Origin of the sequence: Massilia sp. S19_KUP03_FR1 (assembly GCF_036688685.1) — a bacterium.
Taxonomy (GTDB): Bacteria; Pseudomonadota; Gammaproteobacteria; order Burkholderiales; family Burkholderiaceae_D; genus JALYUM01.
Genome location: NZ_JAQQPS010000020.1, coordinates 56,684 through 111,413 on the forward strand (window position 1 = coordinate 56,684; position 54,730 = coordinate 111,413).

The 54,730-nt window shown below is 62.2% G+C and carries 56 protein-coding genes; 21 read left to right on the plus strand and 35 right to left on the minus strand.

What is annotated here, in order from left to right; all coding sequences use genetic code 11:
• Nucleotides 1–140: 140 nt before the first annotated feature.
• Complete coding sequence (locus V6M87_RS20685) at nucleotides 141–455, minus strand: EthD family reductase (protein ID WP_332878555.1); 315 nt, start codon at nucleotides 453–455, stop codon at nucleotides 141–143.
• A gap of 178 nt (nucleotides 456–633) precedes the next feature.
• Here V6M87_RS20685 and V6M87_RS20690 point away from each other — a divergent pair, with 178 nt between their 5' ends.
• Complete coding sequence (locus V6M87_RS20690; RefSeq protein WP_332878556.1) at nucleotides 634–1,641, plus strand: transporter; 1,008 nt, start codon at nucleotides 634–636, stop codon at nucleotides 1,639–1,641.
• A 3-nt stretch (nucleotides 1,642–1,644) separates the two neighbouring features.
• On the opposite strand, the gene V6M87_RS20695 is transcribed toward V6M87_RS20690, so the two are convergent.
• The 4 genes from V6M87_RS20695 to V6M87_RS20710 form a co-directional block, all read right to left on the minus strand.
• Nucleotides 1,645–2,766 carry a HupE/UreJ family protein gene (locus V6M87_RS20695; protein WP_332878557.1) on the minus strand — a complete coding sequence of 374 codons (1,122 nt, stop codon included), beginning with the start codon at nucleotides 2,764–2,766 and terminating at the stop codon, nucleotides 1,645–1,647.
• The gene (locus tag V6M87_RS20700; RefSeq protein ID WP_332878558.1) at nucleotides 2,763–3,941 is read right to left on the minus strand and encodes a tetratricopeptide repeat protein; all 1,179 of its coding nucleotides are present in this window, start codon (nucleotides 3,939–3,941) and stop codon (nucleotides 2,763–2,765) included. The genes V6M87_RS20695 and V6M87_RS20700 overlap by 4 nt, the downstream gene beginning before the upstream one ends.
• Nucleotides 3,942–4,027: 86 nt before the next feature.
• Nucleotides 4,028–4,309, minus strand: a complete 282-nt coding sequence (locus tag V6M87_RS20705; RefSeq protein ID WP_332878559.1) for a hypothetical protein — start codon at nucleotides 4,307–4,309, stop codon at nucleotides 4,028–4,030.
• Between the two features lie 21 nt (nucleotides 4,310–4,330).
• Nucleotides 4,331–5,818, minus strand: a complete 1,488-nt coding sequence (locus V6M87_RS20710) for a DUF4331 domain-containing protein (protein WP_332878560.1) — start codon at nucleotides 5,816–5,818, stop codon at nucleotides 4,331–4,333.
• 300 nt (nucleotides 5,819–6,118) lie between these two features.
• On the opposite strand from V6M87_RS20710, the gene V6M87_RS20715 reads away from it, so the two are divergent.
• The 3 genes from V6M87_RS20715 to V6M87_RS20725 all read left to right on the plus strand — a co-directional run bounded on the left by V6M87_RS20715 (nucleotide 6,119) and on the right by V6M87_RS20725 (nucleotide 8,491).
• Nucleotides 6,119–6,709 (plus strand): sigma-70 family RNA polymerase sigma factor, encoded by a 591-nt coding sequence (locus V6M87_RS20715; protein ID WP_332878561.1) that lies wholly within the window; start codon nucleotides 6,119–6,121, stop codon nucleotides 6,707–6,709.
• Nucleotides 6,706–7,407, plus strand: coding sequence for an anti-sigma factor (locus V6M87_RS20720; protein ID WP_332878562.1), 702 nt, complete (start codon nucleotides 6,706–6,708; stop codon nucleotides 7,405–7,407). Before V6M87_RS20715 ends, V6M87_RS20720 begins: the two co-directional genes overlap by 4 nt.
• 70 nt (nucleotides 7,408–7,477) lie before the next feature.
• Entirely contained in the window at nucleotides 7,478–8,491 is a 1,014-nt protein-coding gene (locus V6M87_RS20725; RefSeq protein ID WP_332878563.1) for a zinc-binding alcohol dehydrogenase family protein, read from the plus strand.
• 306 nt (nucleotides 8,492–8,797) lie between these two features.
• Here the strand turns inward: V6M87_RS20725 and V6M87_RS20730 are convergent, their stop codons facing one another.
• Nucleotides 8,798–9,955, minus strand: a complete 1,158-nt coding sequence (locus V6M87_RS20730; protein WP_332878564.1) for a DUF418 domain-containing protein — start codon at nucleotides 9,953–9,955, stop codon at nucleotides 8,798–8,800.
• Entirely contained in the window at nucleotides 9,955–10,617 is a 663-nt protein-coding gene (locus V6M87_RS20735) for a recombinase family protein (RefSeq protein WP_332878565.1), read from the minus strand. The genes V6M87_RS20730 and V6M87_RS20735 overlap by 1 nt, the downstream gene beginning before the upstream one ends.
• A 980-nt stretch (nucleotides 10,618–11,597) precedes the next feature.
• On the opposite strand from V6M87_RS20735, the gene V6M87_RS20740 reads away from it, so the two are divergent.
• A complete protein-coding gene (locus tag V6M87_RS20740) occupies nucleotides 11,598–11,822 on the plus strand; it encodes a hypothetical protein (protein WP_332878566.1) in 225 nt (74 codons plus the stop codon).
• A gap of 15 nt (nucleotides 11,823–11,837) precedes the next feature.
• Here the strand turns inward: V6M87_RS20740 and V6M87_RS20745 are convergent, their stop codons facing one another.
• A complete protein-coding gene (locus V6M87_RS20745) occupies nucleotides 11,838–13,373 on the minus strand; it encodes a glycosyl hydrolase family 28-related protein (RefSeq protein ID WP_332878567.1) in 1,536 nt (511 codons plus the stop codon).
• A 236-nt stretch (nucleotides 13,374–13,609) separates the two neighbouring features.
• Nucleotides 13,610–14,134, minus strand: coding sequence for a hypothetical protein (locus tag V6M87_RS20750; RefSeq protein ID WP_332878568.1), 525 nt, complete (start codon nucleotides 14,132–14,134; stop codon nucleotides 13,610–13,612).
• 115 nt (nucleotides 14,135–14,249) lie between these two features.
• Here V6M87_RS20750 and V6M87_RS20755 point away from each other — a divergent pair, with 115 nt between their 5' ends.
• A complete protein-coding gene (locus V6M87_RS20755; RefSeq protein ID WP_332878569.1) occupies nucleotides 14,250–17,006 on the plus strand; it encodes a TonB-dependent receptor in 2,757 nt (918 codons plus the stop codon).
• A gap of 12 nt (nucleotides 17,007–17,018) precedes the next feature.
• On the opposite strand, the gene V6M87_RS20760 is transcribed toward V6M87_RS20755, so the two are convergent.
• Nucleotides 17,019–18,035 carry a DNA-binding protein gene (locus V6M87_RS20760; RefSeq protein WP_332878570.1) on the minus strand — a complete coding sequence of 339 codons (1,017 nt, stop codon included), beginning with the start codon at nucleotides 18,033–18,035 and terminating at the stop codon, nucleotides 17,019–17,021.
• Nucleotides 18,036–18,215: 180 nt separating this feature from the next.
• Between V6M87_RS20760 and V6M87_RS20765 the strand changes: the two genes are divergently transcribed.
• Nucleotides 18,216–19,151, plus strand: coding sequence for a site-specific integrase (locus tag V6M87_RS20765; RefSeq protein WP_332878571.1), 936 nt, complete (start codon nucleotides 18,216–18,218; stop codon nucleotides 19,149–19,151).
• Nucleotides 19,152–19,209: 58 nt separating this feature from the next.
• Here the strand turns inward: V6M87_RS20765 and V6M87_RS20770 are convergent, their stop codons facing one another.
• The 5 genes from V6M87_RS20770 to V6M87_RS20790 form a co-directional block, all read right to left on the minus strand.
• Nucleotides 19,210–20,130, minus strand: a complete 921-nt coding sequence (locus tag V6M87_RS20770; protein ID WP_332878572.1) for a hypothetical protein — start codon at nucleotides 20,128–20,130, stop codon at nucleotides 19,210–19,212.
• 116 nt (nucleotides 20,131–20,246) lie between these two features.
• Complete coding sequence (locus V6M87_RS20775) at nucleotides 20,247–20,894, minus strand: TorF family putative porin (RefSeq protein ID WP_332878573.1); 648 nt, start codon at nucleotides 20,892–20,894, stop codon at nucleotides 20,247–20,249.
• Between the two features lie 8 nt (nucleotides 20,895–20,902).
• The gene (locus V6M87_RS20780) at nucleotides 20,903–22,204 is read right to left on the minus strand and encodes a S8 family peptidase (protein ID WP_332878574.1); all 1,302 of its coding nucleotides are present in this window, start codon (nucleotides 22,202–22,204) and stop codon (nucleotides 20,903–20,905) included.
• Nucleotides 22,201–22,863 (minus strand): zf-HC2 domain-containing protein, encoded by a 663-nt coding sequence (locus tag V6M87_RS20785; RefSeq protein WP_332878575.1) that lies wholly within the window; start codon nucleotides 22,861–22,863, stop codon nucleotides 22,201–22,203. The genes V6M87_RS20780 and V6M87_RS20785 overlap by 4 nt, the downstream gene beginning before the upstream one ends.
• The gene (locus tag V6M87_RS20790) at nucleotides 22,860–23,447 is read right to left on the minus strand and encodes an RNA polymerase sigma factor (protein ID WP_332878576.1); all 588 of its coding nucleotides are present in this window, start codon (nucleotides 23,445–23,447) and stop codon (nucleotides 22,860–22,862) included. The genes V6M87_RS20785 and V6M87_RS20790 overlap by 4 nt, the downstream gene beginning before the upstream one ends.
• 150 nt (nucleotides 23,448–23,597) lie before the next feature.
• Here V6M87_RS20790 and V6M87_RS20795 point away from each other — a divergent pair, with 150 nt between their 5' ends.
• Nucleotides 23,598–24,476: a sulfurtransferase gene (locus tag V6M87_RS20795; RefSeq protein WP_332878577.1), complete on the plus strand. Its 879-nt coding sequence runs from the start codon at nucleotides 23,598–23,600 to the stop codon at nucleotides 24,474–24,476.
• Here V6M87_RS20795 and lpxO read toward each other — a convergent pair.
• Nucleotides 24,473–25,372 (minus strand): lipid A hydroxylase LpxO, encoded by a 900-nt coding sequence (gene lpxO, locus V6M87_RS20800; protein ID WP_332878578.1) that lies wholly within the window; start codon nucleotides 25,370–25,372, stop codon nucleotides 24,473–24,475. The genes V6M87_RS20795 and lpxO overlap by 4 nt on opposite strands.
• A 234-nt stretch (nucleotides 25,373–25,606) precedes the next feature.
• Between lpxO and V6M87_RS20805 the strand changes: the two genes are divergently transcribed.
• Nucleotides 25,607–26,287, plus strand: a complete 681-nt coding sequence (locus V6M87_RS20805; RefSeq protein ID WP_332878579.1) for a cupin domain-containing protein — start codon at nucleotides 25,607–25,609, stop codon at nucleotides 26,285–26,287.
• A complete protein-coding gene (locus tag V6M87_RS20810; RefSeq protein ID WP_332878580.1) occupies nucleotides 26,284–26,868 on the plus strand; it encodes a TetR/AcrR family transcriptional regulator in 585 nt (194 codons plus the stop codon). The genes V6M87_RS20805 and V6M87_RS20810 overlap by 4 nt, the downstream gene beginning before the upstream one ends.
• Before the next feature lie 448 nt (nucleotides 26,869–27,316).
• Here V6M87_RS20810 and V6M87_RS20820 read toward each other — a convergent pair whose 3' ends face one another.
• The 11 genes from V6M87_RS20820 to mltG all read right to left on the minus strand — a co-directional run bounded on the left by V6M87_RS20820 (nucleotide 27,317) and on the right by mltG (nucleotide 34,504).
• Complete coding sequence (locus tag V6M87_RS20820; RefSeq protein WP_332878581.1) at nucleotides 27,317–27,547, minus strand: DUF6139 family protein; 231 nt, start codon at nucleotides 27,545–27,547, stop codon at nucleotides 27,317–27,319.
• A gap of 99 nt (nucleotides 27,548–27,646) precedes the next feature.
• On the minus strand, nucleotides 27,647–27,847 hold the full coding sequence (locus V6M87_RS20825) for a hypothetical protein (protein WP_332878582.1): 201 nt from the start codon (nucleotides 27,845–27,847) through the stop codon (nucleotides 27,647–27,649).
• A 124-nt stretch (nucleotides 27,848–27,971) separates the two neighbouring features.
• Nucleotides 27,972–28,217 (minus strand): hypothetical protein, encoded by a 246-nt coding sequence (locus V6M87_RS20830; RefSeq protein WP_332878583.1) that lies wholly within the window; start codon nucleotides 28,215–28,217, stop codon nucleotides 27,972–27,974.
• Between the two features lie 79 nt (nucleotides 28,218–28,296).
• On the minus strand, nucleotides 28,297–29,220 hold the full coding sequence (locus V6M87_RS20835) for a methyltransferase domain-containing protein (protein ID WP_332878584.1): 924 nt from the start codon (nucleotides 29,218–29,220) through the stop codon (nucleotides 28,297–28,299).
• 145 nt (nucleotides 29,221–29,365) lie between these two features.
• Nucleotides 29,366–30,049: an ankyrin repeat domain-containing protein gene (locus V6M87_RS20840; protein WP_332878585.1), complete on the minus strand. Its 684-nt coding sequence runs from the start codon at nucleotides 30,047–30,049 to the stop codon at nucleotides 29,366–29,368.
• 3 nt (nucleotides 30,050–30,052) lie between these two features.
• Nucleotides 30,053–30,835 (minus strand): TatD family hydrolase, encoded by a 783-nt coding sequence (locus V6M87_RS20845; RefSeq protein WP_332878618.1) that lies wholly within the window; start codon nucleotides 30,833–30,835, stop codon nucleotides 30,053–30,055.
• A gap of 33 nt (nucleotides 30,836–30,868) precedes the next feature.
• Nucleotides 30,869–31,387: a GNAT family N-acetyltransferase gene (locus V6M87_RS20850; protein ID WP_332878586.1), complete on the minus strand. Its 519-nt coding sequence runs from the start codon at nucleotides 31,385–31,387 to the stop codon at nucleotides 30,869–30,871.
• Between the two features lie 41 nt (nucleotides 31,388–31,428).
• Nucleotides 31,429–31,806 carry a PilZ domain-containing protein gene (locus V6M87_RS20855; RefSeq protein WP_332878587.1) on the minus strand — a complete coding sequence of 126 codons (378 nt, stop codon included), beginning with the start codon at nucleotides 31,804–31,806 and terminating at the stop codon, nucleotides 31,429–31,431.
• 18 nt (nucleotides 31,807–31,824) lie between these two features.
• Complete coding sequence (locus V6M87_RS20860; protein ID WP_332878588.1) at nucleotides 31,825–32,877, minus strand: DNA polymerase III subunit delta'; 1,053 nt, start codon at nucleotides 32,875–32,877, stop codon at nucleotides 31,825–31,827.
• Entirely contained in the window at nucleotides 32,874–33,491 is a 618-nt protein-coding gene (gene tmk, locus V6M87_RS20865; RefSeq protein ID WP_332878589.1) for a dTMP kinase, read from the minus strand. Before tmk ends, V6M87_RS20860 begins: the two co-directional genes overlap by 4 nt.
• A complete protein-coding gene (gene mltG, locus V6M87_RS20870) occupies nucleotides 33,488–34,504 on the minus strand; it encodes an endolytic transglycosylase MltG (RefSeq protein WP_332878590.1) in 1,017 nt (338 codons plus the stop codon). The genes tmk and mltG overlap by 4 nt, the downstream gene beginning before the upstream one ends.
• A gap of 101 nt (nucleotides 34,505–34,605) precedes the next feature.
• Between mltG and ygfZ the strand changes: the two genes are divergently transcribed.
• The 3 genes from ygfZ to V6M87_RS20885 are packed head-to-tail and all read left to right on the plus strand — an operon-like array spanning nucleotide 34,606 to nucleotide 36,715.
• A complete protein-coding gene (gene ygfZ / locus V6M87_RS20875; protein WP_442920624.1) occupies nucleotides 34,606–35,688 on the plus strand; it encodes a CAF17-like 4Fe-4S cluster assembly/insertion protein YgfZ in 1,083 nt (360 codons plus the stop codon).
• Nucleotides 35,689–35,690: 2 nt separating this feature from the next.
• Complete coding sequence (locus V6M87_RS20880) at nucleotides 35,691–35,981, plus strand: DUF4936 family protein (RefSeq protein ID WP_332878592.1); 291 nt, start codon at nucleotides 35,691–35,693, stop codon at nucleotides 35,979–35,981.
• Nucleotides 35,972–36,715, plus strand: coding sequence for an NRDE family protein (locus V6M87_RS20885; RefSeq protein ID WP_332878593.1), 744 nt, complete (start codon nucleotides 35,972–35,974; stop codon nucleotides 36,713–36,715). The genes V6M87_RS20880 and V6M87_RS20885 overlap by 10 nt, the downstream gene beginning before the upstream one ends.
• Nucleotides 36,716–36,757: 42 nt before the next feature.
• On the opposite strand, the gene V6M87_RS20890 is transcribed toward V6M87_RS20885, so the two are convergent.
• Nucleotides 36,758–37,381: a TetR/AcrR family transcriptional regulator gene (locus tag V6M87_RS20890; RefSeq protein ID WP_332878594.1), complete on the minus strand. Its 624-nt coding sequence runs from the start codon at nucleotides 37,379–37,381 to the stop codon at nucleotides 36,758–36,760.
• A 111-nt stretch (nucleotides 37,382–37,492) separates the two neighbouring features.
• On the opposite strand from V6M87_RS20890, the gene V6M87_RS20895 reads away from it, so the two are divergent.
• Nucleotides 37,493–38,737, plus strand: coding sequence for an FAD-dependent monooxygenase (locus tag V6M87_RS20895; RefSeq protein ID WP_332878595.1), 1,245 nt, complete (start codon nucleotides 37,493–37,495; stop codon nucleotides 38,735–38,737).
• A 17-nt stretch (nucleotides 38,738–38,754) separates the two neighbouring features.
• On the opposite strand, the gene V6M87_RS20900 is transcribed toward V6M87_RS20895, so the two are convergent.
• Genes V6M87_RS20900 through V6M87_RS20915 form a run of 4 tightly spaced genes read right to left on the minus strand, consistent with a single transcriptional unit; the run spans nucleotide 38,755 to nucleotide 42,642 of the window.
• Entirely contained in the window at nucleotides 38,755–39,672 is a 918-nt protein-coding gene (locus V6M87_RS20900; RefSeq protein WP_332878596.1) for an SDR family oxidoreductase, read from the minus strand.
• Between the two features lie 12 nt (nucleotides 39,673–39,684).
• Nucleotides 39,685–40,467: an SDR family oxidoreductase gene (locus tag V6M87_RS20905; protein WP_332878597.1), complete on the minus strand. Its 783-nt coding sequence runs from the start codon at nucleotides 40,465–40,467 to the stop codon at nucleotides 39,685–39,687.
• Between the two features lie 22 nt (nucleotides 40,468–40,489).
• Nucleotides 40,490–40,792: a Dabb family protein gene (locus V6M87_RS20910; protein WP_332878598.1), complete on the minus strand. Its 303-nt coding sequence runs from the start codon at nucleotides 40,790–40,792 to the stop codon at nucleotides 40,490–40,492.
• Nucleotides 40,793–40,806: 14 nt separating this feature from the next.
• Nucleotides 40,807–42,642, minus strand: coding sequence for an acyl-CoA dehydrogenase (locus V6M87_RS20915; protein ID WP_332878599.1), 1,836 nt, complete (start codon nucleotides 42,640–42,642; stop codon nucleotides 40,807–40,809).
• Between the two features lie 499 nt (nucleotides 42,643–43,141).
• Here V6M87_RS20915 and V6M87_RS20920 point away from each other — a divergent pair, with 499 nt between their 5' ends.
• A complete protein-coding gene (locus V6M87_RS20920; protein ID WP_332878600.1) occupies nucleotides 43,142–44,845 on the plus strand; it encodes an MFS transporter in 1,704 nt (567 codons plus the stop codon).
• Nucleotides 44,846–44,931: 86 nt separating this feature from the next.
• On the opposite strand, the gene V6M87_RS20925 is transcribed toward V6M87_RS20920, so the two are convergent.
• The 3 genes from V6M87_RS20925 to V6M87_RS20935 form a co-directional block, all read right to left on the minus strand.
• Nucleotides 44,932–46,014, minus strand: coding sequence for a serine hydrolase domain-containing protein (locus tag V6M87_RS20925; protein ID WP_332878619.1), 1,083 nt, complete (start codon nucleotides 46,012–46,014; stop codon nucleotides 44,932–44,934).
• A 65-nt stretch (nucleotides 46,015–46,079) separates the two neighbouring features.
• Nucleotides 46,080–48,167, minus strand: a complete 2,088-nt coding sequence (locus tag V6M87_RS20930; protein WP_332878601.1) for a 3-hydroxyacyl-CoA dehydrogenase NAD-binding domain-containing protein — start codon at nucleotides 48,165–48,167, stop codon at nucleotides 46,080–46,082.
• A gap of 73 nt (nucleotides 48,168–48,240) precedes the next feature.
• Nucleotides 48,241–49,905 (minus strand): 3-(methylthio)propionyl-CoA ligase, encoded by a 1,665-nt coding sequence (locus tag V6M87_RS20935; protein WP_332878602.1) that lies wholly within the window; start codon nucleotides 49,903–49,905, stop codon nucleotides 48,241–48,243.
• Between the two features lie 133 nt (nucleotides 49,906–50,038).
• Between V6M87_RS20935 and V6M87_RS20940 the strand changes: the two genes are divergently transcribed.
• The 6 genes from V6M87_RS20940 to V6M87_RS20965 all read left to right on the plus strand — a co-directional run bounded on the left by V6M87_RS20940 (nucleotide 50,039) and on the right by V6M87_RS20965 (nucleotide 54,721).
• Nucleotides 50,039–51,592, plus strand: coding sequence for a protein adenylyltransferase SelO (locus V6M87_RS20940; protein WP_332878603.1), 1,554 nt, complete (start codon nucleotides 50,039–50,041; stop codon nucleotides 51,590–51,592).
• Nucleotides 51,593–51,612: 20 nt separating this feature from the next.
• Complete coding sequence (gene msrB, locus V6M87_RS20945; protein ID WP_332878604.1) at nucleotides 51,613–52,011, plus strand: peptide-methionine (R)-S-oxide reductase MsrB; 399 nt, start codon at nucleotides 51,613–51,615, stop codon at nucleotides 52,009–52,011.
• Nucleotides 52,012–52,029: 18 nt separating this feature from the next.
• Nucleotides 52,030–52,665: a septation protein A gene (locus tag V6M87_RS20950; protein ID WP_332878605.1), complete on the plus strand. Its 636-nt coding sequence runs from the start codon at nucleotides 52,030–52,032 to the stop codon at nucleotides 52,663–52,665.
• Nucleotides 52,662–52,964: a BolA family protein gene (locus tag V6M87_RS20955; RefSeq protein ID WP_332878606.1), complete on the plus strand. Its 303-nt coding sequence runs from the start codon at nucleotides 52,662–52,664 to the stop codon at nucleotides 52,962–52,964. The genes V6M87_RS20950 and V6M87_RS20955 overlap by 4 nt, the downstream gene beginning before the upstream one ends.
• Nucleotides 52,965–53,076: 112 nt before the next feature.
• On the plus strand, nucleotides 53,077–53,856 hold the full coding sequence (locus V6M87_RS20960; RefSeq protein ID WP_332878607.1) for a peptidylprolyl isomerase: 780 nt from the start codon (nucleotides 53,077–53,079) through the stop codon (nucleotides 53,854–53,856).
• A gap of 88 nt (nucleotides 53,857–53,944) precedes the next feature.
• The gene (locus V6M87_RS20965; protein WP_332878620.1) at nucleotides 53,945–54,721 is read left to right on the plus strand and encodes a peptidylprolyl isomerase; all 777 of its coding nucleotides are present in this window, start codon (nucleotides 53,945–53,947) and stop codon (nucleotides 54,719–54,721) included.
• The last annotated feature ends 9 nt before the right edge of the window (nucleotides 54,722–54,730 follow it).

Here is a 54,730-nt window from a genome sequence, read left to right on the forward strand (position 1 = left end):
GGCTGATCCTGGTTGATGAATGTGCATCGATTATCCCGCAGGCGCGCGGTACGCGTAGCGCGCCTGCGTGCCCGATGCAGCAGTGAGCGTCCTTGCACAAACATCCGCAGGCGGCGCGTGCCGCCGGCGGGTTCGTTTGACTATCCGACCAGTACTTCGCTCATTTGAATGACTGGCGTCTGGTTGGTGTAATTGGGAATATCGCCCATGATTTCCTTCGTGTGCGGACCAAAGCCGGCCTGAAAGGCGTCCACCGAATCGCAGAACAGGTGGCCTATGGCGATGTAGGGCGCATTCGCGGCCGGTACGCCGCCAGGAATGGCGCCATCTACCGCATACGATTTGCAATAATCGCCCATCAGCTGTTTTACCATCGGCATGTGCCGATCGCGATAATAGGCTTCGTCGAAACGGGCGTCCGGGCCATTCGGGTACATCACACTCACTTTGATCATGCTTGGTCTCCTGGTTGTGACTCGATTGTAATTCGGGCATTAATAAAAACACATCGTGCGCCGATGTGGCGGTCTTTGCAAGCGCCGCCTGTGCCGGGCGGTTGAACATCGTTTCATTCCATGCCGACACGCAATAGTTACATTACAATCCACCATTGCTTGCTTGCCCGGGTTGGTCATGTCCTTACTTGCGTTTAACTATGGTTCCGACGATTCGGGACTGGTCTGGGGTTTTCAGATTGGCGAAGGGGTCGGCACGGTGCCGATCAATGCGCCCGATGCGCTCAAACTGATGCAGACACCCGTGCCCGGCCAGTTCGTCTGGCTGCATTTCAATTTGTCGAATGCGGCCAGCGAACGGTGGCTGCGCGCCCATGCCAACCTGGGCGACAATTTCTATGAAATCCTGCACCAGGGCTCGCGCTCGACCCGGATCGAAATCGACGACAACGCGCTCATCGCGGTCGTCAACGATGTGCTGCATAATTTTTCCTTCGACAGCGCCGACATCTCCACGCTCTGGGTCCACGTCACGCCGCACGGCGTCATCAGCGCGCGCCGCAAGCCGCTCGAGTCGATCGAGCGCCTGCGCCAGGCGGTCGTCCACGGAGAATTGCTGCGCTCGCCCGTCGAATTGCTGGTGCATCTGCTGCGCGACCAGGCCGACGTGCTGGTCAATATCGTGCGCGATGCCGTGGCGCGGGTCGACACCACCGAAGATCAACTGCTGGCCAACCGCCTCACACGCAAGCGTGAAGACCTGGGCGCGCTGCGGCGCGTGCTGGTGCGCCTGCAACGCCTGCTGGCGCCGGAGCCGGCGGCACTGTTCCGGCTGCTGCAGCGCCCGCCCTCGTGGATCGTCCCGGACGACCGCCAGGACCTGCGCCAGGCTACCGAAGAATTCACGGTGGTGCTGACCGACCTGGCGTCGCTGCAGGAACGCATCAAGCTGCTGCAGGAAGAGATTGCCGCCCAGGTGAATGAAGAAAACAACCGCAGCCTGTTCATCTTGACCATCGTGACGGTGCTGGCACTGCCGATCAATATGGTGGCCGGCCTGCTCGGCATGAACGTCGGCGGCGTGCCGCTGGCGCAGCATGAGCAGGGCTTCTGGATCGTGGTGGCCATGACCGGGGCGTTGACCGGGACGCTCGCGTGGCTGCTGCTGCGACTGCGGCCACGCTGAACATCACGACATCACCTTGAAATCGAACAGGCGCTCGAACAGCCACACCAGTGCGATGAGCGCGATCAGCGTCGACCCGCCCACCAGCACGACCCGGCGATAGGCAAAGGTGCGCCTTGCCGCAAACGCCAGCGGCAGGAACACCGCCACGATCGCGAGCTGGCCCACTTCGACGCCGACATTGAAACCGACCAGGGACAGCAGCAGCGCCGTCTTCGGCAAGCCCAGATCGAGCAGCACGCTGGCAAAGCCGAAGCCGTGGATCAAGCCGAACACGAATGCCACCAGCGCGCGGCTGCGCTCGAACACCGGGCGGATATTGTTCAGCGCGGCCAGCAGCACCGATGCGGCAATGGCCGACTCCACCACGCGCGACGGCAGCGACACCACGCCCAGGGTCGCCAGCGTCAGCGTGATCGAGTGGGCCAGCGTGAAGGCGGTGACGACTTTCAGTACTTCGATGAATGAGGCGCGGAAGGTGTCGCGCCCTTGCCACCCGGCGGCGCGCCAGACCAGCACGGCCGGCAGCAACAGGGCGAGCAGAAATAAAATGTGGTCGAAGCCAATCCAGATATGCCACACCCCGTGCTTCACGTAGTCAAAGAACTGGCGCCAGCGCGAGGCGTCCTGCACTTGCAGCTTTTGCAGCGGGCTGTCCGGTGTGAAAATGGCGGTCGAGGTTTGGGTCCGATTCGTCAATCTCAGCAAGCCCTTGTGCTGCGGGTCGATATCGAACAGGAGCCGGTAGTCGGCATCGAGCGCGACGATGTCGTCCGCGCAGCTCGCCTGCAGGCGCAGCACCGCGTAGGCGCCGTCGCTGTGCTCGTCCAGCAGGTGTTCGGTGACCCGCAGCGGGCAGGCTACGCCAGCGCTGGCCAGCTTCAGGCGCGCCAGCGCGTACGCGGCAATCGCGCCGTGGCGTGCGCGCACCTCGTCCCAGGTCAGTTCGCCATTGCCGTCCTGGTCCAGGCCAATGGCGACGTCGAGATCGCGCAGCGCGATGTCCCATTGACCGCTGACGTTCTTGCCGGCCACGTTCAACACCAGGTAACTGTCGCTGGGCTTGTGCGCGCTGGCGCCGCCGGCGAGGCACATCGCCACCAGGAACAGCAGGGCGCGCATCATGCGATCACCTTCAGGCGGCGCAGCGCCGGCGCCACCGTCTGATCCTGCAGGCGGCTGGTCCTGAGCCAGTCAACCACCAGCGTCAGCGCAGCCAGGTCGCCGCTGGCTGCGGCCGTCTCGGCCAGGATGCGGAAATCGGCCGGCTCCTTTTGCACCGCCCAGTTCAGCTTGGCCAGCTTGACGGCCAGCGAGGGATTGTTGCGCAGGGCAAGTTCAAAACGTGCCTGTTCGCGCTGGTGCACGGTGTCGCCACGCAGCGTGGCGGCTTCGAAGCGGGCACGCAGCGCATCGGCCTGTTCTGCCGCGGCGGGCGCATTCATCGCTTTCAAGGCCAGCGCGTAGCGCAAGAGCAGGGCATCGGCGCGGGTTTTGTCTTGCAGCAGGCGCGCCACTTCGGGCGCACGGCCGTGGTCCAGCAGGTAGTCGCTCCAGGCAGCGAGCAGGTAGCTGTCGGCGTGGTCCACCGCCAGCGCTTCCCTGAAATATTTTTCGGCGCCGGCACTGTCACCGGCACGCGCGGCCATTTCGGCCAGCAGCGTCGTGACCCAGATGCGGATCGCCGGCGTGACCTCACGCTGGGCCGCCAGGGTCGTCGCCAGTTGCTGGTAACTGGCCGGGCCGTCGCCACTGACGTTGGCGATATTCGACAAACAGGTTTGTATCACCAGTTGCGGCGCGCGCGAATACAGGCGCATGCAGCTGGCCTTGGCGGCCGCGAAGTCGCCGCTGATCATCTGCACGGTTGCGCGCGTGATCCAGGCTTGCACATTGCTGCTGTCGCGCTTGACGGCCTGGTCGAGGTCGAGCAGGGCGGCCTCGAACTGGTGGGTACTCTGGCGCAGCGTGGCGCGCAGGACCAGCACCGGTTCAGGTGGCGCGGCCAGTTTCCACCATGGCGCCAGCGCGCTTTGCGCATACCCGAGATAGCGCGGGTCGCCGTCGACACGGGCCTGTTCGATATAGCGCTGGGCCAGGGTGGTGGCCAGTGCGACGTTGTTGGGGGTGGTATGCAATTCTGTGCGCAGGCGGCGTAATTCGCGCTGCACCGGGTCGGCGCGGCTGGGCAGGTGCTCGACGACTTGCTTGCCGTCCTTGGGAATATACGGGGCGGCATGCAGGCCAGCGCCACAGCAGGCGAGGGCGGCCGATAGACATACACGGTAAAAAAGCGGCATCGAAGGTGCGATCTGTAAAAAAAGCGCTACAAAAAAAAGGAGGAGCAGCGCTCCCCCTCCCGTCAGGCCTTGCGGCCCGGGACACCTTAGGTGGTCGGTTCCGGCGCGGTGGTTTCCGGCGCCGATGCCGTCACGCCGTCGATCGACACTGGTTCAGCCGTTTCGTTGGTGGCGCTGAACAGCCCTTTCACGATGTTGATGAAGGAGTCGGCAACCACCGGCGGCGTCGAATTGTCGCCACCCTGCGGCACAGTCGCGCCGGTGTCGTTGTTGCTGCTGCCGCATGCTGCCAGCGTCAGCGCTGCAGTTGCCACGGCAACGCCGAGCGAGAGCCGCCCGCGCCGCTTGAAGAATTGAATGTTTAGCATGATCGTATCCTTGGCGTGAGATTACTGGTTGCCCGGCAGCGGCGTGTTCAGGTACGGGAAGCCGCCCTTGAAGTCAGCCGCAGTCTTGCGCACGCCATCGGTCAGCGCAGCGCCGCCGGCAGGGGCGTCGGCAGGCTTGCAACCGACGGCGAACTTGTCGGTCGTGGTGGTCAGCACGCACAGGGCGCCCATGGCCACGCGCACCGACAGGTCGACCACGTCGTCGCCCGGACGGCGGCCGTTCGGGAAGCCGGCATTGTCGCCGCCGGCCACGCCCAGCGCCGACTGGGTTGCCAGTGGCGTGGCGGCGATGCTGGTGTTCAGGCGCAGCATTTCGGACGGCACCGCATTGGCAGGCTTGTTCAGGCCCGTAATACCGGTGAGGAAGGCGGCCACCAGGTCGGTACGGGGGAAGTTGGTCGGTGCCTTGGCGCTCGGGAACAGCGACTCGACCACGGCCGGGAAGGCCGGATTGGTGACGTAGGTCAGGAATTGGGCATCAGCGGTCGGCTTGGACGCATTAAAACGGTCCTTGTCGTCCAGGCCAATGATGACTTCGTTCACGAGCGGCATGCCGAGGCGCGATACCTGGCTCCAGGCGCCGCCTTCCTTGGTGGCGTTGTTCAGGCCAGTCGCGGGCGTGGGGTTGATCAAGCGGCCCTGACGCACGCTGGCGGTGGTGTAGGCGCCGATCACGGGTTCGGCACTGGTCGCCAGGCAGGCGATCGGCACTTCGAGGGCGATCGAGCTGATATTTTTCTGTTCCAGGTCGTTCTTCTGACCGGTTTCGGCGCCGAGCGGATTCAGGTTAAACAAGTCGAAGATTTTACCGACGGCGATATAAAACGGCTCCTTGCGCTGGCCCACGAACACGCGGCCCGTGCCGCAGCCCGGAATGACGACGTCGTAGATGTGCTGGTTGGCGTAGGTTTCGTAGCCGGTGGCGGAACCGAAGGTCTTGTCGCCGACATTGTCGATCGGCTTGTCGAATACCGACACGCCAGCGTTATTGGCCAGGCGGGTGCGGGTGCCAGTGCGGCGGTCGCCCTTGACCAGGTCGACGGTGTATGTTTCACGCACGTTCAGCGCAGCCGGGTTGACGCCGGAAATCGGGCCCGAATACATCAGGGGAATTTGCACCGATTTGCCGCCGATGGTCAGCGCGGTTTTTTTCGAGGTGCTGTTAAAGCGCAGCTGGAACGTCAGGTCCTCTTTGCCGTCGCCGTTGTTGTCGACGCTGATTTCGTACAAGGCATTGGCATCGAACTGGAAGAAGTTGGGGCCACCCTGCGGGTCCTGGAAGGGCTGGTAATTGGCGATCATCGTGACGAAACCGGCACGATTCGCTTCGTAACTGCGGAACATGTAGAAGTCGGTGCCGTCCACTTTCGGCGCCGAGGTGATGAACGGCGCTTCGCGGTGGCTCGATGCCTGGGCGGGGCCGAACGCTGAACTGAGCACAAGTCCGGTGACCAGGGTAGACAGCAGACGTTTTTGATACTTTTGCATGGTTTCTCTCCAAGGATGGATGGTTGTATTTGTTGCAGCGATTTTTGGTTTCAAAAATATCTGCAAATTCTGCTTATAAATCAGTGACTTATATGAGCATTGCACTGCTGTATTGACGTTATACACAGGACTTCACATTGATGGCGCACGGCTGTTGTAATTTCACAAACCCTGTCGTTAAATCATGTACGGTGACACTTTTGAAATGGATTCAACTTATTTTATTTCTCAATCAAACGGCGGTTCCGCGCATCCATATGCTATTTTTCTGCCAACAATTTGAACCAAAAGGAACCTGGCGTGCCCTCCGACCCCTCCCGACTTGACCCCGCCGCCCTGCGCGTGCTATTGGCCAGCGTCGCGCTCAGCGATGCCGGCGCGTTCCGCCTGCTGTATGAGCGCACGGCACCGAAACTGTTCGGCTTCGCTTTACGTATATTGCATCGGAGAGAGTTGGCCGAAGACGTGCTGCAAGAGGGTTTCGCCGCCATCTGGCACAGCGCGCGCGACTACCGCAGCGACCTGTCGGCGCCGATGACGTGGATGACCACCATCGTGCGCAACAAGGCCTTCGACGCCTTGCGCGCCAGCGATCACGCGGTCGAGATCGATGCCAGCGACTTCGATGCGGCCGTGCTGCGCGCCCTGGAAGACCCAGGTGCAACGCCGATCGAAGCATTGCAGATGAGCCGTGACGCGAAGGCGCTGGCCAGCTGCATGTCCGAGCTCGATAGCGTGCACCGCCAGGTGGTGGGCATGGCTTTTTTTCACGATTTATCGCACAGTGACCTGGCGCACCAACTGGCGCTGCCGATTGGAACCGTCAAGACCTGGATCAGGCGCAGTCTTGAACGACTGCGGACCTGCCTCGGCAAACAGGAGAGCGCATGAATTACCGCGAGAATGCAACACTGCGCGACAAGCTGGCAGGGGAGTACGTATTGGGCACATTGCGGGGTGGCGCGCGGCGCCGCTTCGAAGGCTGGCTGCATGACGACGCCGCCCTGCGCGCACTCACCGAGGACTGGCGCGCGCGCCTTAATCCGCTGGGCGAATTTGCGCCGGCCGTCACGCCGCCAGGGCGCGTGTGGCGCGCCATCGAGCGGCGCCTGCGCCTCAACACTGCCCCGGCCTGGCAATTCTGGCGCCACGATGCACGCGGCTTTTGGCGTCCGCTCGGCCTGGCGGCGCTGGCCGCGACGTTGGTGCTGGCGTTCGCGCTGGTGCAATGGCGCAGCAATACGCCGACGCTCGATTACGTCGCCACCCTGTCCGACGACAAGGCGCAGGCGGCATTGCTGGTGACGGCCGACCGCCGCCACGGCGCCTTGAACGTGCGCCTCGCCGATGGCGTCGCGCCGGCTGCCGACCGCGTGCTGCAATTGTGGGTGGTGCCGAAAGCGGGCGCGCCACGTTCGCTGGGCGTGCTCCCGCGCAGCGGCGCCGTGCGCCTGGCGTTGCCGGCCGGTGCGCTGGGCGCCGACGTGGCGCTGCTGGCCGTGAGCGTGGAGCCGCTTGGTGGTTCGCCCAACCCGAACGCGCCAAGCGGGCCAATTATTTACAAGGGCAGCTGGGTGCAAGCCATGTGATTTCGGTGCGCGCTGCAGGGTTTTGCGGGGAGAGGTAAAGTAACGCACCTCTTCCCGCACTGGACCCAATATGAAAGCTGTCGGCTACTTCGCCTCCCTCCCGATCACGGACCACGCCTCCTTGCAGGACCTGATCGTTCCCGACCCGACCCCGCGCGCGCGCGACCTGCTGGTGCGCGTGGCCGCCATCGCCGTCAATCCGGTCGATACCAAGATCCGCGCGCGCCGCCCGGCCGTGGGCGACCTGCCGGAAATCATCGGCTGGGATGCCGTCGGCATCGTCGAAGCGGTGGGCCACGAGGTCACGCTGTTCAAGGTCGGCGACCGGGTCTACTATGCGGGCGAGCTGAACCGGCCTGGCGCAAACAGCGAGCTGCACGCCATCGACGAGCGCCTGGCGGCACTGGCGCCGACCACCTTGTCCGACCAGGACGCAGCGGCACTGCCGCTGACGTCCATCACCGCCTGGGAAATGCTGTTCGACCGTCTCGGCGTGGCCAAGGGCGGCGGTGAAGGGCAGGCGCTGCTGATCGTCGGCGGCGCCGGTGGGGTCGGCTCGATCCTGATCCAGCTGGCGCGCCAGTTGACCCGCCTGCGCGTGATCGCCACCGCGTCGCGTCCGGAGTCGATCCGCTGGTGCCTGGACCTGGGCGCCCACGCCGTGATCGACCACCGCCAGCCGTTCGTCGCCCAACTGGGCGAGCACGGCCTCGAAGGCGTGGACTTCGTTGCGGCGCTGACCCACACCGGCGAGCATTTCGAGGAGATCGTCGCCAGCCTGCACCCGCAGGGCCATATCTGCGTCATCGACGACCCGGCCGCGCTGGACGTGGTGCCCCTTAAAACCAAGTCGATCGCACTGCACTGGGAGCTGATGTACACGCGTTCGCTGTTCCAGACCGCCGACATGGGCGAACAGGGCCGCCTGCTGGGCGAAGTGGCCGCCATGATCGACGCTGGCCAGCTGCGCACCACGGCGGGCGAACACATGGGCGCCATCAATGCAGAGAATCTGCGCCGCGCGCACGCGCTGCTCGAAAGCGGCAAGGCGGTCGGCAAGGTGACACTCGAGAATTTCGCCTGAGGGTGACGCGTTTGCGCCACCCGGGCATCAGCCGGCGGCCTTGATCAGGCGCGACACGGTCGACTGGTGCCAGGTACCGCCCTGTTTTCACGCCGCGCCGGTTCGGTTCATCGGGGTTCTGGGCCATCGTCATCGCTTGTCCTTGCAGCCGGTGAATTCCCGCAGAATGCCGCGGCCTTTTCAGCGTTGCGTGCATGGTCCAACCCCTGCGCCTGATGCAGATTGGTGCGGTTACGCAGTTGGACGCCTTGCGCTTTCAGGTCGGCCAGCGCCGATCTGTGGAGAAGGACCTTTCAAGGGGTGGTTTTACGGGACGCGCCGTCTGCGCAGCGCGACCTGGTGGCCCATGGTCAGGCAGCGCCACGCCCACTCGAGCGGGCCGTAGTGGAAGCGCGCCAGCCACTGTGTCGACCACACCAGCTGCAAGACCCAGATCGCGATCACGATGGCCCACAGTGCGGGCCGGTCAACCTGACCCATCAGGGCGCCGCGGCCGCCGTAAAACACCGTTGTCATGATCAGCGATTGCGCCAGGTAATTGGTGAACGCCATGCGTCCGGCTGCGGAAAGGGGGGCGAGCCACGGCCCGGCGCGGCTTTGCACCAGCAAGATCAGGCCACATGCATAGCCCAGCGCAATGAGCGGCGCCAGCACGGTGGCGATGAAAGCGCTGCGCCAGAGCGGTCGCAGCAGGATCACTTCGTGCCAGGACCAGATCGCCTGAACCAGCAAGGCCGCGGCGCCGCCTGCCAGCAGCATGCGACAGCGGCGCGGTGCCGCGCGGCCCGCGAGCAAGCCTGATTTGAACAGGGCCAGCCCGACCATCATCAGGCCCAGGGTGGCGGGAATGGCGAACGGATACCAACGCAGCATCTCTGTATAACTGGCCGTATTGACCCGGTACGCACCGGACCACGACGCACGCGCCTGGCTGATGGCGGCGGCGGCCTCGGCGGCCTGCGCGGCGTCGGGTGTGGCTGGCACCAGCAGCACGGCCATTCCCCCGTACAAGGCCAGGCCGACCGCCAGCAAGTTGCGCGGCTGCCATGAGCGGCAGCCATACAGGATGGCGCCGCTCATGGCATACAAGGACAAAATATCGCCCCACCAGAGGCCGAAGCCGTGCAGCATGGCGAAGCCGAGCAGCACCGCCAGCCGGCGCCGCAACAGGCGCCCGCGTGCCTGGTCGGCACGTTCGCCGCCGACCAGGAACACCGACACCCCGAACAGCATCGAAAACAAGCTCACGCATTTTTCGCGGAAAAAGACGTCGACCAACCAGTATGACCAGGCCGTTGCGCCCTGGTGCGGAAAGGGCCAGGCGAGCATATCGTGCAGCGCCGCCATCGGCCCGGCAAAGGCCTCGGCGTTGACGGCAAGGATGCCCAGTACGGCGACGCCGCGGATCACGTCGAGCGCGACGATGCGACCAGCGCCCGCGTCGGTGGTGGCCGGTGACGCCATCAGCCGGCGGCTTTGATCAGACGTGACACGGTCGACTGGTGCCAGGTGCGGCCCAGCGCGGTTTTCACGCCGCGCCGGTTCAGTTCCTCGGCAATCTGCGCCATCGTCATCGCCTGCGCCTGCAGCCGGCGGATTTCCGGGAGAATGGCGGCCGCGAAGGCGGCGGCCTTTTCAGCGTTGCGGGCCTGGCCCAGCGCCTGCGCTTCGTGCAGATTGGTGCGGTTGCCCAGCTGGATGCCTTGCGCTTTCAGGTCGGCCAGCGCCGATTTGGTGCGCGCGGCGATCAGTTTGCGTTCTTTCTCCGACAAGGCTGCAAACAGGTGCAGGATGAAGGGGTCGGTGTCGACCCCGAGTTCGGCCACGATAAAAGGCGTGCCGGCGGCCATCAAGCCGGAGATGAAGGCCACGTCGCGGCTGAGGCGGTCGAGCTTGGCCACGATGACCGGGCAGCGCAGCTTTTTGGCCTTGTCCAGCGCCGCGCGCAGGCCGTCGCGTTCTGCCAGACCCAATTTGCCGCTGGCGACTTCGGTAATGATATCGACGAGTTCGAACCGTTCCACGGCGGCGAACTCATCGATGACTTTGCGCTGCGCGGCCAGGCCCAGGCCAGAGCGGCCTTGTTCGCTGGTGGAGACGCGCAGGTAGGCGATCGCGGTTTTCATGTAGGCATTTCGATGCGTTAAATATGCACTGATTATACGAGCATTTAGAGCTTGCATATTCAGTTAATTGCAGCGGTGCGCAAAATCCCGACGCGGTCGAAGCAGGGCGCCGGAGTAGGGGAGAAAGCGGGTAGGGCATGTAAGTGGCTGATTTAAAAGATTTTTATACGCGCTGCGCAGCGCGGTACGCAGGTCCATCCGGAGCGCGCGCACACGGTGCAAACACCTTTATCCTGAGCGTAAAAAACATGCAGGTGTTGCTTGCCATGCTGGTCGTAACCGGCGCGCTGAGGCGCTCCGGAATGTACCGCGCCGACAATCGTTGACGGCGCCGGTTCACTGTCGGTACGTGATTGCAGACATCGCTGCCGCGTGCATTGTCAGTCAAACCCGTGTACCGCGCGCTGTGATGGAGCGGTGTGATCTTGGGTTTCGGTGGCCAGCCGCCATAGCGGCCGGCAAGCACGCTGCCGCGAGCGGCGCAGCCGGCGCACCCGGCGCCGGCAAGGCGTGCCGGGGAATAGCGCAGCGAGGCCTTGCCCGGCACATGCGACTGAACGGGCACAAGCGCGGGTTGAGGAGGCATGGTCTGCGAGGCGCAGCCGCAGTGGGAGCCGCTGGCGGGATCGGACCCGACAGCGGCCGCTTGGTTGTCAGGAGGCAGTCAGACGCATGGCTGACAGGATGCGTTCAGACGCATGGCTGACAGGATGCGTTCAGACGCATGGCTGACAGGATGCATTCAGTCGCATGGCTGGCCGGAGGCAGTCAGGCGCTTGGCCGGGGGAGCAGAACGTGGATGCTGCAGCATCGATGCGCAAGCACGTAAGGGAAGAAGCCTCGTTGAATCCAGGGACATGTAAGAATATCTGATTTAACATAATATAGATTATGCGCATCGGACTGTAATGCCGGCACCTCAAATTTTCCAACCTGCAATGATGTACATTTTCACAAGAGATATGGGATTTGCATGAACCATGAAGCACGACGCGCTTTGGTACGGCTCGGTCGCCGAATTCAAAATGCCTGAAGCGGACAGGTTCAGCATTCGCCGTCTTGCCTTTCTCACGCATGAAGATCGCCATGAGGCAGGCCACGACGCCGATCGCTTGCGCCACACTGCCGCCCGCGTTGACCACTTCTCGGCGCCCTGGCTGTCGAGCAGCACAAGCAGCAACGCCCCGTGGCCGCGCACGCGATGATTGCGCTTCGTATCGTCACAGGATGCGCACCACGCCGTTATAGGTCGTCGCTGCTTTCAACCCCGTTACAGTGAATGTAAAAAAGCCGTTGTTGTTCGATACCGCCACTGTGACGCCGGCCGGTTTTGCCAGTGAGAGTGCTACGCCCCCGCAGTAAATTGCCGCTACCTGCTGCGTTCCGCTTGCCTGTATCGTCAATTGCAGCCCAACAAATGCCGACTCCCGATAATTGATTTTCGTGTTTACTGTCAAGGTCGTAGCGGTCAGTATCGAAGTTGAAAAAGGAATCTGATTGCTGATTACCGCGCCGCTGTCACCGGCGTAGTCAAATGGGATGACGCCGCTACTGACCCGGGCCTTGCTTGCAATCAGCCCAGTTCCACTGTTATAAATCGACTTGACGTAATCGATCGTCATACCATCGCCCAGGTTATACCCGGTCGGAATTGTCGCTATGGCGTTATCTGCTGTCGTGTCTGATGGAATCGCAACTTTCATCCGATTGACGAAATTCCCCGGCAAGTTAATCGCGGCCCCGCTCAATACATTGTTTGCGCCCCATTCCCCACTTATTACATTTCCGCCGGAAATTGCATTCGTGACGCTGTAAAACCATGTCCCATCTACCTTGATATTCTGGTGTTTTCCATCGGCATTGAACGCAAACGCCGTAGTGAGGTCTTCCATGTACCAGCCCAAGAACTGCGCCGCCGCCGTGCTGTCGTGTACGTCAACGCCTACCAGTCCTCGCTCTACTCCGCAGTTTGTCGCAAGAATGTTGTCTTTTACACCGCTAAATCGGAAGCCGGTGTTGTAGGCGACTGAAAATAAAGAATCTATTCTCTGCGCATTTACTTGGTCATCAAAGTGGAATGCCGGGTACTTGCTACCCACGATAGGTGAGCGTGCGTGTAGATCGCTGTATGCGCTATAAAAACTGCGCCGTGCATGCAATACCTGATTGACACCGATGAACCGCAGTTTTCGTAGCGCGGACCCCTCGCCAAAATTGAGCAGGTCGAATGCACGATCAGCGTTTGAGATACTCCCGTTTTCAACGCTTGCAGCCACTACGAATTGCGTATCGACAGGCAGAGCCGTGTTGTCGATCACGATGCCGCCGGACCAATATCCGGTTTTGATAATCGTGTTCGTTCCCGATCCACGCAGCATTGCACCGCGCAGGTCGATTTTTACATACGATGGCAGGTAAATAGTTCCCAAAATAAGGGCCGTTTTCCCAGGTACAAAATCGACTACGCCACCTACCGACGAACCGGAAAAAGCATCGCTTACCCCAAACGAATTGATTGCTTTCTGAACTGCTGCGGTGTCGTCCGTGATGCCGTCGAGCTTTGCGCCAAAGTTTTTGACGTTGACATGATCGCCCAGTGTGTCAGCAAATGTTCTTGCGACAGAGCCGGCGCCTTTTTGGAGAAACAGTTTTTCGACAATGCCAGCGGGCCCCGCCGCATGGGCGCCCGTTGCACAGCCCGCGAAGATGACGACAGACAACAGTGCCGCAGAAATTTTCAGGAGATATTTTTTCATGATTACGTGATCGTTTGCAGGTTGACAGAGGATGATAGTGTAGCTTCGCAGATGCAGTACCAAGCGGCGCCTGGCGCCTCGTTCTCGTTACAGGTTCACCTCAGTCATATTTTTCCTGCAGCTTTTCCACATGCGTCATGCCGCGCGCGCTGGACCGGCGCTGGTATGCCGCCGTGCGGTCGGCATCGTCCTGGCGGCGCCACCCGTCGCCGCCCTGCCCGTCGCCGTACAGTTATTTACACCAGTCCGAGGAGGTCAAAAGCCGCCCCGGCTGACTCCCCGGCCCCGGTGATCGTCCACCGATACCGCACCGATTCGTAGACCTCGTTCGGGAACGCCGTTGCAAAAACGCCGACCGGCTTTTTCACCTCACTGGTCACGTACCGGCCCTTGATCGTCACCGCCTGGCCTTCGATGCGAACGGCCAGGTGCTTGCGCGCCACGGCCGGCCCGCCCTGCGCCGTCAGGTACTTGGCCCAATCGGCCTGTTTTGCTACAGCCGGATCGTCCGACTTGATCGCCTGTACTGCCAGGTGGGCAGCACGGATGCAGTCGGGAGCGTTCGCAACAGCTTCAACGGTTACACGGCGAAGCTCTCGCCACACTCCCACCGGCGCCCCACCGATTTGCTGAAACTGGTGAATACCCCAAACCTGCGCCCAGGAAGTAACGCGCGCGGCGCGACCAGAATGTTGCTTGACCGTCCATGGCGGACCGTGCGCCGGCGTCGCCACGCAAGCGGTTCGTAACGGATCGATCAATCCGATTTCGTACCTATTTCACAACAATTCGGCCAAACAGCAACTGATAGTTCGGTGCATTTGCTTGCCAGGAATTAATATTGAAATTATTTCCGAATCATGACAAGGACACAGAATGATCAACCTCAACCTGACAGCAGGCGCACGCGCCGTACGTAGTGCCATGCTAGCGGGAGCCTGGATGGCAAGCAGCCTGATGGGTGCCAATGCACTGGCGCAGGTCGTGCTGCCGGGCGCCGTGGAGACGCTGCCGGAGAACCTGCCGCGCGTCGAAATCACCGGCTCTGCCATCCGCCGCGTCCAGTCCGAAACTGCTTTGCCGGTGCAGATCATCACGCGCGCCGAGATCGAGAAAGCCGGCGTGACCACCGCCTCCGAACTGATGGCGCGGGTGTCGTCCAACGTGAACGGCCTGACCGATGGCGCCAGTATCAATGTCGGCGGCGACCAGCGCGGCTTCAACAGCGCCAACCTGCGCGGCATCGGCACCTCGTCCACCCTGGTCCTCCTCAACGGCCGGCGCATGGCCAATTTCGCCTCGCCCGGCGACGACAGCGGCGTCGACCTGAACAATATTCCAGCGGCGGCACTCGAGCGTGTCGAAGTGCTGCTTGACGGCGCCTCGGCACTGTACGGCACCGATGCTATCGGCGGCGTTATCAATTTTATTACCCGCAAGGATTTTCAGGGACTCGAGTTGAACGTCTACGGCGGCAAGACCGATGAAGGCGGCGCCGGCAAGCGCACCGCCAGCATCGCCGCCGGCACCGGCGACCTGGAACGCGACGGCTTCAATATTTTCGCCGTTGCCGACTACCAGCGCACCGGCGCGCTGAGCACAGCGCAGCGCAGTTTCATTCCGAGCCTGCAGGTCGAGCAGCGCCTTGGGCATTTGCTGTCGGGTTATACCAGTCCGGGCAATATCCGCCTCACCTCGGCCCAGCGCGACCACCTGCAGGAGATCGGCTTCACCATCAACGGCAAGCCGATCACGAATCGTCTGATCAATTTATCGGTGCCGGGCTGTTCCGCGCCGGCCAACGTCTACCTGCCGGCGGGCACCGGTGGCGTCGACGGCTGCACCTATAACTATATGGGCGACACCGAGCTGTATCCGAAATCGGAAAAAGCCAGCGTGCTCAGTCGCGCGGTACTGAAACTGGGCGGCGACCACCAGGCCTATGCGGAACTCGCGCTCAGCCGCGCCAAGACGAATTACACCGGCTCCTCGGCGCGCGTGGCCGGTTACCTCGATTACAGCCTGGTGCCGCAGTTGGCGAATACCGGCCTCGACCAGCTCGACGACGATATCCCCGGCGAGCTCGAAGTGCGCATGCGCCTGAACGAAGCCGGGCGCCGCACCAGCACACTGACCAGCGACGCCGTGCGCGTGGTGGTCGGCATGAGCGGCACACTGGGTGGCTGGGATTACGACACCGCGTTTAATCACAGCGTGAACACCGTCAAGGACCGCGACACCCACGGCTACGTGCTGTACAACGAGCTGCTCGAAGGCATTGCCGACGGCCGCATCAATCCATTTGGCCCGTCCAGCGCGGCCGGCAAAGCGCTCATCGACAGCATCCAGGTCGACGACGAGGTACGCCACGCGCGTGGCACCCTCGATGCCTTCGACTTCAAATTCTCGCGCGCCCTGACCAAGATCGCCGGCGGCGACCTGGCGCTGGCCGTGGGTGGCGAAGCACGGCGCGAACGCAATCAGTTCACGCCATCTGCCCTGCTCCTGTCCGACAACATCAACAACGATGCCGCACCGGAAGGCGGCCAGGCAACCTCCGACAGCCGCAAGGTGTACGCCCTGTACAGCGAAGTGCTGGTGCCGTTTGCCAAACAATGGGAAGCGCAAGTCTCGGCCCGCTACGACCATTACCAGGAAGTCGGCGGCGCGGCCAGCCCGAAGATTGGTCTGAGTTACCGGCCGACCGACGGGATCCTGCTGCGCGCTTCGGCCGGACGCGGGTTCCGCGCCCCGTCCCTGAACGAACTGCACCGTCCGACTGTGTACAGCAGCACCGCCACCCTGCCCGACCCGGTCTATTGCGCCACCGTCGAGAACAATTATTCGGACTGCGCCGACAACTGGGACACCCGCCGCTACAGCAACGCCAAGCTGAAACCCGAGCGCAGCCGCCAGTTTTCGCTCGGCGCCGTGCTCGCCGCAGGTCGCCATGTCAGCGCCTCGCTGGATTACTGGAATATCAAACGCACTGACCTGATCAGCGAAATCGGCGACGACATCATCCTCGGCAACCTGGCCAAGTATGGCGATCTGGTGCACCGCGACGAAGACGGCTTGATCGATTACATCGAACTGCGCAAGGAAAACCGCGGCGCCCAGCTGGCCAAGGGGCTGGACCTGGCGGTCACGGTGCGCGGCATCGATACGCCTCTGGGCCGGTTTGGCGGCCGCCTGAACGGCACCTATGTGCTGGCGTCGCGCATCCAGAACGCGCCGGGCGACGACTTCGTCAGCAACCTGAACCGCTTTGTGACCGACGGCGTGGTCCAGCGCTGGCGCCACACCATCAGCGTCGACTGGGATCATGGTCCGCTGTCGGCCAGTTTGCAAAATACCTGGTCGAGCGGCTATGAGGACCAGAACACGGCGATCAACATCGATGACGGCAGCGTGGTGGCCGCCAACAAGGTCAAGTCGTATTCACTCTGGGATCTGTCGGGCGCGTATGCCGTGAATCCAAAACTGAAGCTGCGCGTCGGGATGCAGAACCTGTTCAATCAGGCCCCGCCGTATTCGAACCAGGCATACTTTTTCCTGTCCGGCTACGACCCGAGCTACACCGATCCGCGCGGCCGGCGTTTTTATGCCAGCGCGAACTACGCCTTCCGTTAAAGCCTGAAGCCGTCAGGTGTCCGGCGCGTCGTTTGCGCCGAACACCGCCCTGTCCAGCTTTGCCAGCCTTGCCTCCAGCTCGCTGGTATCCCTGGCTGCGCCAAGCGCCGTCTCCAGTGCCGCCTTGTCCTCGCGCAGCGCGTGACATAGCGCGTCGCCCTCTGCCGCAGCCTGCTCGGCCCGGGCGACGCGCAAGCGGGTGTCATTCAGTTGCGCCTCCAGCACCGCCGCGCGCGCCTCAAAGGCTTGCAGGTAGTCGACCTTGCGCGCCAGCTTGCGCCCGCTTTCCTTCTCCAGGTACAGCACCTGCTTGTTGGCGCCCAGTTCATTGGCCAGCGCGGCCGCTTCCCGGTTCACCCGCGTCAACTCCTCCTGCCTGACTGCCAGCGTCATTTGGACCTGGCGCAACTCGGCCTGCACGCCCTGCACTTGCTGCTCGTGGCGCCGGGTTTCCTGTTCACGCTGTTCCTTCGTCGCGCTGCGGTAATGCTCCAGTGCGTCGCGCGCATGGCGGTGCTTTTCTTCCAGTGAGGCCTGGTGCCGTTCGGCGTCGGCCAGGCGGACGTCGACGTCACGCGCGTGCTGCTCGGCCGTGTGGCGCGCGATTTCCTCGGCGTGCAAGCGCGCCGTCAGCGTGGCAATCTCGTCCTGTGCTGCCAAAAATTGCACGGCCACGTCGTCGAACGCCACGCCGGCCTCGGCCAGCCGGTGTTCGAACGCAGCCGTTTGCGCCGCCTGCGCCAGGCGCAACGCCGCCATCTCTGCCGTGATCGCGGCGACGGCGCCGTTTGCTTCCAGTTTCAACTGGTCCGCCAGCTGTCCGGCCAGCGCCAGGATGGCCTCGCTGGCCGACTGGGACTGGGCGCCCTCCTCCGCATCGATTTCGCGCAGGTATTTGTGGATGGTCGTTTTCGATCCGGTGTCGCCCAGCGCGGCACGCACCGCATCGATGGATGGATGCCGTCCCTGCTCCACCAGCTGGTCGCGGGCTTTCTTGACATCGGAAAAATACACACCTGTGCGGGCCATTTGCGCCACTCCTGTAAATAACGTACCAGATTACATACTACCGTATTACGTACTACGTAGGCTCTAATTATCGTTCAAATAATCGTTTTTATAGCCTTTGATAATATGAAATTATCCCGTGTGAGCTGCCCGCTTGCCTTAAAATGGCTGCTTGCCTGGCTATTTTGCGTATTCCGCCCCATGAATTCAGTCGATACTTACCTGCGTGCCGCCGCGCGTGAAAATACCGAGCGCAGTTACCGGTCGGCGCTGCAGCATTTCGAGTCCGAGTGGGGTGGCTTGCTGCCCGCCAGTACCGACGCCGTCGCCCGCTATCTTGCCGAACACGCCGGCACGATGGCCGTCAGCACGCTCCAGCAACGCCTGGCCGCGCTGGCGCACTGGCACAAGGAGCACGGTTTTCCTGATCCCACCAAGGCGCAGATGGTGCGCAAGGTCCTGAAAGGCATCCGCGCGCTGCACCCGGCGCGCCAAAAACAGGCCCGTCCGATCCAGCTGGAACAGTTGACGCAGATTGATGCGTGGCTGGTCAACGCCGCCGCGCTGGCGGCCCAGGGCGGGCGCCGCGCGGACCAGCTGCGCCACCTGCGCGACCGCGCCCTGCTGCTGCTGGGCTTTTGGCGCGGGTTTCGGGGCGACGAGATCACGCGCCTGCGCATCGAACATGTGGACGCGGTGCGCGGCGCCGGCATGACGTGCTTCCTGGCGCAGTCGAAAGGCGACCGCGAGGCGCGTGGCAGGACCTTCCGGGCGCCGGCGCTGCGCACACTGTGCCCGGTCGAGGCCTACCTTGCCTGGATCGAGGTGTCGGGATTAGCGGATGGGCCGGTGTTCCGGTCAGTCGACCGGTGGGGCAATCTGGGCAGAGAGGGATTGCACATCAACAGTTATGTGCCTTTGCTGCGCGCGCTGTTCCACGCGGCCGGGATTGCGCTGGCCGGTGAGTACAGCGGCCACTCCTTGCGGCGCGGGTTTGCGACATGGGCCACGGCGCGCGGCTGGGACCTGAAAACCCTGATGGATTACGTCGGCTGGCGCGACGTGGATTCGGCCATGCGCTACATGGATGCGGCCGATCCCTTCGATGGCTTGCGGCCGGACGCGGCAGCGGCATAAAAAAAGCGAGAGCGCACCTCGAAAGTGATGCGGTCTCGCTATGGCCCTGCTGGCAGACTTACTGCGGCAGGCGCGCCTTGAGGCGGTCAGCCTCGGCGACCGGGAACGGGAAGCCGAGTACCGTCGACTGCCCTTTTACCTGGTTCTGCGCCTGGCATTTATGGGTGCACTGGGTCGGCGGTGGCGCCACTTCCGTGCTGTCTTCGCCCATCACCTGGCCCAGACGGCCGCCACTCGACACCGACCATTGCGATACCGCGCCGCAATGGAGCACCTTGCTGATCGTGCCGGTGCGGGTGACGATGTTGTTGGTGCAGGTCGGGGACGTGATCCGGTCGGCGAACTGGGCGCTGTCGCGGCCGACGAATTTGCGCGAATAGTCATTGCCGAAATTGACGCGCGACGACACCACCAGGGTGGTGTCCTTGAAGGCGACGGTATCGCCTTCGCGGTTGCGGAAATTGCGGTTATCGAAATAGAAGGCGCTCTCGGCCAGCTTGTGCGTGAAGACGGTTTTCGTTTCGTCGGAGCGCGCCACTTCCATCTGGAAAATGCCGCCGCTGGCGCAATCTTTCGAGGTGACCTTCATCGATACACCGGGGCCGGAGCGGCTGACGGTGATGCCGGCGTCGCCCAGCTCCAGGGTCACGGCGCTGTTGAGCACGAGGCCGCGATGGTCCGGGGTTTTGCTCTCGAAAACCGGGGTGGCGCGTCCGCCGGTCAGGTCGTTCGCATTGGCCGCGCCAGTCATCGTGAAGTTCAGTACGGCAAACGAGGTGGCGTCGACGTCGAACTGCACATACTTGCCCTGCACGTGGAACAACGAGCCAACGCTGCCCGGCGCGACGGAGGTCGTGACAGTGCCGCTTTTACCAAGGGCCGTGAAGCCGCCTTTTTCACAGCCGGCGGAATCTGCCGCAAACGCGTGCTGGGCCGAAAAAAGCATACCGATGCTGCACGCTACCATCCATTTTTTCATGTTTCTCTCCGATTGGGAAAATGCGCCGATGGTCGAGATGACCAGGGACACTTGAACCGTTAATGCCCGCAACATTGCAGAAGGTTCATTACTCAGAGAAAAATATTTTCGCGGCTTTAAAAGCGCAGGCTGGCGCTCGCGCTCAAGGCTGGCGCCGGCTTGCCGCCTTCCATATAGGCATGCGCTTTCACCTGCCATCCGGCCTCCAGGCTGACGTCGCCCACCTGGGTACCCAGCGCAATGCGCAAGTCGCTGCCAGCGGCTGCGCCGGGGTAGTCGCCGAAGGGATGCAGCAGGCCGGCGTGCGCCGTCACATGCAGGTTCTCGCCCAGGGGCCAGGCGCCATTCAGGTCGAGGTAGGCGTTGCGGCCTTCGCCATAATAGGCCGGCGAATAGAACACGCGCACGCTGCCGCGTCGCATGGCCAGGCCAGCATAGAACTCGTGGTAATTCGCGCCGCCGTCGCGCAGGAAGGTGGTGCGGCTGGCGCCGACATCCCATGACAGCGTCGACGAAATCCGCTGCGCCCGGCCAGCATAGGCGACCAGTTCGCCCTGGGTACGGCCTTCGACCAGGATCGGCGAGCCAAAAGCGCCGGCATACCAACCCGCGTAGCGTTCGCTCTGGGCGTCGTGCTCGGCGCGCAATTGCAGGACGGGCGCCGTGCTCAGCGCGGCGCCGCGGGCGGCGTATTGCGATGCGAGGGTCAGGTCAAAGCTGGTCTGGCTGTGCGCGCTTCCTGAAACGGCAAACCACAGCAGCAAGGAGGAGACTAGCGAAAGAGCGGCGCAGGGTAGTTGGCGGTGGAGGTAATCGGGGAACATAGGCAAACGCAGGAATCGGCCGCCCGTGCTAAAGCGGCGCATGCGTCTATCGTACCAGTTAATGGCCACGTTCCAGGAACAGTCGGCGGCTTGACGGCACTGGCCTCGAGTGCGCGCCGCAGCGCCGCGCCGTTGGCGCGCGGCTGCAGTTCGGCCAGCAGCGCCGCCAGGCCGGCGACATGCGCCGCCGCGTACGACGACCCGGACACCATCCCCCAGCGCGCGCCGGGTACGCAGGTGGGCACGTCGGTGCCGGGTGCGTACAAGATGCCGGCCGATACGGGATGGTGGTCGCCGCTGCGCGCCACCCCGATCACGCCCGGATACGAGGCGGGAAAGCCGCCGTCCGGGCGCGCCGGATCGGCCGCGCCAATGACGGTGATGCCGCGCGCCAGCGCCGCATCGAGCAGCGCTTGCAGCAGGCGGTCGGGCGGTCCGGCCAGGCTCAGGTTGATGATGCGGGCACTGTTTTCCAGTGCGTAGTTCAGGGCCTTGCCGAGCGTGATGCTGTTGCAGCGCGCCGCCTGGCCGCCGCTTTCCCAGCAGGCGCGCAGGGCCATGATGTTGGCGCCAGGCGCGATGCCGGCCATCCCGATGCCATTCCCGCTGCGGGCGCCGATGATGCCGGCAACGGCGGTACCGTGCTTTTCCAGCGCATCGGGCACGTCCTCGACGAAGTTGCGGCGCATGCCCGGCTGGCCGGCCAGATCCGGGTGGCCGGTGTCGACGCCGCTGTCGATGACGGCGATGGTGACGTTGCGTCCCAGACTGACGCGGTGCAGCGCGGCCAGATGCCAATCCTGGGCGGCCGGCTGGACCGGGTACAGGGGGTCGTTGCTGGCCAGGCCGTGATAGTCGGCCAGCGCTTGCGCCCAGACCACGCGGGTATCTTTCGCCAGCGCTACCAGCACGTCGGCTATCGGTGCGCTGCCCGGCTCCTCCATCAGGAAACAATCGACGCCGATGGCAGGCATCGGCCAGCTCTCGCGCAGGCGCAGGCCGTGGTCGGCGGCGATGGCGGCCGCCACCCGGCGCCGCGCGGCCTGGCCGCCGTCATTCATGTAATTGCCGCCGTACGAGCCATCCGGACGGAAGTGGCGCGCCGGCAGGCGCAGCATGACCAGCACCTGTCGCGCCGATGCATCCGGGACGAGATTCGCCTGGGCCAGCGGCGCCTCGCGCGCGAACGCGCACCCGGGCGTGGTCAGTGCGAACGCCAGGGCTGCCAGCAGGGCAAACAGACGCTTCAAGGCTGGCCTTCGGTGCCGAGCGGCTCGGCCAGCGTGACCGCAGCTTCGGCGCGCAGGCGGGTGGCGGTTGCAGCCGGCGCTTCGGCGGTAGCCAGCAACCAGGCGCCCGTGGCCGTGGGGCCGCCGCTGATGTGGGCCCCGCTGGCGCGCACGATGCGGCGCAATTCGCGCTCCGGCGTGTCCGGCTTGAAGGTGACGATCAGGCTGCCCTGCACGCCCGGGCTGGCGCCCAGCACGCGGTAATCGGCGTCGGGCGCGGCGGCCGGGCGCCACAGCAGCACTGCCAATACCACGATGGCGCCGCATTGCAAGGCGACCGCTGCACGCAGCCAGCTGCGGTCATTCGCGGCCAGCCAGCCACGCTGCACCGGCAAGTCTGCGCCCTGGCGCGGCGGCGCATCGGCTTGATCGAGTTGCGGCAGCAGGCGCGCCAGCGCAGCATCGACGTCCAGCCCGGGCAGCAGCGCCGGCTCGGCCGCGCGCAGCGTGTGCAGCTGGGCCAGATCGGTCCGGCAGGCGGCGCAGCCATGCAGGTGCGCCTGCACCCGTTCCAGTTCGGCGCCGCCCAGGCTGCCATTGGCCAGCCACGGCAAGACGCTCTGCGCCTCGTGGTGGGCGGCATGGGTAAGGCCTGCGGCGTCGGAGTCGTGCGGTTTCATGGTCTTCCTTCCAGCTGGTCTTCGAGCAGCAAAGCGAGGCGTTTGCGCGCATGGAACAGGCGCGTCTTGGTGGTATTCACGGGGCTTGCCATGATCTCGGCAATGTCGATGTAGGACATGTCGTGATAAAAAGCCAGCTGGAACGCGGTGCGCTGCGCCAGCGGCAGTGCGGCCAGCGCGCCGTCGACCGCCTGGGCCAGCCGCAGCTGTTCGAACTGCCACTCGGGCCGGTCGCTGGCCAGGCCTTCGCGCTCGTCGATGCTGGCCTCGACCGGCTCGTCGAAGGCCTGTAAAGCCTTGCAGGCGCGCCGGTAAGCGATGGCGAACACCCAGGTCGACACCTTGCTGGTGCCGTTGAACGTGTCGGCCTTGCGCCAGACCACGAGCAAGGTATCGTTGACGATTTCCTCGATCAGCGTGGTATTCCGGGTCATGCGTTGCAAAAAGCGCCCCAGGCGCGGGAAATACGCGCGGTACAAGGCCTCGAAGGCCAGCCGATCGCCGCCCGCAATGCGGCCGATCAGGCAGGCTTCGCCCTCGGGCGTGCGCGCCAGCAGGGCGGCGTCGTCAACTCGTCTCTCCACGTCCATCTTCTCCATTGTTCCCGGTAGATACCCGGCCAGCGCCAAAAGGTTCAATGCGCCGGCGCGAATTGTCGCATGCGCACTGGCAATCTCGCGCAAGCAGGCCCGCCCCCCTATAATTGCTGGCTTTGGTGCGTCGTTGGAGAAAAGGTGTCGAACACAGGTAGATCACGCTGGCGGCACCTGGTCGCGCCCGCCGACCTGGCGGCGCTGGCCGCAGGCGATGTGCGCCTGTTCGAGGTCGGCTTCGGCGCCCTGCCCGCTTTTTTGGCCGGCCACATTCCTGGCGCCGCCTACCTCGACACCGCGCAACTGGAAAGCGCGCCACTGTGGAACAAGGTCGACGATAGCGTGCTGCTCGCCCTGTTGCTGCGTTGCGGGGTGTGCCACGATAGCATCGTCATCCTTTACGGCCGCAACAACCTGGCGGCGGCCCGCGCCGCCCACCTGATGCTGTATGCGGGGGTGGCGGACGTGCGCCTGCTCGACGGCGGTTTCCATGGCTGGGTGGCATTGGGTTTGCCGGGTGAAGCCGGCCCGGGCGCCAGCTACCCACCTGCCGCGACCTTCGGGACCGCCGTTCCCGCCCATCCCGGCTATCTGCTCGACATGGCCGCGGTGCGCCGGCTCCGGCGCGACGATCCGGGCGTACTGGTCAGTGTGCGTACGTGGCCGGAATACCAGGGTCACACCTCGGGCTACCCGTACATCGCCGCGCGCGGCGACATTCCCGGTGCACGCTGGGGCCGCATCCTGAACGATGACGATATCAATGGCATGAGCGAGTTTCACCGGGGCGACGGCCGCATGGCGCACCAGGACGCTATCCGGCGTATCTGGATGGACGCCGGCATCCATCCCGGACGGCGCGCAGTGTTTTATTGCGGCACCGGCTGGCGCGCATCGCTGGCGTTCTTCTATGCCTGGCTGATGGGGTGGGAGGAGATTGGCGTGTACGACGGCGGCTGGTGCGAATGGAGCCGCGATCCGGCCAACCCGGTGGTGTGCCGGGCCGGTGTTGCGGATTAAAGCCAGTAAATGAGGGCGGCGACGCCGACGATCAGGCCGATCTTGGTGGCCTTGTAGGCGTTGCGGTTCCACGCCTTGTAACGGCGGCGGTAGCCGCCCAGCACGAAGGAAATACGGAACAGCTTGCTGACCAGACCGGTCTGGTCGCCCGTCTCATTCGGCGATGCCGCGGCGGTCATCATGGTGCGGCCCAGCCAGCGGTTGATGGCCGCCATCCAGCCGAAGCGCATCGGGCGTTCGACGTCGCAGAACAGGATCAGGCGGTCGCTGTCGCTGCCGTTGATGGCCCAGTGAATATAGGTTTCGTCGAAGATGACGCCTTCGCCATCGCGCCAACTGTGGCGCACGCCATCGACATCGATGAAGCAGCGGTCGTCGTTCGGCGTGGTCAAGCCCAGGTGGAAGCGCATCGAGCCGGCAAACGGATCGCGGTGCGGATTGAGTTTGGCGCCGGGCGGCAATTCGGCGAACATCGCCGCTTTTACCGATGGAATGGCTTTGAGCAGCGCATAGGTTTGCGGGCAAAACTTTTCGGCCGAGGGATGGCTGGCGTCATACCACTTCAGATAAAAACGTTTCCAGCCGGTTTTGAAGAAGGAATTGAAACCCGCGTCGTTATTCTGCTCGGACGCCTTGATCTTTTTCAGCGCGAGCAAATTCTCGCCTTCGGCGCGGATCACTTGCCAGTTCAGCAGCAGCGGTTGCAAATCGGGGAAATCGGCAACAGGCAGATACGGGGTGCTGGGAACGCGCGAAAACATGTGCATGAACACATTAATCGGGGCCATGAAGGAAGAGTGGTCGAACAACTGGCGCCCGAAAGGCAGCCGCACTTTGCCACGGAAGTGGATGTGCAAGATCGACAAAAAATAAAACCCGATGACAGCCCATTTCATTCGCATCCCCTTGATAAGCCATCGTTCTGGGCGAAGCGCATGACCGGTTAACTGGACGCGCAAGCATAGCATACCGGGCCAGCGTGCGCGGAGGCGGCAATGCCGGAGAAGCAGTGTCAGGACAAGCACCCGGTGCACTGTTTCAGTGTGTGGAAGAATATGGCGAAAGCTGCTTGACAAACGAACCGGGAAATTGCATTCTACCTACCAATTAGTCGGTATATTAAGAGAGCTATGAAACTTCATTCAGATCTTTTGCAGCGTGTTGTCGTCGAGTCTGCAAGCTTACAGTGGGTCGGTTCGCCAGCGACCGGGATTGAACGCCAGTTACTGGAGCGTGATGGCGACGAAGTGGCGCGGGCCACCTCGATCGTTCGCTATGCACCAGGATCGCGGTTCGAGCGCCATGTTCATCACCTGGGGGAAGAAATCCTTGTTCTTGATGGGGTTTTCACCGACGAGTCCGGGACCTTCGGGCCTGGGACTTACATCAAGAATCCACCAGGTTCTTCGCATGCACCTGGTTCCGCGACGGGTTGCACGTTGTTTGTCAAGCTGCGCCATCTTGATCTTTCCGACAGCCAACGCACGGTGGTCGACACCTGTAACGGAGAATGGTTTCAAGGCCTCGTGCCGGGTCTGTCAGTGATGCCACTTTCTGCGTTCGGCACCCAGCACACGGCGTTGGTGCGCTGGGCGCCGGGGACACGATTCAATTCGCATCGTCACTACGGCGGTGAAGAAATCTATGTCGTGGAAGGTGTCTTTGAGGATGAGTTTGGAAGCTACCCTGCCGGCACATGGCTGCGCAATCCGCATTTGAGTGCTCACCGTCCCTTCAGCAATGAAGGCTGCACCATCCTGGTCAAGACAGGCCACCTGCCAGTCGCCACATCAAATGAGGCGCTTGCATGAGGCATTTCTCGGAAATCTCGCCGACCGCCGAGCGCGTGGTTGATGCCGCTGAAGGCTTGATACAGCGGCATGGTTACAACGGTTTTTCGTACGACGATGTGGCCCAACTGGTCGGCATCAAAAAGCCGAGTATCCACCACCACTTTCCCAAGAAAGGGGAGCTCGTGGCCGTGGTCGCGCAGCGCTACACGCATCGGTTTCGTCAAGAGTTGCTGAGCATCGACGGGCAGCATGCGAAAGCGCCTGACAGGCTAACTGCGTATGCGGCACTTTTCGAACGCACCTTCGCCAGCGACCGGCGCCTTTGTGTCTGCGCCATGCTGGCTGCCGAGTCGGACTCGCTGCCCGACGCTGTTACGAGCGAGGTTGACCGATTCTTTAAAGTCAATCTCGACTGGTTGACGCTTGTCATTGCCGACGGTCAGCGTGCCGCGCTGATCACCTCAAATTGCGCCGCAGAGTCTCTCGCAGAGGCGTTCTTGTGCGCGTTGGAAGGCTCAATGGTGGTGGGCCGTGGTATTCGATCGGCACGCGGACCGGCCGATGTTGGAAACACGTTTCTTTCTACCGTGTTGACCTGAGGTCAGCACTTTTTTTCTGCAACATCAGCCTACCATTTAGTTGGTAGTTTGAGGGATTGCTATGAGCGAAGCATTTACCGGCGAGAAGCTGTTGGTTATCGACGGCACGAGCGGGATGCGACTGCAAACAACCCGCATCGTTCTCGGGCAAGGAGGACGCGTCGTCGTCGTCGGCCAGCGCGCGTCCCGGCGCTATCGTGAACATCGGTTCGATGCGTTGCAAACAGGCCATCGCGGCGATTCCGTCATCCGCGCATTCGATGGCAAAAGCAGGTTAGCATGCGCTGACCCAGAACCTTGCAATGGCGCTGGCATCCGAGCAGTTCAGGGTCCATGTCACAAGCGATGACCGCTGGCGCAGTAACAAGGTCGGCGCGGGCTGGTTCAGGCGGTTGAGACCGCAACCACCCGCTGCAACTGTGTTGTTTTCCGCTTTCTGAGCCGCCCCTTACTGGGCTGCCAATGCGGTGACCGCGTAGCCTTTTTCTGCAATCTGCTCGCTCAGGTGTTCGATCGAGAAGTCGGCCAGGTGATTGGCGCCGTCCTCCACTTCGAATGCGCGCTTTTCTACTTCCCAATCCGTATTCGTCGCTTCTTCCGGAATGGCTTTGCTTTCCGGAACAGCCAGGTAAGAGAATTTGCCGTCGTGTTCGGCCCGGCGATAGATGTCAATGCGCATAATGTTGTTTCCTATGGTGTCGAAAAGGCATGCTTCAGAGTGAAGCAGTCAAGACCAGCATAAGCGCAAACGGAGCTGCCGTCTGTTAATCAACCAACACTATCGACGCGGGGGCCCGCCCAGGATGCGGGCCGGGAGCATGACGATGGCGCGCAGCAGTTCAAAGACCGCCTCGACGCCGATGCCGAGCAAGCGAAATGGCAACAGGAGCAGCCAGGCCACAGGGTAAAGCAGCAGGGCCAGCAGCGCGAGCGGCCAGCACAGGAACAGCACCACCAGCCAGATCAGGAAACTCAGCATGCTCGACTCCGCGGACAAAAGAAAGAAGACTGGAGCTTACTGGCGGTGATGGGTGCGGGCCAGCGCCGTGCGACAGGCCGCGCGATGCTGCGACAGAGGGCCTGACGCGCCGATGAATGGTAATTTACTGGCCGACGCAGATGATCTTGGTCTGGTATTCGGCAGCGGCGGCTTTCTTGCTGCCGGCCCAGTCAATCACCTGCTGGGCTTCGGCGACCGTCATGACGGTCGCCTTGTCCTTGTTTTTAATGAAGGAGACCCCTTCGAAGGCGCCGTCCTTGCTGCGCATGACACGCGCGAACACGGGCGGCTTGGCCGCATCGCTGAGTTTGTTTTGCTGAACGAGGTAACGCAGGTCGAGGTTTTCCATGGTGCTGGCAATCAAATGAAATCAAAGCGCCATTGTAAACGCTCGGCCGCAACCGGCAACTGCTTGCCGGCCCTGCCCTTCATGCCATGGCCGCTACCGTCCCCGCAAACGCCATGACCGGCATTGCAACCCGCTCGGTAACGATCGACGCCTGCAGCGATGGAATCGAGCCGCCGGCGCGGTAGGCAAAGCTGACGTCGATGATGTCGCCCTTCACCACGTCGAGCGGCTTGGACAAGGGCAGCGTCATGTAGTGGTTCAGCCAGTCGATGGTGTTCGATCGTTCCGGCACCACGGCCAGAATGTTCTTGGTGATGAAGCGCATGGCATTGAGCTTGCCACTGTTTTCGATGACGAACTGGCCTTGCCAGGCAATCGCGGTGTCGGTCGGCTGGCTGAAGTCGAGCAGGCTGTAGACCGCAGGCGCAGCCAGTTCGACGGTGCCAGGGTAAATTACTGTGGTTTCCTGGAACTGCACGATGGGCGCATAAAACCCTTCGAAATCGTATTCGTGTTCGAGCGGCTGGGCCGCCATCAGCACGGCTTCCGGCAAGAAACGCGGCAACGGGCCGCCGAAGCGCGCCAGGTAGCGGCGCTTGAACGATTCCATCACTTCCACCTGTTTTTCACGCAGCATGGCAACGTGAATCATTTCGCAGATGACGACATCGACCGGTTCCGGCGGCAGGTAGTCGAACGCATCAGCGTGGATAACTTCGACCTTGTGGCCATTCTTGTTCAGGGCGAGAAAGCGGCGCGCTTCCTGGACCATGTCCGGGTTGAATTCAACGCAGTAAACTTTATCGGCCTTGTCGGCCGCGAAGAAGGACAACACGCCGGTGCCGCCGCCCAGTTCCAGCACCTTGGCGCCGGGCTGGACCGCGTAATGGATCGCGGACTTGAAACTGTGCATCCGGTTCTGGTCCATCAGCATATTGTGATGGTAATGGACTGGGATAAACTGCCCCAGATAGCAGCTTTCAATTTCGCGTTCGTTCAGCATGGTTTCCCTTTTGGATTCGTCGGCACGGTCCGCCTGGCATTGCTGCAAGCTATCACCGCGACACCATTATCGAATGCTTCATTGTGCCAGCATCGGCCAAGCTCACGTGGATTTACGTGTCAGTTCGACGCTTGCCTTTCAGAAATTATCCACCGCTGGCCGCAAGGTTGGCGCGGATCGTTGCCGCAATGTCCGGCTTGTCGGCGCGCTCGGCAATCTGCGCCGCATCGAGGCCTTCGGCATTGCGCAGCGACGCTTGTGCACCGGCCTTGAGCAGCAGTTGCACGGTGCGGTCGTGGCCTTCGCGCGCCGCCATCATCAGCGGCGTGAACGCGCCGCTGGCGCGGGGCGAAGTGGCGTCGACGGGCGCGCCACGCTGCAGCAGTTTCGCGACGATGGCGTCGTCGCCGGCGGCAGCAGCGTAATGCAGCGCTGTCCAGCCGGTTTGCGCGATGGCTGCGCCGCGCGCCAGCAGCGTATCGATCGCGCGGGCGTTGTGCTGGTACGCCGCCATCATCAGCGCCGTGTTGCCGTTCAGGGCAGGCGCTTCCAGTTTCAGGCCCGGCTGGGCCAGTAACACATCGAACACCTTCATCGACCCCTCGCGCAAGGCCATCACCAGCCCCGGCTCGCCGCCGACCGGATTGACCTGGTTCGGGTTGACCGTTGCCACCAGCAGCTTGCGCACGGTCGCTGCATCGTCGAGTTGCACCGCCTGAAAGAAGCGGGCGACTTCGGCACTGGTGGGCGCCACGCCTTGTGCGAACGCGCTGGCGGCGCAGGCGCCCACAACTGCGGCCAGCAAGCGCGCTGAAAGGGTGCGGGTCATGCCTTATTGCCGGGCAAATTGAAACAGCTCGAAGAAATTGGCGCTGGTCTGGCGCGCCACCTCGGCCAGTGGCACATCCTTGAGCGTGGCGATGTACTCGGCCACGTGCATGACGTAGCCCGGCTCGTTGGTGCGGCCGCGAAACGGCACCGGCGCCAGATACGGCGAATCGGTTTCGATCAGCATCCGTTCGAGCGGCACCACGCGCGCCACGGCCTGCAAATCCCTGGCGCTCTTGAAGGTGACGATGCCGGAGAAGGAAATATAGAAACCCATGGCGATGGCGGCTTGCGCCACTTCCAGTGACTCGGTAAAGCAATGCATGACGCCGGCCACGCCGCCCTGGTCGGTTCCCGCGCCCTCTTCCTGCAGGATGCGGATGGTGTCGGCACTGGCGGCGCGGGTATGGATGATCAGTGGCTTCTTCGTGATACGCGAAGCACGGATATGGTTGCGGAAACGCGCGCGTTGCCATTCGAGGTCGCCCTCCAGTCGATAGTAGTCGAGCCCGGTTTCGCCGATGGCGACGATTTTCGGGTGGTTCGACAGTTCGACCAGTTGCTCGACGGTTGGTTCCGGCGTGTCTTCATAATCGGGATGGACGCCAACCGATGCGAAGATATGCGGATACTGCTCGGCCAGGGCCAGCACTTGCGGGAAGTCGGGCAGGTCGACCGACACGCACAGTGCATGGGTAACCTTGTTCTCGGCCATCTTGGCCAGGATCTCGGGCATGCGGACGGCCAGGTCCGGGAAATTGATGTGGCAATGGGAGTCGATATACATGACGCCATTGTAAGGCGTCATGTTAAAAACTGCCTAAGCGACCCGTTTGCCGAGAATGATCAGGTCGCGCTCGACGCCGTCCAGGGTGGCCACGCGCGGGAAATTGGCCCAGGTCTCGAAACCGTATTTGCGGAACAACGCGAGGCTGGGCGCGTTGTGGCCAAAGATGAAACCAAGCAGCGTGTGCACGGCGATTTGCGGCGCAAACGCGATGGCCTGCTCCAGGCAGTAGCGGCCCAGGCCCTTGCCGCGCCAGGCTTCGGCGAGATAAATCGACAGTTCCGCCGTGCCCGAATAGGCCGGGCGGCCGTAAAAATTCGAGTACGACATCCAGCCGATGACTGCCGGCTCGGCCGACTGGTCGGCGGCGTCATGGAGCACCCACAGCGGGCGCCGTTCGGGGTTGTGCTCGGCATACCAGGCTTCGCGCGAGGCGACGCTGACGGGCTCCGTGTCGGCGGTCACTTCACGCGACGCGATGGTGGTGTTGTAGATGGCGACGATGGTGGGCAGGTCGTCGTGGCGGGCGATGCGGTGTACGAAAGACGGCATAGATCGGAAGTTGAAGGTGAACGTGGGCTTTACAGCGTGCTTTATAGCGTATGCGTGGCGCGCGCCGAACGCAGCGCCGCGCCGAGAATTTCCTCGATGCGCAAGCGGGCGCGCTGGCCCGTTTCGTCGGCCGGGAAATGCACGCCGATGCCCTGCGCCTTGTTGTTATTCGCGCCGGCGGGCGTGATCCAGGCGACCTTGCCGGCGATCGGGTATTTGTTCGGGTCATCCATCAGCGACAAGATCAAATAAATTTCGTCGCCAATCTTGTACGGCTTGACCGTTGGCACAAAGATACCGCCATTTTTCAGGAACGGCATGTAGGCGGCATACAGCGCAGCCTTTTCCTTTATGGCCAACGACAATACCGACGGTCGCGGCGCTTGCGCTGCCAGTTGCTCGGTCGCTGTGTTTGTCATCTCGTTCCTTTATTTGGTTCAGCCGCGGCGGCCAGCTTGCGGCGCGCCACAACAATCTGTGTAGTCGAGCAGCATATCTTCTACAAACAGTTTTGGCGACAGCGGATGCTCGGCCACCGCGCGCCGCTCATTCGCATGCTTGATCGCGCGCAGCAGGTTTGCCGTGGGCACCTTGCCTGCCAGCGCCGTCAATTCGCCATGGTAGCGCGGATAGTAACGGATGTTGCCTGAAAGTTTCAATGCGAATAAATCGTAGAGCCAGCGTTGTTGCCACGCCACGAGTGCCGCTAGCGGGCTCTTGCTGAGCTTGTCTGCGGTTCGCAGCGCATTCTCGACGTTCGGGTGCGCCAGCATCTGCAGCAAGGTATCGAGTTCCTCGCGGTTGCCGGTCTGGGAACTGGCCAGCGCAGCCAGTGGCGCACCGCCCTGCTCGCGCAGCCAGCCATCGGCATCGGGCACACTTTGCGCCTGCAGCCAGGCCAGCGCCTCGGCATGGGGCGGCAAGGGCAAGGCGAATTTGCGGCAGCGCGACAGGATGGTCGGCAGCAAGCGCTCGAGGCTGTTCGAGGCAAGCAGGAACACGGTGCCCGGCGGCGGCTCTTCCAGCGTTTTCAGGAGCGCATTCGAGGCTGGCGTGTTGAGTGCTTCGGCCGGGTACAGCACCACCACCCGCACCCCGCGCCGGTGGGTGGAAATATTCATGAAGTCGGCCAGCGCGCGGATCTGTTCGATCTTGATGTCTTTTGACGGCGTTTTGGTCTTGGCGGCGGACTTCTTGTCGCCCTCGCCCTCGTCGCCATCCGCGCCCATTTCATCTTCGAGCGCCTCGGGGCGCACGCGTCGGTAGTCGGGGTGGTTGTGCTGGGCAAACCAGCCGCACGAGGCGCAGGTGCCGCAGGCGTGGCCATCGGCCTGCACGTTTTCACACAATAAGGACTGGGCGAAAGCTTCCAGAAAATCGGCCTTGCCGATGCCGCCGGCGCCATGGAACAGGATCGCATGCGGCAGGCGCGCGCGCATCAATTGCAGCTGGCGCCAGGCCTCTTGCTGCCAAGGGTAAATCGCACTCATGCGGCCGACAGCAGGCGTTCCAGCGTGCTGGCAATCTGATCGCGCGTGGCAGCGATCGACTGGGTCGAGTCGATCACGGCGATGCGTTGCGGGAATTGGCGCGCACGGCGCAGGTATTCATTGCGGCAGGCGTTGAAAAAATCGGCGTGTTCGCGTTCGAACTTGTCCAGCGTGCGGGTGGCGTCGAGGCGCAGGCGCGCTACTTCCAGGGGCACATCGAACAGCAAGGTCAGGTCGGGCTGCAGCTGGGGATGGACCCAGGTTTCGAGCACATCCATCTTGGCCAGGTCAAGCCCGCGCCCGCCACCCTGGTAGGCAAAACTGGCGTCCGTGAAACGGTCGGACAAGACCCAGTCGCCGCGCGCCAGGGCCGGCTCGATCACCTGCGCGATGTGTTCGCGGCGGCTGGCGAACATCAGCAGCGCTTCGGTTTCCAGGTGCATTTTTTCGTGCAACAGCAGCGCGCGCAGCTTTTCGCCCAGCGGCGTGCCGCCCGGTTCGCGCGTGGCGGTGACCCGCTTTCCCTGCGCCGCCAGGTAATCGGCGACAAAGCCGATGTGGGTCGACTTGCCTGCGCCGTCGATACCTTCAAAACTGATGAACTTGCCCGTCATGGAACTGCAATGCCTCGCTGATATTGATTAACTGCTTTGTTATGGTCGCCCAGGTTGTCCGAGAACTTGCTGGTGCCGTCGTTGCGCGACACGAAATACAGGGCGTCGGTTTTGGCCGGCCCCAGCGCGGCCGCCAGCGATGCCACGCCCGGCAGGGCAATCGGCGTCGGCGGCAAGCCGGTCCGCGTATAGGTATTGTACGGGGTGTCGGTTTCCAGGTCTTTCTTACGGATTTTGCCGGCATATTTGTCGCCCATGCCGTAGATGACGGTGGGGTCGGTCTGCAGCAGCATGCCGGTGCGCAGGCGGTTGACGAACACGCCGGCGATCATCGCGCGTTCGCTTTTCTGGCCGGTTTCTTTTTCGACGATCGAGGCCATCACCAGCGCCTGGTAAGGTGTCTTGTACGGCAAGTCGGGTTCGCGCGCATCCCAGGCAGCCTTCAGTTTGCTTAATAACTGCACATGGGCCTGGCGCAGGATCTGCATGTCGCTGGCGCCCTTGGCAAACAGATAGGTGTCCGGAAAGAATAGTCCTTCCGGCGCTTTGCCCTTGTACTCGGAGCTGTCGGAGACGATCCGCGCCATCAACTCGCTGTCGGACAATTGCGCGCTGTCGTGTTTCAGGTCGGGACTGGCGGCCAGGGCCTGGCGCATCTGGCGGAAGGTCCAGCCTTCGATGATGGTGACCGCTTCCTGGGCGAACTCGCCGCGCACCAGCTGGTCGAGCAGGCGCCGCGGCGAGGTGTTCGGTTTCAGCTCATACGAGCCGGCCTTGATGCGTCCGGCCTTTTGCGTGAGGCGCGCCAGCAGGCCGAACAGGATGGGATTGACCGGCACGCCTGCCGCAACGATTTGCTGTGTTACGGCGCCGACGCCGCTGCCCGGCGTGACGGTGAAGGCGATCGGCGCGCCACCGCTGGTGACCGGCTGCTTGGACCACCACGAAAAGCCGCCGGTCACCGCGACCACGCTCACCACGCTTGCAAGAATCAGTTGTTTTATGAATGCCATGCTTCGAAGGGGTTTTGGGCGGTCGCCGGCGCGATTGCCGCGACAACTCTATAATGAGCCCGTAATGATAATGCCTAACTGGGAAACATTTCGTACTTATGATGAATAATTGGAACGAATATCTTGCATCGCTGTCAGCACCGGCCGCAGCACCGGCCGATGACGCGGTCGGTGCTGCGCATGCCCACTTCGGCAATGTCTTGACGGCTGCCCAGTTGGCTGACGGTTTCGTCGCGCCAGTCGGCAATCTGGGCCTGATCGCCGCGCAGGGCCTGGACGCCGCCACCTTCCTGCACGGGCAGCTGACCAATGATGTGGCCAATTTGCCACCCGGTGAAGTGCGGCTGGCAGGTTATTGCACCCCGAAAGGCCGCTTGCAGGCCACCATGCTGATGTGGCGCGCGGATGCGGACGCGGTGCCGACGATTTATCTGCAATTGCCGCTGGCTGTGCAGCCGGGCTTCCAGAAGCGCCTGTCGATGTTCGTCATGCGCGCCAAGGCCAAACTGCTTGATGTCACGGGTGAACCCCGGCACGCTGTCGTGCTCGGCCTGGGCGGCGCGCGCGCCGAAGCCGCGCTGCGGGAACAGGTCGCCACCCTGCCCGCGACACCGAATACGGCGACTGAGGGGGCAGCCGGCACGGTCCTGCGCCTGGCCGATGCGTTCAACGCGCCACGCTATTTGTGGCTGACCTCGGAAGCAACCGCGCTGTCCGCCCTGCCCGCTTTGCAGAAAACACTGGCGCTGGGCGGCACGGACGCATGGGAACTGTCCGGCATCCACGCCGGCATCGCCCAGGTCACCGGCGCGACGTTCGAACAATTTGTACCGCAAATGGTTAATTTGGAGCTGGTCGGTGGTGTCAACTTTAAAAAAGGTTGTTATCCCGGTCAGGAAATCGTCGCTCGCAGCCAGTATCTGGGCAAGCTCAAGCGTCGAACCACGCTGGCGACCATTGCCGACCCGCTGGCCGCGGCGGGCGCGGAAGTGTTTTCCCTCGACGACCCGCTGCAACCGTGCGGCATGATCGTCAATGCCGCACCGAATGGCGCCGGCGGTGTCGACGCGCTGGTGGAAGTGAAGCTGGCGGCGCTGGAACAGGAAGTACGCCTCGGTTCGACCACCGGTGCGCGCGTCGCGTTCCTGCCGATGCCGTACGTTCTTGATGCGCTCGACCTTTGACCATGTTCGAGCTGTATATCTATTACCAGGTCGCGGACGTGCACGCAGCTGAACTATTGCCGCTGGTGCGCAGCATGCAGGCGGCCCTGGCGCGCCACGAAGATGTCGGCACCGGGCTCAAGCGCCGCCCCGAATCGGAACACGGGCTGCAGACCTGGATGGAAATCTACACTGGCACGGCGCCCGATTTTGCCGACAGGCTGGCGCTGGCCGTTGGCGCCGCCGGTATCGCGCACCTGATCGACGGGCGCCGCCATACCGAAGTGTTTACGGAGTTGCCGCCATGTGCCTGATCGTTTTTGCCTGGCAGGTCGTTCCCGGGGTGCCCGTGATTGCGTGCGCCAATCGCGACGAGTATTACGATCGTCCGGCCATGGCGGCGGCGCCGTGGCCCGGCAATCCTGACATGATCGCCGGGCGCGACCTGCACGGCGGTGGCAGCTGGATGGGCGTCACGAAAAGCGGCCCGCATGGTCCCCGTTTCGCGGCGCTGACGAATATCCGCTGTCCGCAGGACACGCGCACCGATGCGCCAACGCGCGGCGCGCTGGTGGCCGACTTCCTCAACAGCGAACTGTCGGCGGTCGACTACCTCGCCCAGGTTGCGGCCAGCGGCGCTGCCTACAACGGCTACAACCTGATCCTGGGCGACCGCGATGCGCTGTACTGGTATTCGAACCGGGCCGGTGACGATCCACGTAATGGCCAACCCCTTGCGGCCGGCATCTACGGTATGTCGAACGGTTTATTGGACGACCCGTGGCCAAAAGTGCTGCGCACCAAGGCGCAGTTTGCCAGCCTGCTGTGCCTGGGGGCGCCGGAAGAAGCGTACTTCGAGATGCTGGCCGACACCACGCGCGCGCCCGACCAGCGCTTGCCCTCGACCGGCGTCACGCTGGACATGGAACGCGTGCTGTCGGCGGTGTGCATCGAGACGGAAAATTACGGCACCCGCACGTCGACTGTGGTGAAATTGTTCCAGGACAGCGAACCGCAGCTGGTGGAGCGGGTGGTACAGCCGGCTTGATCGCATCACATTGCCGTTGGCGGGCACTGGCTGCGCAGGGGCCTAGCCAGCTGCTTTCTTCTGCACAAGGGGCAGGAACACCTGGTCGAGAATGTCGGCGATCGTTTCATCCGACAGCTTGTTCATCGTCAGGAAAATTTCATTGCGCGCAAGGTCGATCGGAACAGCGATCACGCGCGGCAATAATTTGGCGGCATCGAGCTCCCCCCGCGCCACGCCGCGCTGCAATATTTCTGCCATCACATCCCTTTCTCCGACCTGTGCCGCAAGGTCCCGTCGCACGCCATGCAAGCCGCCGTGCGCGGGTGGCAGATCGTTGCGCAGGTCCAGCATGAATCTGACCGGTGCGGGTGTCGCCCGTTCCGACCACATCTGCAACAGCAGCGCCAGTTCATCGCGCACATTCCCCAGATCCGGCACGGCAATCGGGTTGCGGCCAAGGTAGTAACCAATCGCGGCGACGGCCATCTCGGCGCGCCCGGCCCATCGCCTTGACAGCACGGGCCTGCTGGTACCGGCACGCCGTGCCACGCCCTCCATCGTGAAATCGGCATAGCCATGCTCATGGAGTTCGTCCCACGCAGCTGCCAATAAGGCCTCGCCAAGTGCAGGCCCGCGCCGGCGCTGTGGCCTGGAAACACCGGGCTTGTCAAAAAGATCGCTCATGCAGTCACTTTAACATGGCGCCACCAGGCAGATAAGATGCGAGACGTATCTTATTGACGCGCGCCCACTTAATAAGATACATTCTGCATCTTATATTAATAGGAGTGCGCGATGAACAAGCATGCAACAACCTTGGGGCGACGGCGCATTCTCGTTTCCGGCGCCAGTATTGCGGGCCCGACTGTCGCTTACTGGCTCGACCGGTTCGGCTTCAAGGTGACCGTGGTAGAACGTGCGGCGTCCTTGCGCGGCGGTGGCTATCCGATCGACGTGCGCGGCCCTGCTGTTGAAGTCGCCCGGCGGATGGGCATCCTGCCCGGCCTGAAACTGGCGCATATTCAGTCGAAGCGCATTACGTTTCTGCATCCTGACGGCAGCGTTGCCGGCGAGATACGCCCGGAAGTATTAACCGGCGGCGAACAACATGCCGACATCGAGCTGCCGCGGGGCGAACTGACCGATCTCCTGTACGGACTGACCCGGCATGGATCGATCCGCTACCAGTTTGACGACGCGATTGCATCGCTTGACGAGGATGCTGATGGGGTGGGGGTCACGTTCGAAAGTGGCGCGACCGGGTATTTCGACGTGGTGATCGGGGCCGATGGTATCCACTCGCAGACGCGCCGTCTGATATTCGGGCCGGAAACGCCATTCACGCACTATCTGGGTTATTGCTACAACGGCTTTTCGATGCCCAACTTCCTGGGACTTTCGCATGCATCGCTGGCGTACGCCACGCCGGGCCGGTATGCCGTGCTGTCGGCGGTCAAGAACAGTCCCACGCTGCACGCCTTCCTGATCGTGGCTTCCGAACAGCCGCCCCTCATCCGACACCAGGATTCTGTGGAGCACCGTCGAATAACCGCGCAACAATTTGCCGGGAGCGGGTGGGCGGTGCCGCAGCTGGTTGCAGCGATGCAGAACGCCGACGATTTTTATTTTGACGTGGTGAGCCAGATACGGCTCGACCGCTGGTCGACGGGCCGTGTGGTGCTGGTGGGAGATGCCGCATTTGCGCCGTCGTTTTTGTCCGGCCAGGGATCCAGTCTCGCCATAATCGGCGCCTACATCCTCGCAGGTGAACTCGCCACGCGTGCCACCCCCGCCGAAGCGTTCGCCCGTTACGACGAGCTGATGCGGCCTTTTGCAGTGGCGAATCAGAACCTGGCCGGTGCCGGTCGCGCCTTCCTGCTTCCGCTTACCCAAGAGGAAATTGACACGCGCAACCGGGTACTCACCAGTTTGGATTTGCCGGAGCCCGAGGCCATGCCCGGCGAGGTGTCACGGGAGGTGCACCGCGCGCTTTCCCTGCCCGACTACGAGCGCATGCTGCGCGTGGACGAGCCGCATTGACACCTTGGCCAGGTGCTTCAATCGGGGCGCTGCGGCTGGTTCAACTTGGCACGCAACATCTCGCGGATATGGGGCGCCGCGCGATACGGGTCGCCCGGATTGCGGTGGTTGACGATCTCATCCATGCGCTCGGCCACCCCGGCCAGCGCATCCGGGTGCGAGTAAATGTAGAACTGGCCGGCGTGGATCGCATCGAACGTCATCGTCGCCACCTGGGCCGCCGACACCTTGCCCGATTCGACCGCCTTCTGCGTCATGGCCTGGGCCGCCAGCTGGCTGAGCGTGGGACGGTCGGCCATCTTGACATCGGCCGGCCGGTTGCGGTGCGACTGGCTGATGCCGGTCGGCACAAAGTACGGGCACAGCACCGAGGCGCCGATCGGCGCGCCGACCAGTTGCAGGTCCTGGTAAAGCGTTTCCGACAGCGACACCACGGCATGCTTGGACACGTTATAGACGCCCATCGTCGGGGCATTGAGCAGACCGGCCATCGAGGCGGTGTTGACGATGTGCCCCTCGAACGCCGGGTCGTTCTGCGCGCACTCGAGCATCAGCGACGTAAAAATACGCACGCCGTGAATCACGCCCCACAGGTTCACGCCCAGCACCCATTCCCAGTCGGCCTCTGAGTTTTCCCAAATCAGGCCGCCCGAGCCCACGCCAGCGTTGTTGAACAGCAGGTGCACGGCGCCGTAGCGTTTCATCGCAGCGTCGGCCAGCGCCTGTACCTGCGGGCCTTTGCGCACATCGCACAGCATCGACAGCACTTCGGCGCCGTTCGCGCGCAATTCGGTGGCGGCCTTCTCGAGGGTATTGCCCTCGACGTCGGCCAGCACGATTTTCATGCCGCGCGCGAACGCCGCGTTGGCGAACTCGCGGCCCAGTCCGCTGGCGCCACCGGTGATAACGACGACCTTGCCTGTAAAATCTTTCATGTTGTTCTCCTGTCAGACGGCGGACACGCCGCCGTCGATGGCCAGCGTCTGGCCGGTAATGTGCTTGCCCGCATCGGATGCGAACAGCACCACGGCGCCCTTCAGATCTTCATCGTCGCCCAGGCGGTTCAGGGGCGCATCTTTAGCGAGCGCGTCGGCGCCCATCTTGGCCAGCAAACCCTTGGTCATTTTGGACGGAAAGAACCCGGGTGCGATCGAGTTGACCGTGATGCCATAACGGCCCCATTCCCCGGCCAGGGTACGGGTAAAATTGATCACGGCTGCCTTGGAGGTGTTGTATGCCAGCGTCTGCATGCTGCCTGGGGGGTTGCCGGACAGGCCGGCGATCGACGAAATATTGATGATGCGGCCGGACCGACGCGGGATCATCGACAATTTTCCCACCGCTTGCGCCACCAGGAACACGCTGCGCACATTCAGGTTCATCACCTTGTCCCACGCTTCGACCGGATAATCCTCGGCCGGCGCACCCCAGCTGGCGCCGGCATTGTTGACCAGGATATCAATGTGGCCGAGGCGCCGGATGGCTTCCTCGACGAACGGCTGGACGTCGGCATCCTGGGACAGATCGGCGGCAATCGCGCTGGCCTCGATACCGCGGCTGGCGAGGTGGGCGACGGCCTCGTCGAGTTCGTCCTGCTTGCGGGCCGACAGCACGATGCGGGCGCCCTGCTCGCCCAGCGCCTCGGCCATCTGCAGGCCAAGGCCGCGCGAGCCGCCGGTCACCAGCGCCGTTTTGCCTTGCAGTGAAAACAATTCCTGGGTAGTGCGCATGCGGTCTCCTTGTTGTGATTAATCAGACGGTGTAGTCCATGCATTCGCGCCCATCGCGCACGGCCTTGAAAAACGGCACCAGTTCCTGGTGCGTCGGGTGCGCGGCGTAGGCGGCTAGCGCGGCCGCGTCTTCGAACACCGAATACAAAAGCACGTCGCAGGTGGCCTCGTGGCCGGGCTGTGCAAGTATGACTTCGAACGCGAGGATGCCGGGCACGATGGTGGCGCAAGCGTCGAGGCGGCGCTTCATTTCGCGCGCGTTGGCGGCGCGGTCGGCGCCCGCGGCGTGGTCTTTCAATTTCCACATGACGATGTGTTTCAGCATGACGTTTCCTTGTTCTAGAACCATTCCGCACGCATATCGAGCGTGGTGGTGTCGAGGGCGCCGAGCAGGTCGAGTTGCGGCCCGATCTTCGGCAGCTCCCATTGATAAAAATAACGGCAGGCCTGCAGCTTGCCGAGGTAAAAATCCGGCTCTGCAACGGCGGCTGCCCTGGCGCTGGCGACCAGCGCCTGTTCCAGCCAGATCCACGCCACCACTGCATGGCCGACGGCCTCCAGGTATAGCGAGGCATTCGCCAGCGTCACGTTCAGGTCGCCGGCGCCATACAGTTGCCGGGTGACGGTCTCGATGCGCTCCCACGCAGCGCGCAGTGCGGCGGCGTAACCTGCCAGCGTGGCAACGCCAGCGGCCCGGGCAATCGTCGCCGCCACTTCGCCGGTCACCGCCTGCATCAGCGCGCCGTCCTGCAACGTCACTTTGCGGCCCAGTAAATCAAGTCCGTGGATGCCGTGCGTGCCTTCGTGGATGGCGTTGAGCCGATTATCGCGGTAAAACTGCTCGACCGGATAGTCGCGCGTGTAGCCGTAGCCGCCGTGCACCTGGATGGAGAGGCTGTTCGCCTCCACGCACCATTGCGACGGCCACGATTTGGCAATCGGCGTGAGGAAGTCGAGCAGGTAGCTGGCATGCTGTTGCGCTTCCGGTGCACCGGTGCGCTGCTCGTCGACCAGTTTGGCGCAATACAGGACCAGTGCCAGCGCGCCTTCGGCATACGCTTTCTGGGCCAGCAACATGCGCCGCACGTCGGTGTGGGCAATGATTGGTACCTGCGGGCGGGCCGGGTCTTTCTCGGCGGGATGGCGACCTTGTGGACGGTTTTTCGCGTAATCGAGCGCATGCAGGTAGCCGGTCACCCCAAGCACTGCGGCGCCGAGGCCGACGCCGATGCGCGCCTCGTTCATCATATGGAACATATTCGCCAGGCCCCGGTGCGGCGCGCCGACCAGGTAGCCGATTGCGCCGGCCTTGCCATCCGGCGTGAATTTGCCTTCGCCAAAATTGAGCAAGGTATTCGTGGTGCCGCGGTTGCCCATCTTGTGGTTCAGACCGGCCAGCACGACGTCGTTGCGCTGGCCCGGCGCGCCGGCAGCGTCGAGCACGAATTTCGGTACGATGAACAGCGAAATGCCCTTTACGCCGGGGATCAGTTTGCCGTCCGGGCCGGGAATCTTGGCCAGCACCAGGTGCACGATATTACCCGCCAAATCGTGTTCGCCGGCGGAGATCCACATCTTGTTGCCGAACAGGCGGTATTGGCGCTCTCCCTCGGGACCGGCGACCGGATCGGGGGTAGCGCGGGAGGTGATATCGGACAGGCTCGAGCCTGCTTGCGGTTCGGACAGCGCCATCGTGCCAAAAAATGTCCCGGCCAGCAGGGGCAGCACGAAACGTTCAATCTGCAGCGGCGTGGCGCATTTCAGCAGGGTATTCGCATTGCCTATGGTCAGAAACAGATACGCCGACGTGGCCACATTGGCCGCCGTGAACCAGGCGGTGACCGCCTTCTCGACCACACACGGCAATTGCATCCCGCCCAGTCCCTCATCCTGCCCTGCCGCGATCAGCCCTGCTGCTGCGTAAGCGTCCAGCGCAACTTTCACTTCCGGAATCATGGACACCGTTGTGCCGTCGAATTGCGGTTCGTGCGAATCGCTGAGCCGGTTATGCGGCGCAAACAATGTCGTTGCCATCCGCTGCGCCGTCTCCAGCGCAGCATCGAACGTCTCGCGCCCATGCTCGGCATAGCGCGGCCGCGCCGTCAGCGCCTCTACATCGAGCCACTCATACAGCAAAAACGCCAGATCCCGGCCCGACAATATCTTCGAATCCATCAAATTCCTCCCACAAAAAAAACAATTAGGGTCAGAGTCAAATTTTTGAGCAATTGTTCAAAAAAGCCCAAATTCCCAACGGGGTCAGTGTCGAATTATTCAGCAACTAGTTGCAAAACAATTCGACTCTGACCCTCCAATTTGCAGCATGGAATTACTTGCAAAAGAATTCGACTCTGACCCTAATTTTTGGGTAATGGTTTTAGAGAAATAGGAAGAATGAACGCGGGCGGTGGGTGCGGGCGGTCGAAATGAGGATGGCATCTTGTCTCCATGAGTGAATGCTTTTGTAGCAGCGCTCTGCGGCACGGTTGGTGTTGAGAATAACATGAATAAGTACGGTCGTTCGTAAAAAATGACGCAATTCGACCGCTTTGCTTCTTGTAAGTTTGGTGTCAGTTTGGTGCAAGCATGACGTAAGTTTATCGGTCCACACTCCAGGTTAGCTGCACACCATGCGGCGTCCGAATGGCATCTAAATATATAACGGAGACACAATATGGCAATCACCCCCGGCATGACGGCCGGTGGACCGAAATCGGTCCCCGCGTCCAAAAACATGACCAAGGAAGAACGCAAAGTCATCTTTGCATCGTCCCTCGGTACGGTATTCGAGTGGTACGATTTCTACCTGTACGGCACCCTCGCGCCGATCATCGCCAAGCAATTCTTTGTCGGTGATCCGACCACTACCTTCATTTTCGCGCTGATGGCTTTTGCGGCCGGCTTTATCGTGCGGCCATTCGGCGCGCTGGTATTTGGTCGCCTGGGCGACATGATCGGCCGTAAATATACCTTCCTGGTCACCATCCTGATCATGGGCGCCTCGACCTTCATCGTGGGGCTGCTGCCGAATTACACCACCATCGGCATTGCCGCACCGATCATTCTGGTCTCGCTGCGCATTTTGCAAGGCCTGGCACTCGGTGGCGAATACGGTGGCGCCGCGACCTACGTTGCCGAGCATGCGCCGGAAGGCAAGCGCGGCGCGTTCACTGCATGGATCCAGACCACCGCGACAATGGGCCTGTTCCTGTCGCTGATGGTCATTCTGGGCACCCGCACCGCGCTCGGCGAAGCCGAATTCGAAGCCTGGGGCTGGCGCATTCCGTTCCTGGTCTCGGTCCTGCTGCTGGGCGTGTCGGTCTGGATTCGCCTGTCGATGAATGAGTCGCCGGCCTTCGCCAAAATGAAAGCCGAAGGCAAAACCTCGAAAGCGCCGCTGACGGAATCGTTCCTCAAGCCTGCCAACGCAAAAATCGTGTTCCTGGCGCTGGTCGGCCTGACGATGGGCCAGGCCGTGGTCTGGTACACCGGCCAGTTCTACGCCCTGTTTTTCCTGACCCAGACGCTGAAGATGGACGGCGCCACCGCAAATATTCTGGTTGCCATCGCGCTGGCCCTGGCCACGCCGTTTTTCATTTTCTTCGGCATGTTGTCGGACAAGATCGGCCGCAAGTACATCATCCTCGGTGGTTGCCTGATCGCCGCGCTGACCTATTTCCCGATCTTCAAGGCGATTACGCACTACGGTAATCCCGCCCTGGAATCGGCCCTGGTGACGTCGCCAGTGGTGGTGGTCGCCGACCCGGACACCTGCCACTTCCAGTTCAATCCGACCGGCACCAAGAAATTCGCGTCCTCCTGCGATATCGCCACGGGCTTTCTGACGGCGTCTTCGGTCAGTTACACCCGCCAGGATGCGCCGGCAGGCACGCTGGCAACGGTCAAGGTGGGCGACAAGTCGTACACCTCGTTCGACGCCAGCATGACGCCGGACGGCCTGAACTTCGACAAGGCCAGCAAGGACAAGGAAGCGGCACTGAAGAAAGAAATTGGCGCCGGGATCAAGGCGGCGGGCTACCCGGCCAAGGCCGACCCTGCGGGCGTGAACAAGCCGATGCTGGTGCTGTTCCTGTTCATCCTGGTGCTGTACGTGACCATGGTGTACGGACCAATCGCTGCGATGCTGGTGGAAATGTTCCCGACCAAGATCCGCTACACCTCAATGTCGCTGCCGTATCACATCGGCAATGGCTGGTTCGGCGGTCTGCTGCCGACGACCGCGTTCGCGCTGGTAGCCTACAAAGGGGATATTTATTACGGCCTGTGGTACCCGATCGTCATCGCCCTGATTACCGTTGTGGTCGGCACGCTGTTCGTGAAAGAAACCAAGGACAACGATATCTACGCAGCTGACTGATCAAACCGCGTGTCGAATAAAAAATGCCGCTGACCACAGCGGCATTTTTTTTGATTCCGAAATGGATGGGTGAACCAATCTGCAGATCACCGCAGCAGCAGCGCGGCAATTTTTTCAGCCAGCGTTTGCGTATCCGGTTCCTGGGTATCGCTGTTGACCAGTATGGCAATGTAGTAACCCTCCGCCGGGAAACGTACGGTATCGCCCGAGAAACCGTTAATATCACCTCCATGCTCGATTGCATCACGGCCCTGGATCTTGCGCACAAACCAGCCGTATCCATAGCCGGTCGGTTTGCCATTGCTGAGGATAGACGAGGACATCATGCGTTTCCACGATTCCGGACGCAGCAGCTTGCCGGCGACGATGGCGCCATTCCAGCGCGCCAGGTCGTCGACGCTGGAACGCAGGGCGCCGGCAGCATAGGGAATTGACAGGCTGAGAAACTCGGCATTGTCGAATCCATGCCGCGTCTTGCTATAACCCTCGACACGGGACGGGATCACCCGGACGTTGCTGTCATAAAAAGTATGCTGCAACTGCAGGGGCGCGAAGATATTTTTCTCCATGAAACTGGCATAGCTACTGCCGGAAACCTGTTCGATGATCGCGCCCAGCAGGAAATAGCCGGAATTGCTGTAGGCAAAGCGCTCGCCCGGACGAAATTCAAGCGCTTCGCTCTGGATCAGTTGCAACATCTGCGCGACCGTCATATCGGTGCGGGCGATGGAGGGGAACTTCGGCAACGCGGTGTAATTCTTGATGCCGGCCGTATGTGTCAGCAGATTTTCGATTGTGATCGTGCTGCCATGGGTGGCATAAGCAGGCAGGTATTTGGTGATATCGTCGGCGAGCGACAATTTCCCCTGCTCGGCCAACAGCATGATCGCTGCCGCGGTAAATTGCTTGGTGATCGAACCGATGCGCAAGGCCATCTCCGGTTGCAGCGCGATCTGCTGCTCCAGATTGGCCATGCCATAGGCCTTGCGGAAGATGGTATTGCCATCCTTGGTGACGAGCACGATCGCGCCGGGCCGATCGGCTTTGAAATAGCGCGACATGAGCTTATCGATGTCCGCTGCCACTGGTGCTGGCGCTGCAACGGTGTTATTCGCTGCCGCATCCTGTGCCAGCACCGTACCGCCAAAGCCAAGATTGAGTGCCAGCACCAGGTTCAACAAGCCAAATTTCTTGGCAATACCACGCATCGATTGCTCCCTTATTCGAATAGATATCAGCGATTGAATTGCTTGCCGTCGGCCGCCAGCTGCACCAGCAGCGGCGCCGCCACCCAGGCCGCGCCATTGGCACCGCGCGCATAATGTTCGATTGCGGCCAGCACATTCGGCAGCCCGACCGTATCGGCATAAAACATCGGTCCCCCGCGATATAAAGGGAAACCGTAGCCGGTCAAATACACCATGTCGATATCGGAAGCGCGCATGGCAATGCCTTCGGCGAGGATCTGCGCGCCTTCATTGACCAGGGAATACACCAGCCGCTCGACTATCTCCGCATCGGATATGACGCGGCGCGTCACGCCCAATGCGGCCGAATGCGCCAGCACCATGTCGTCCACCAGTGGCGACGGATACGCAGTGCGATCGCCCGCCTTGTAGTCGTACCAGCCGGCCCCGGTTTTCTGGCCGAAGCGCCCCTGCTCGCACAGCAGATCGGCGGTCTTCGAATACAGCATGCCAGGCGACTCGATCGCGCGGCGCTTGCGGATATACCAGCCGATATCGTTGCCTGCCAAATCGCCCATCCGGAACGGGCCCATGGCAAAGCCGAATTGTTCGGCGGCGCGGTCGACCTGCGCCGGCAGTGCGCCTTCGTCCAGCAAAAAACCGGCCTGGCGCACATATTGTTCCACCATGCGGTTGCCGATGAAGCCGTCGCACACGCCCGACACCACGCCGGTCTTTTTCAGTTTCTTCGACAGGGCCAAGGTCGTGGCCAGCACGTCTTTCGCGGTGGCCTTGCCGCGCACAATTTCCAGCAACTTCATGACATTCGCCGGGCTGAAAAAATGGGTCCCGATGACGTCCTGCGGGCGGCCCGTAAAAGCGGCGATCTTGTCGACATCGAGTGTCGATGTATTCGACGCCAGGATGGCCCCAGGTTTCATGACCGCATCGAGTTGCCGGAACACGGTTTCCTTGACGGCCAGGTCCTCGAATACGGCTTCGACCACGATGTCGGCCGAGGCGATGGCCGCATAATCGAGCGTGCCGGAGATCAGGCCGATGCGCTGCGCGCATTTCTCGGGCGTCAGCTTGCCCTTTTTCATCGTATTTTCGTAATTCTTGCGGATCGTCGCCAGGCCCTTGTCGAGCGCTTCCTGTTTTGTTTCCAGCAGGATGACCGGGATGCCGGCATTGGCAAAATTCATGGCGATGCCGCCGCCCATGGTGCCGGCGCCGATGACGGCGGCCTTGTCGATGGCGCGCGTGGGCGTGTCCGCCGGCACGTCCGGGATCTTGCTGGCCAGCCGCTCGGCAAAGAACGCGTGGCGCAAGGCCTTCGATTCCGTCGTCTGCATCAGGTGCATGAAGCGCTGGCGCTCGAATTTGATGCCCTCGTCAAACGGCATCGTGACGGACGCCGCCACTGTCTCCACGCATTCGAGTGGCGCCGGAAATGGTCCGGCCGCGGCTTTCACCGTCGCGCGCGTGGACGCCAAAAAGGCGGCATGCTCCGGATAATCGACCGTCATCTCGCGCACCTTGGGCAGGGGCCGCAGCGCGGCGACCGATTTAGCGAAGGCAACGGCGGCCGGCACCAGGTCTGTCCCGGCCGAAAATACTTCATTGAACAGCATGGTGCCGGCGAGTTTTTCCGAGAGCACCGGCGTGCCGGAGACAATCATGTTCAAGGCCATCTCCAGGCCCAGCACGCGCGGCAGGCGCTGCGTGCCACCGGCGCCGGGCAGCAAGCCCAGCTTGACTTCCGGCAGCGCAATCTGCGCGCCCGGCAAAGCGACCCGGTAGTGGCAACCAAGTGCCAGCTCGAGTCCGCCGCCCATGCACACGCTGTGGATCGCGGCAACCACCGGTTTGGTGGACCCTTCGGCCGTTGCAATCAGGGCGAACAGCGACGGTTCGGCCAGTGCATTCGGCGAATTGAATTCCTTGATGTCGGCGCCGCCGGAAAAGGCCTTGCCGGCGCCGGTCAGGACGATGGCGACAATCGCGCCGTCATCCTGGGCCCGGCGCAGCGCCGCAACCGCAGCGGTGCGGGTGGCCAGCCCCATGCCATTCACCGGCGGGTTGTTCAGGGTGATGACGGCAACGTTGTCGTGGACCTGGTAGTCGGCGCTCATGTCTCTTCCTTGTTTGTTATTGGACGTTCGACTATACCCGATAAAAGTACGGTCGTATTATTTTATGGCGCCATCACAGCGTCGGCAGCTGGTGATGTCGGAACTGTTCGCGCAGCTTGTTCTTCTGGATTTTCCCGGTGGCCCCCATCGGCAAGGCATCGATGAAGGCGACATCGTCCGGCAGCCAGAATTTCGCGACCTTGCCCTCGAAAAACGCCAGCAAGTCGGCGCGCGTCACGTCCAGGCCGGGCCGTTTTACCACCAGCAGCAAGGGCCGTTCATCCCACTTTGGATGGGCCACGCCGATGCACGCCGCCTGCAGCACGGCCGGGTGGGCCATGGCGATGTTTTCCAGGTCGATGGTGCCGATCCACTCGCCGCCGGACTTGATCACGTCCTTGCTGCGGTCGGTGATCTGCATGTAGCCGTCGACGTCAATGGTGGCCACGTCGCCGGTGGGGAACCAGCCGTCGACCAGCACATCGCCGCCCTCCTCGCGGAAATAACTGTCGATGATCCACGGCCCCTTGACGAACAGGTGGCCGTAGGTGCTGCCGTCCCATGCAATCTCGACGCCAGCGTCGTCAACGATTTTCATGTCGACGCCGAAAATGGCGTGGCCCTGCTTTTGCAGAATGGCGCGCTGGGCCTGCTTCGGCAAGGCCAGATGGCGTGCCTGCAGCACCCCCGCCGTGCCCAGCGGCGACATCTCCGTCATGCCCCAGGCGTGCACCACGTCGACGTTCAAGCGGTCGATCAGCGTGTCCATCATCGCCGGCGGACACGCCGAGCCGCCGATGACGGTTCTGCGGAAGGTCGAGAACTGCAAATCGTTCTGGATTGCATAATTGACCAGGCCCAGCCAGACCGTGGGCACGCCGGCCGAGAGCGTGATGCCCTCCGACTCGAACAGTTCGTACAAGGACTTGCCGTCCAGCGCCGGGCCGGGAAACACCATCTTGGCGCCGGCCAGCAGCACCGCGTACGGCAAGCCCCAGGCGTTGACGTGGAACATCGGCACCACCGGCAGCACGGTGTCGCGCGCGGACACGTTCAGCGCATTCGGCATGGCGGCGGCGTAAGCGTGCAGCACGGTCGAGCGGTGCGAGTACAGCGCGCCTTTCGGGTTGCCGGTCGTGCCAGACGTGTAGCACAGCGACGCGGCGGCGTATTCGTCGAAGTCGGGCCAGGAGAAGTCAGCGGAACTGGCGGCGAGCAAGTCTTCGTAGCACAGCAGGTTCGGAATGGCTGTTTCTTGCGGCATATGCGCCCGATCGCTCATCAACACAAAGCCCTTGACCGTCGGACAGTGCGCGGCGACCGCTTGCACCAGCGGCAGGAAGGTCAGGTCGAAAAACAGGTACTGGTCTTCCGCATGGTTGACGATGTAGGCCACCTGTTCCGGGTGCAGGCGCGGATTGATCGTGTGCAGCACGAAGCCGGACCCGGACACAGCGTAGTACAGCTCCAGGTGGCGGTAGCCGTTCCACGCCAGCGTGGCCACGCGCTGGCCCATTTCCACCCCGAGGCCGGCCAGCACCTGCGCCATCTGGCGCGCGCGCCGTTCGCAATCGCGGTAGGTGTAGCGGTGCAGGTCCCCTTCCACGGTCCGGGAAACGATTTCGGTGGCGGGATAATGGCGCGCGGCAAACTCGAGGATGCCCGAGATGAGCAGCGGCTGGTCCATCATCTGGCCCGTGACAGGAGAATGTGGCCGGCTGGCAGATGAAGTGCGCATGGGTGCTCCTGATATGGTTGTTGTTGCTGCAAGTGTCGGGTGCGGCTCTGCAGTCGGTCAACGCATTTCGATGCTGCGGTGCAGCAGCCGCGGTTTACCGCATGAATGCGTACAGAGCGTGTGCGCCCGGAAGATGGCACCCTACGTTAGAATTTCAGCTGGTTTTTGGGGCAATCATCCCCATCTCCCCCTCCTTGAACATTTTTCCACGATTGGAGCCGCCATCCGCGCCGACGACCTCCCCTTTGTAAATTCCTTCGCGCAATTGCCGCCGGACTTGTACACCCGCCTGCAGCCGACCCCGCTACCGGCGCCCTATTTCGTTGCTGCCAGCGCCCGCGCGGCGTCTCTGGTCGGACTCGATGTCGCCACGCTGCAGCAGAGCGACATGGTGGCCGCCTTCAGTGGCAATGCAGTCCCTGGCAAGGCGCTGCCGCTGTCGGCCGTGTATTCGGGTCACCAGTTCGGCGTCTGGGCCGGCCAACTGGGCGACGGCCGCGCCATGCTACTGGGAGAATTGCCCGGCCCGCAAGGCAGGATGGAGTTGCAACTCAAAGGCGCCGGCCTCACGCCGTACTCGCGCATGGGCGACGGCCGCGCCGTGCTGCGCTCGTCAATCCGGGAATTCCTGTGTTCCGAAGCCATGGCGGCCCTCGGCGTGCCAACCACGCGCGCGCTGGTCATTACTGGCTCGCAGCAAGGCGTGGCCCGCGAGACCATCGAAACGGCGTCGGTGGTGACCCGCATTGCGCCCAGCTTTGTGCGCTTCGGTTCCTTCGAACACTGGTATCACCGCGACCAGCCGGCACAACTCAAGGTGCTGGCCGACTACGTGCTGGCCAATTTTTACCCGGAATTATTAACGGAAGCGAATCCGTACCAGGCTTTGCTGGCCGAGGTCACGCGCCGCACCGCGCGCATGATCGCGCACTGGCAAGCCGTCGGCTTCATGCATGGCGTGATGAACACAGACAATATGTCGATCCTCGGCCTGACCCTCGATTACGGTCCATTCGGCTTTATGGAAGCGTTCAATCCGGGCCACATCTGCAACCATACCGACCAGCAGGGCCGCTATTCCTACGCCAACCAGCCGCAAGTGGGCCACTGGAACTGCTATGCGCTGGGGCAGGCGCTGCTGCCACTGATCGGCGAGGTCGACGAGGTCGAGGCGGCGCTGGACGTCTACCGTCCGGCGTTTTCCGCCGAATTGCTGCGCCTGCTGCAAGCCAAGCTGGGCTTGACCACCACCGAGCCCGGCGACCAGGACCTGTTCGATGCGATGTTTGCCGCCATGCAGCGCAGCCACGTCGATTTCACGCAATTCTTCCGCGCCCTGGGCGAGCTCAAACTGGATGAGCCGGCGGGCGACACGCTGCTGCGCGACATGTTCATCGACCGCGACGCTTTCGACGCGTGGGCAGCGCGCTACCGCACCCGTTTGCGCCAGGAAAACAGCGTCGACGCCGCCCGCCGCGCTGCCATGCACGCCGTCAACCCCAAATATGTGCTGCGCAATTACCTGGCCCAGGTGGCCATCGAACAAGCGCAGCAAGGCGATTTTTCCGAGGTCGCCCGGCTGCTGGCCGTGCTCGAGCATCCGTTCGACGAGCAGCCGGAGCACGCTGCCTACGCCGCGCTGCCGCCCGACTGGGCCCGCCACCTCGAAGTAAGCTGTTCCTCCTAACAACACCGAGAAAGCAAACAATGACTGACAAAGTACAAAAGACCGACGCCGAATGGCGTGCCCAGCTCGATGGCATGGAATACCAGGTGACGCGCCACGCGGCCACCGAGCGCGCCTTCACGGGGCAATACTGGGACCACCACGAACATGGCATCTACACCTGCGTCTGCTGCAACACGCCGCTGTTCGCCTCTGACGCCAAGTTCGATTCCGGTTGCGGCTGGCCCAGCTATTTCAAGGCGCTCGATTCGGCCAATGTGATCGAAAAAACCGACCGCACCCATGGTATGCTGCGCACCGAAATCATTTGCGCCGTCTGCGACGCCCACCTGGGACACGTGTTCCCCGACGGCCCGCCGCCGACCGGCTTGCGCTATTGCATCAATTCCGCATCGCTGCGCTTTGACCCGACTGAATAACCGTTCCACTGAGGCCGCATGAAAAAACTGCTGTTCGACTACATCCCGCTGATCCTGTTCTTTTTGGTCTACAAGGTCGCCGGCATGCATCCCGAAGCCTCGTACGCGCTTGCCCAATCATTCCTGGGCCCGCTGGTCGCCGGCACCGGCCTGCTGCCCGACCAGGGCCCGATCATGCTGGCAACCGTGGTCGTCATCGTCGCCACGGTGTGCCAGATCCTGTATTTGAAACTGCGCGGCCAGAAAGTCGATGCCATGCTGTGGGTGACCGCATCGATCATCGTCATCATGGGTAGCCTCACCATTTATTTGCACGATGAAAACTTCATCAAGTGGAAACCCACCATTCTGTATTGGGTAATGGCGCTGATGCTGGCATTCACCCAGTTCGTTTTGAATAAAAACATGATGCGCCAGGTAATGGAACAGCAAATCAAGCTGCCCGAGCCGATCTGGGCGCGCCTGGGCCTGGCCTGGATCGTGTTTTTCACGGTGATCGGCGCGATCAACCTGGTCGTCGCCTACGTCATTTATGCAGGCAATCTCGACGCCTGGGTGAATTTCAAGGTGTACGGCATCACCGCCCTGTTCTTTGTGTTTATTATCGGCCAGAGTTTTATGCTGGGTAAATATATGGAAGAGGAAGCGGCATGATTCCCGATAACAGCAAGGAAACCCGTTTCGACCGCATCCGGACATTGCTGCAGGCGGCCTTGTCGCCCACCGTGCTCGACCTGGTGGATGAATCGCACCTGCACGCCGGCCACGCCGGCGCCGCCTCGGGCGGCAGCCATTATCGTTTGACGATCGTTGCCCCGGCATTCGCGGGGCTTAGCCTCGTCAGGCGCCATCGTCTGGTGTATGATTCTGTGCACTTAATGATGCAGCACGAGATACATGCTTTGGCCATTAGTGCTTTGACGCCGGAACAACACGCCGCCAAAGCAGACTAGTCCGGACTGTATTTTGATTTTCAGCAAGTCTTAAGAAATTTGATTGATCATCTTGAAACGCGTCTTTCAATTGACCTATCCACGTTCAAGCAATTTTACCCAGGAATGAAACATGACTTTTAAGCCAGCCCGCTTGCTGTTAGCCCTGATCGCTGTCGCTGCCGCGCCTGCATTCGCGCAAAACCTCGCCGTTGTCAACGGCAAGGCGATCCCATCGTCGCGCCTTGATGCTGTCGTCAAGCAAGTTGTTGCCCAAGGCCAGCAACCGGATTCGCCGCAATTGCGCGAAGCCGTCAAGAAAGACCTGATTTCCCGTGAAGTGCTGATGCAGGAAGCGCTCAAGCAAGGCTACGACAAGAACACCGACGTCAAGGCGCAGCTCGAAAACGCCCGCCAGGCCATCGTGATCAACGCCCTGGCGCGTGATTTCGTTGCCAAGAACCCGGTCAAGGATGCCGACATCAAGGCCGAGTACGACAAATTCAAGGCCCAGGCCGGCGACAAGGAATACCACGTGCGCCACATCCTGTTCGCAACCGATGCCGACGCGAAGGCTGGCATTGTCAAGCTGAAGGCTGGCACCAAGTTCGAAGAGCTGGCCAAGCAATCGAAAGACCAGGGCACTGCCAACAATGGCGGCGACCTCGACTGGGCAGTACCATCGTCGTTCCCGAAAGAGTTCAGCGATGCGTTTGTCAAACTGCAAAAAGGCGCAATCACCGATACGCCAGTGCAGACTGCAAACGGTTTTCACGTGATCAAACTGGACGACACCCGTGCCGCCAAGATCCCGACCCTGGAAGAAGTGAAGCCGCAGATCTCCGAGACGCTGCAGCAGCGCAAGCTGCAGGCCTTCCAGGATGAAATGGTCAAAAAGGCCAAGGTACAGTAAGATAATCGAACCGTACCCGCCGGCGCTTACCCGCGCCGGCATGCGTCGCCAGTCTGGCGACTTTTCGCGTTTATATAGGATCTGAATGATGATTTTGAAGCCCGCTCGCCTGATGTTCGCCCTGCTCGCCATCGCCGCTGCCCCAGCCTTTGCACAAAACGTGGCAACCGTGAATGGCAAGCCAATTCCTGCGTCCAAAGTCGACCAGGTCGTCAAACAAGTCGTCGCCCAAGGTAAAGGTACCGACGGCCCGCAACTGCGCGACGCCATCAAGAAAGACCTGATCGGCCGCGAAGTGCTGATCCAGGAAGCCGACAAACAAGGCATGGGCAACCGCGCCGATGTCAAGGCTGCCCTCGACAATGCCCGCCAGAGCATCATCATCAATGCGATGCTGGCTGATTATGTCAAGAAAAACCCGGTCAAGGATGCCGATATCAAGGCCGAGTACGACAAGTACAAGGCACAGGTTGGCACCACCGAATACCACGCCCGCCACATCCTGGTGAAAACCGAAGATGAAGCCAAGGCGATCATCGTCAAGCTCAAAGGCGGCGCCAAGTTCGAAGAACTGGCCAAAGGTTCGCTGGACGGTTCCGCTGCCAATGGCGGCGACCTCGACTGGGCTAGCCCTGCTTCCTACGTGCCTGAATTCTCGAAAGCCATGGTCGCCCTGAAAAAAGGCGAAATCACCCAGATGCCGGTGCAGTCGCAATTCGGTTTCCACGTCATCAAGCTGGAAGACACCCGCGCTGCCAAAGTGCCGGCGTTTGAAGAAGTCAAACAGCAAGTGGCCGAACAACTCCAACAGCGCAAGCTGGCGACGTTCCGCGAAGAGTTGATGAAGAAAGCAAAGATTCAGTAATCGAATCGT

What these genes read in the sequence shown, in the direction of transcription:
- V6M87_RS20740 (WP_332878566.1), top strand. Translation starts at nt 11,598, where the DNA reads ATGAAGCACGACGCGCTTTGGTACGGCTCGGTCGCCGAATTCAAAATG.
- V6M87_RS20915 (WP_332878599.1), bottom strand. Translation starts at nt 42,642, where the DNA reads ATGGATTCGAAGATATTGTCGGGCCGGGATCTGGCGTTTTTGCTGTAT.
- V6M87_RS20885 (WP_332878593.1), top strand. Translation starts at nt 35,972, where the DNA reads ATGTGCCTGATCGTTTTTGCCTGGCAGGTCGTTCCCGGGGTGCCCGTG.
- V6M87_RS20820 (WP_332878581.1), bottom strand. Translation starts at nt 27,547, where the DNA reads ATGCGCATTGACATCTATCGCCGGGCCGAACACGACGGCAAATTCTCT.
- V6M87_RS20730 (WP_332878564.1), bottom strand. Translation starts at nt 9,955, where the DNA reads ATGGCGTCACCGGCCACCACCGACGCGGGCGCTGGTCGCATCGTCGCG.
- V6M87_RS20840 (WP_332878585.1), bottom strand. Translation starts at nt 30,049, where the DNA reads ATGACCCGCACCCTTTCAGCGCGCTTGCTGGCCGCAGTTGTGGGCGCC.
- V6M87_RS20855 (WP_332878587.1), bottom strand. Translation starts at nt 31,806, where the DNA reads ATGACAAACACAGCGACCGAGCAACTGGCAGCGCAAGCGCCGCGACCG.
- V6M87_RS20890 (WP_332878594.1), bottom strand. Translation starts at nt 37,381, where the DNA reads ATGAGCGATCTTTTTGACAAGCCCGGTGTTTCCAGGCCACAGCGCCGG.
- V6M87_RS20705 (WP_332878559.1), bottom strand. Translation starts at nt 4,309, where the DNA reads ATGCTAAACATTCAATTCTTCAAGCGGCGCGGGCGGCTCTCGCTCGGC.
- V6M87_RS20735 (WP_332878565.1), bottom strand. Translation starts at nt 10,617, where the DNA reads ATGAAAACCGCGATCGCCTACCTGCGCGTCTCCACCAGCGAACAAGGC.
- V6M87_RS20785 (WP_332878575.1), bottom strand. Translation starts at nt 22,863, where the DNA reads ATGAAACCGCACGACTCCGACGCCGCAGGCCTTACCCATGCCGCCCAC.
- V6M87_RS20935 (WP_332878602.1), bottom strand. Translation starts at nt 49,905, where the DNA reads ATGCGCACTTCATCTGCCAGCCGGCCACATTCTCCTGTCACGGGCCAG.
- V6M87_RS20930 (WP_332878601.1), bottom strand. Translation starts at nt 48,167, where the DNA reads ATGAGCGCCGACTACCAGGTCCACGACAACGTTGCCGTCATCACCCTG.
- V6M87_RS20690 (WP_332878556.1), top strand. Translation starts at nt 634, where the DNA reads ATGTCCTTACTTGCGTTTAACTATGGTTCCGACGATTCGGGACTGGTC.
- V6M87_RS20700 (WP_332878558.1), bottom strand. Translation starts at nt 3,941, where the DNA reads ATGCCGCTTTTTTACCGTGTATGTCTATCGGCCGCCCTCGCCTGCTGT.
- V6M87_RS20950 (WP_332878605.1), top strand. Translation starts at nt 52,030, where the DNA reads ATGAAAAAACTGCTGTTCGACTACATCCCGCTGATCCTGTTCTTTTTG.
- V6M87_RS20810 (WP_332878580.1), top strand. Translation starts at nt 26,284, where the DNA reads ATGAGGCATTTCTCGGAAATCTCGCCGACCGCCGAGCGCGTGGTTGAT.
- V6M87_RS20685 (WP_332878555.1), bottom strand. Translation starts at nt 455, where the DNA reads ATGATCAAAGTGAGTGTGATGTACCCGAATGGCCCGGACGCCCGTTTC.
- V6M87_RS20835 (WP_332878584.1), bottom strand. Translation starts at nt 29,220, where the DNA reads ATGCTGAACGAACGCGAAATTGAAAGCTGCTATCTGGGGCAGTTTATC.
- V6M87_RS20905 (WP_332878597.1), bottom strand. Translation starts at nt 40,467, where the DNA reads ATGCGCACTACCCAGGAATTGTTTTCACTGCAAGGCAAAACGGCGCTG.
- V6M87_RS20770 (WP_332878572.1), bottom strand. Translation starts at nt 20,130, where the DNA reads ATGAAAAAATGGATGGTAGCGTGCAGCATCGGTATGCTTTTTTCGGCC.
- V6M87_RS20960 (WP_332878607.1), top strand. Translation starts at nt 53,077, where the DNA reads ATGACTTTTAAGCCAGCCCGCTTGCTGTTAGCCCTGATCGCTGTCGCT.
- msrB (WP_332878604.1), top strand. Translation starts at nt 51,613, where the DNA reads ATGACTGACAAAGTACAAAAGACCGACGCCGAATGGCGTGCCCAGCTC.
- V6M87_RS20860 (WP_332878588.1), bottom strand. Translation starts at nt 32,877, where the DNA reads ATGAGTGCGATTTACCCTTGGCAGCAAGAGGCCTGGCGCCAGCTGCAA.
- V6M87_RS20920 (WP_332878600.1), top strand. Translation starts at nt 43,142, where the DNA reads ATGGCAATCACCCCCGGCATGACGGCCGGTGGACCGAAATCGGTCCCC.
- V6M87_RS20720 (WP_332878562.1), top strand. Translation starts at nt 6,706, where the DNA reads ATGAATTACCGCGAGAATGCAACACTGCGCGACAAGCTGGCAGGGGAG.
- V6M87_RS20710 (WP_332878560.1), bottom strand. Translation starts at nt 5,818, where the DNA reads ATGCAAAAGTATCAAAAACGTCTGCTGTCTACCCTGGTCACCGGACTT.
- V6M87_RS20745 (WP_332878567.1), bottom strand. Translation starts at nt 13,373, where the DNA reads ATGAAAAAATATCTCCTGAAAATTTCTGCGGCACTGTTGTCTGTCGTC.
- V6M87_RS20895 (WP_332878595.1), top strand. Translation starts at nt 37,493, where the DNA reads ATGAACAAGCATGCAACAACCTTGGGGCGACGGCGCATTCTCGTTTCC.
- V6M87_RS20880 (WP_332878592.1), top strand. Translation starts at nt 35,691, where the DNA reads ATGTTCGAGCTGTATATCTATTACCAGGTCGCGGACGTGCACGCAGCT.
- V6M87_RS20725 (WP_332878563.1), top strand. Translation starts at nt 7,478, where the DNA reads ATGAAAGCTGTCGGCTACTTCGCCTCCCTCCCGATCACGGACCACGCC.
- V6M87_RS20760 (WP_332878570.1), bottom strand. Translation starts at nt 18,035, where the DNA reads ATGGCCCGCACAGGTGTGTATTTTTCCGATGTCAAGAAAGCCCGCGAC.
- V6M87_RS20900 (WP_332878596.1), bottom strand. Translation starts at nt 39,672, where the DNA reads ATGAAAGATTTTACAGGCAAGGTCGTCGTTATCACCGGTGGCGCCAGC.
- V6M87_RS20765 (WP_332878571.1), top strand. Translation starts at nt 18,216, where the DNA reads ATGAATTCAGTCGATACTTACCTGCGTGCCGCCGCGCGTGAAAATACC.
- V6M87_RS20755 (WP_332878569.1), top strand. Translation starts at nt 14,250, where the DNA reads ATGATCAACCTCAACCTGACAGCAGGCGCACGCGCCGTACGTAGTGCC.
- V6M87_RS20955 (WP_332878606.1), top strand. Translation starts at nt 52,662, where the DNA reads ATGATTCCCGATAACAGCAAGGAAACCCGTTTCGACCGCATCCGGACA.
- V6M87_RS20965 (WP_332878620.1), top strand. Translation starts at nt 53,945, where the DNA reads ATGATTTTGAAGCCCGCTCGCCTGATGTTCGCCCTGCTCGCCATCGCC.
- V6M87_RS20910 (WP_332878598.1), bottom strand. Translation starts at nt 40,792, where the DNA reads ATGCTGAAACACATCGTCATGTGGAAATTGAAAGACCACGCCGCGGGC.
- V6M87_RS20940 (WP_332878603.1), top strand. Translation starts at nt 50,039, where the DNA reads ATGGCACCCTACGTTAGAATTTCAGCTGGTTTTTGGGGCAATCATCCC.
- V6M87_RS20805 (WP_332878579.1), top strand. Translation starts at nt 25,607, where the DNA reads ATGAAACTTCATTCAGATCTTTTGCAGCGTGTTGTCGTCGAGTCTGCA.
- ygfZ (WP_442920624.1), top strand. Translation starts at nt 34,606, where the DNA reads ATGAATAATTGGAACGAATATCTTGCATCGCTGTCAGCACCGGCCGCA.
- lpxO (WP_332878578.1), bottom strand. Translation starts at nt 25,372, where the DNA reads ATGAAATGGGCTGTCATCGGGTTTTATTTTTTGTCGATCTTGCACATC.
- V6M87_RS20830 (WP_332878583.1), bottom strand. Translation starts at nt 28,217, where the DNA reads ATGGAAAACCTCGACCTGCGTTACCTCGTTCAGCAAAACAAACTCAGC.
- V6M87_RS20695 (WP_332878557.1), bottom strand. Translation starts at nt 2,766, where the DNA reads ATGATGCGCGCCCTGCTGTTCCTGGTGGCGATGTGCCTCGCCGGCGGC.
- V6M87_RS20850 (WP_332878586.1), bottom strand. Translation starts at nt 31,387, where the DNA reads ATGCCGTCTTTCGTACACCGCATCGCCCGCCACGACGACCTGCCCACC.
- V6M87_RS20825 (WP_332878582.1), bottom strand. Translation starts at nt 27,847, where the DNA reads ATGCTGAGTTTCCTGATCTGGCTGGTGGTGCTGTTCCTGTGCTGGCCG.
- V6M87_RS20845 (WP_332878618.1), bottom strand. Translation starts at nt 30,835, where the DNA reads ATGTATATCGACTCCCATTGCCACATCAATTTCCCGGACCTGGCCGTC.
- mltG (WP_332878590.1), bottom strand. Translation starts at nt 34,504, where the DNA reads ATGGCATTCATAAAACAACTGATTCTTGCAAGCGTGGTGAGCGTGGTC.
- tmk (WP_332878589.1), bottom strand. Translation starts at nt 33,491, where the DNA reads ATGACGGGCAAGTTCATCAGTTTTGAAGGTATCGACGGCGCAGGCAAG.